Here is a 57671-nt window from a genome sequence, read left to right as displayed (position 1 = left end):
ATATTTTTTTTCTATAGGCTTTAAACCTACAATGGGGTTATTAACATGTTGTATTTCTTGTTCTAAATCTTCTGCAGTAAACTCTATAGGGTGGCTTTTTGGCTCTTGTTCTTTCATATTATGATTCTTTGCTTCTAATATCATGATAATCTATTACAAATAAAACACTTATTTTTGATAAGATTACTATAAATTAAGTGTTGATTTGTTATGATTTTATCAACAAATCAAATATTTTATTAAAAATAACCTCAATTTGTAATCGTTTTCATAGGTCTGTAATATTATGCTAATAAATTAAGCTTCGTACGCCTAATGCTTATATTTGTAGCTTATGAACATAAACAAGAAGAGTATTTTTGAGATTAAAACAGAAGCACAATTTAATGAGGTTGCTTTGGCTGTTTTCCGGTTTCAAATAGAAAATATACCTGTTTATCAAGAGTTTGTTCATCACTTAAATCCAAATTGGATATCTATACAGCATTATACAGATATACCTTTTTTACCTATAGAATTTTTTAAAGGTCATAAACTCATAGCTCCAAATAAAGAAGCAGAAATTGCTTTTAGTAGCTCTGGTACTACTGGCTCTTCAACAAGTAAGCACTTTGTACAAGATGTTAGCTATTATGAAGATAGCTATCAAAAAGCTTTCGAGATTTTTTATGGTGCCGCTACCGAATATTGTTTTTTGGCTTTATTACCTAATTATTTAGAAAGAGAAGGTTCATCATTAATTTATATGATTGATGATTTGATTAAAACTAGCCAACACCCAGAAAGTGCTTTCTTATTGTATGATCATGAATTACTTTTCAACAAACTAGAAAAATTAAAAAAGCAAAACCAAAAAACAGTTTTAATTGGCGTAACCTATGCTTTATTAGATTTTATTGAGGCTTACCAAATACATTTTCCTGAGTTGATAATTATGGAAACCGGAGGCATGAAAGGTAGGCGAAAAGAAATGATAAGAGAAGAACTGCATCAAACGCTTTGCAAAGGTTTTGGTGTGAAGCATATTCACTCTGAATATGGAATGACTGAGCTTTTATCGCAAGCATATTCTAAAGGAGATGGCATTTTTGAATGCCCACCTTGGATGAAAGTTATGATAAGAGATGTAAATGACCCGCTAAGCTATTTAGAACAAAATAAAACTGGCGGCATTAATGTGATAGATTTAGCCAATATAAATTCGTGTTCTTTTATTGCAACACAAGATTTAGGTAAATGCTATCGCAATAACACATTTGAAGTACTGGGAAGATTTGACAATAGCGATATCAGAGGATGTAACCTATTGATAGGCTAAACCAAGCGATTATCAAAAACAAACGGCTTCACCAATTTTAAGTTCACTTTTCCCATGTAGGGATGATTTGGATTTAAGATATAATTATACTCATCATCAACAATTGCGGAAGGAACTTTTAAACCTAAATATTCATTCTGCCGGATAAACTCATCACCAAAACGCTTAAGAAGCTGTTCCTGATTATTTTTCCAATCAGCCGGAAGTTTCTCTAAAGACAAAGTAGTAAAACTATCATCAGGCACTTCAAAACTTGCCATGCAAAAATCATCAGGAAATAACGCTGGATTTAAATGTACCAAAACCTCTAAAACTGCAAGCGATTTTGAAGAAGCTAAATAAATTGCCGGAGTACCAACACTATTCCATCTGCCACCATATAAGCGAGCACCAGTACCAGATAAATCCTGAATGTACTTCGCATTAGCTAATCTAAAAAGCTCCATCATTAAGCAAATAAACCATGCTCTATACGACCAAGCTCTTTTGAGATTAAATCAAAACCTAAAGAAGTATCTAAGAAAGATGCAGGAGTTTGATTTTTAAAAACATAAGAAGGCGTTTTCATCCAAAGTTTAAAGCGCTCTAGAGAACCAAAAACTTGCTCACCTCTTACATAAAGACGAGCTAGCTCAATGGCTTTTTCTGAGTATGCAGCATCTATTAAAGTATTTTCATCAAAACGTTGTAAAGTACGCTCAGAGATATGCATTATAGCAGCAAGCTCTTGAAAAGTAAAAGCAACAGATTTAATCAAGTGAACCAAAGCTTTTTTAGGCAAACCGGCTCTAGTGAGCTCAAGTAAATCAAAATCTGAAGATATAGGTCTTTTGAAATTTAAAACACCTAAGCCGCCAAGTAAAGACACAACCGCATGAAGAGTTTCTTGCGGTTGTGTTATATATTCAATTAGAGGCTCCTCTACTTTATTATTTTTCATAAATCAGACATTTATACGCAAATATATAAATTTTGTCTGATTACTCGAATTTAAGATGCTATAATTAAGAAATAATTTTTTTTACCTCTTTGCACTACTAAAAAGCTATTACTTATTAAGGATGAAGCATTTACAACAACATCTGGAGCTGTAATTTTCTCTCTATTTAAAGAAACTCCACCACCTTGAATCATTTTTCTAGCCTCACCTTTAGAAGGGAAAATTTGAGTTTGCTCTGCCAATAAAGTTAAAATATCAGTGCCAGTATCTAAAGATGTTTTAGGTATTGTAAATTGCGGAATACCTTCAAAAACACCTAAAACTTCATCGTGGCTTAAAGCCTTTAAGAAATCTAAAGAACCATTGCCAAAAAGAAAATCAGTAGTATTGATAGCTGTTTGCAAAGCCGCTTCGCCGTGTACCCTTCTAGTAATATCTTCTGCCAGAGCTTTCTGCAATACCCTTAAATGAGGCGCTGGCTGATGTTGTGCCAATAAATCATCAACCTCCTGCTTAGAAAAGAAAGTGAAAATTTTAATAAAATTAGCTGCATCCTCATCAGAAGAATTTAACCAAAATTGGTAGAATTGGTACGGACTGGTTTTCTTAGCATCAAGCCATATATTACCACCCTCTGTTTTACCAAATTTAGTTCCGTCTGATTTTTTAATTAAAGGAGATGTTAAAGCAAAAGCTTGTCCGCCTGCTTTTCTTCTAATAAACTCTGTACCGGTAACAATATTACCCCATTGGTCTGAGCCTCCCATCTGCAACAAGCAGCCTCTTTCTTTCCAAAGATGATAAAAATCAAAACCTTGTATCAATTGGTAAGTAAACTCTGTAAAAGACATCCCCACTTCACTTTCGAGGCGTTTTTTCACAGAATCTTTTCCCATCATATAATTAACAGTGATATGCTTACCAGCATCTCTGATAAAATCTAGAAAAGAGTAATTTTTAAACCAATCGTAATTATTTACAATTTCTGCACTGTTGGCACCGCAATCAAAATCTAAAAATTGCTCTAATTGCTTTTGTATACCTTGAAGATTTTTTTGCAAATCTTCTTCAGATAAAAGGTTACGTTCTTGAGACTTCCCGGTAGGGTCGCCTATCATTCCAGTTGCGCCACCAACTAAAGCTAAAGGCTTATGCCCAGCTTGTTGGAAACGTACTAAAGTGAATATTTGCGATAAACTACCAACATGTAAAGAATCTGCAGTGGGGTCAAAACCAATATAACCGGTAACCATACCTTTAGCCAATTCTTCCTCTGTACCGGGCATAATATCATGCAAAAGACCTCTCCAGCGTAATTCTTCAACAAAATTCATCTTATAAGATTTAAATTTTTACTATATTAACGAGGTGGCAAATATAAGATTTAGATAGAATTGGTTTAACTATTAAAGATGAATTTCCTTTCGCACTATTATTTTGACCGTTACAATACCAACTCTTATGAAGTTTTAGGGAGCATTTTGCCCGATTTATTAAAGAATGCAGATAAAAGCAGTAACATTTTTCCAGAAAAACACCAAGATAAATTTAAACAGCCTCATGAAGTAGCCATTTTAAAAGGGTGGAAAAAACATCTTGATGTAGATAAGCTATTTCATAATGCCAGCTTTTTTTTAGAACATCAGCATCAACTTAAGTTGAAAATAAAAGAAACATTAAAAGATACGCCTATAAAACCATTTTTTGCAGGTCATATCGCCATAGAACTAATTTTAGACCACTTGCTATTGAAGCATCAAAAAATAGATGCTACAAAACTTTACCTGCATTTAAACACTGTATCAAAAAATCATATAATAGATTTTCTAAACCTTAACAACGTACCGGAGCAAGAGCAATTTTTTAAATTTTTTGAGATGTTTAAGAAAGAGCAATACCTTAAAAGTTATATAGATGTTGCTAATGTTAGTTATGCTTTGAAAAGAATTTTTATGCGGATATGGCCTAATCCGCTTCATACCGAGCAAGAAAACAAACTTACCCAAGTTTTAATTGATTATATTTTTGATATCGAAGAAAAATTTATAATTATATTTGACGAGATAGAACGGCAATTACTGGATGACTAAACGCTTCTTAATCTTACTTTTAACGATACCATTTTTTGCACAAGCCCAAACTAGAAAATATTCTAATGAATTTTTACAGATTGGTATTGGTTCAAGAGCGTTTGGTATGTCTGGCTCGGTAGCTTCATCTGCAAATGATGTAACAGCAGGTTATTGGAACCCAGCTGGCCTAACCAGAATGAGAACCAATGCACAAGCCAGTTTAATGCACTCTTCTTACTTTGCCGGAATTGCTAAATACGATTATGCAGGCTTTGCAACTTTTGTTGCCGACAATACTGCTGTTGTAGGTGTGTCTGTCATCAGATTTGGTGTGGATGATATTCCTGACACTTCAGAATTGATTAGTGCTGATGGTAGTATCAATTACGATAGGGTGCGTTCTTTCTCTGCGGCAGATTATGCTTTTATGTTTAGCTATGCCCGCAACCATAAAGGCAGACAAAGCGATGAAGATGGTTTAAGTTATGGGGCCAATGTAAAAGTTATCCATAGGAAAGTTGGAGAATATGGAAAATCTTGGGGTTTTGGCTTTGATGTTGGCGCTCAATACAAATTAAAAAACTTCATTTTTTCTGCAGTTGGTAGAGATATCACTACCACTTTTAATGCTTGGAGCTATAATCCCGATAAATTTGGAAGTGTATATACCGCTACTGGAAATGACATCCCACAAAACTCAACAGAAACTACTTTACCAAGAATTGTTTTAGGCGTTGCCTATTATAAAGCTTTTGGCGATAAATTTGGGTTAACAACAGAAACTAATCTTAACCTCACCACAGATGGTAAAAGAAATGTTTTAATATCTGCCAACCCTATAAGTGCAGATCCAACCATTGGCCTAGAGGCTGATTTTAAAAAAACTGTTTACTTGAGAAGTGGCATCGGGAATATCCAAAAAATTAGTGATTTTGAAGGAAAACAAACCTATAGCGTACAACCAAACATTGGTTTAGGTATCAGAATCAAGAATTTTTCTATTGATTATGCTTTAACCAATGTAGGCAACCAAAGCGACGCACTTTACAGCAATGTATTCTCACTTCGATTAGATTTTGAACGTTAGAAACCTATCAAAACCGCAATTACTTCAAAAATAATTAAGTCGCTTAGCCTATAATTGCTATATTAGAGGCTATGAATATCGACTTTTTCGAGCATCTAATACATGAATTTGAGCTACCTTTAAAAAATCCTGTATTAATATTCTCGCTCATCTTATTCATCATTTTACTATCTCCTATTTTACTCAGGAGACTTAAAATACCCGGCACCATAGGTCTAATTTTGTCTGGTGTTGTTATTGGCCCACATGGTGTTAACCTTTTAGCAAAAAACTCTGCAGTTGATTTATTCTCTACCATAGGCTTATTGTACATCATGTTTATCGCAGGTATAGAGCTAGATATGAACGAGTTTAAGAAAAATCAGTTTAAAAGTTTAGGCTTCGGATTTTTCACTTTTATCATTCCTATAGCTTTAGGCTTACCAGCATGTTATTATATTTTAGGTTACGATTTAAATGCCAGTTTTTTAATAGCCAGTATGTTTGCCACACATACTTTAGTGGCCTACCCTATTGTTACTAAATTTGGCGTTACTAAAAATCCTGCTGTAGCTATAACCGTTGGTGGAACTATTTTAACAGACACGGCGGTTTTAATCATCCTAGCCATTATAGTAGGCTCTGCTAACGGCGGTTTAACTACCCAGTTTTGGATCAAATTGGGCATATCATTAAGTATCTTTTTATTAATTATATTCTTGATTTTACCTCGTATTGCCAAATGGTTTTTTAACCGCATGGATGGCGATAAAACATCCAACTATGTCTTTGTACTTTCTTTAGTTTTCTTATCAGCTTTCTTGGCAGAAGTTGCAGGCGTAGAACCTATTATCGGAGCTTTTATGGCTGGTTTGGCATTAAACAGGCTTATCCCGCATTCATCAGCTTTGATGAACAGATTAGAATTTGTAGGTAATGCCATATTCATCCCCTTCTTTTTAATAAGTGTAGGGATGTTGGTAGATGTAAGAGTGATTTTAAGCGGCTATACTGCCATATTTGTAGCGGCCACCTTATCCATAGTGGCTTTAGCGGGTAAATGGATAGCAGCTTTTATCACACAAATTGCGTTTAAATATAAAGCAGAGCAAAGACAATTAATTTTTGGATTAAGTAGTGCGCATGCCGCCGCCACTTTAGCCGTTATTTTAGTTGGTTATAAAGCCAATATTTTGGATGAAAACATCCTTAACGGCACTATTATCTTAATTTTGGTAACCTGTGTAGTAGCTTCTTTTGCAACAGAAGGTGCCGTTAAAAAGATTGTACAAAACCAAGATAATCCGGATTTTAAAGACGAACCCGAAGAGGTTGTTAATTATGAAAACATATTAATTCCGGTTTCAAACTTTAATAAACTGGAACCTATTGTTGATTTTACAGTGCTTATTAAAGATAAAAAATCACCTTATCCGCTTAATATTTTATCTATTGTAAGTAATGATAGTGATGCTGAAACCAATATTGTACAAGTAAAAAGAAAACTAGAAGATTTTGTAAAATACGCATCGGCTACAGAAACATTAGTAAATCCAATTGCTACCATAGACATTAACATATCAGACGGTATTACACGTATATCAAAAGAAATTTTAGCCAGTACATTAATATTAGGTTGGCCACATAAAGAAACCTTATTAGATAAAATTTTTGGACCAAAGTCTGAAGCTATTATCAATGCTACAACTAAAACCATTTTCTTTTGTGATTTTGTAAAACCACTAAACACCAGCAAGAAAATTGTATTGGTTTGTCCGCCTTTAACAGAGCTAGAAGATGGTTTTGCTTATTGGATGGATAAAATTTTGAAATTAGCAAATGAACTAAGTGTAATGATTGATTTTCATGCTGTTGCAGAAACACAAAACGCCATTATCAAATACACCAAAATGGTAAAAAGTAAAACTGCTTACAGTCTAAATTTATTAGACTTTAAGCAATACCCACAATTGTTAAGTAATGCTCCTTTTGATCATTTGATGATATTTGTATCTGCCCGTAAGGGTTCTATCTCTTATCATTCTATGTTAGATAATTTAAATTCTACCTTAAATAAAGATATCAACGACCATAATATTTTATTGATATATCCTTCGGTTAAAACATCAGACAATAAGTACACCGAGTATAGTGACATGAATGCCGAATTATTTATCAAAGGGGTACAAAAAGTTAACAAGATTAAGAAAGGTATCAGAACCATCTTTAAAAAATAAACCATCACATTTTTTATGCAAACTACATCATTAACAGACGAGCAATTGCCACAAAAAATCATCATTACAGGAGCAAGTAGTGGTATTGGTTTTGAAGCCGTTATAGAATTGGCTATTAAAGGTCATCAAGTAATTGCATTATCACGCTCTAAAGAAAAGTTGCAAAATTTGCAGAAAATTACACTCAGCTTAAATCCTGATGCTGTTTTATATCCTATTGTTTTTGATATCGTAAATGATGATTATCAGGGTTTAACCCAATTTATTCAACAAAGATGGGGAAGCTTCAATATCCTGATTAATAACGCAGGAGCTTTAATTAATAAACCTTTTAAAGAGCTTAGCGAATTAGATATGGCAGAAATGTTCCAATCTAATGTAATGGGTCATTTTAGGATGATACAAGCTTGCTTACCCTTTTTACAGCCTAATGCTCATATCCTCAATATTGGCTCGATGGGTGGTTATTTAGGAAGTTCAAAATTCCCGGGCTTGGCAGCATATTCAGCTAGCAAGGCTGCTTTGCATAATTTAACAGAATGTTTAGCGCAAGAATTGAGCGAAGAGAAAATAAGTGTAAATTGTTTAGCACTAGGCTCGGCACAAACAGAAATGCTAGAAAAAGCATTTCCGGGTTACCAATCTCCGGTACAAGCTTATGAAATGGGTAAGTACGTAGCAGATTTCGCCTTAACCGGGCATAAATTCTTTAATGGCAAAGTACTTCCGGTTGCTTTGGCAACCCCTTAAATAAGTTTAATTGGCAGCAATATTGCAGCTCTCATAATAAACAAAACATCATGAAAAATTTTAAATTATATGCTACATTAATATTTATTGTTACGCTTGCATCTTGTGTAAGAGATAATAAACAAGAAACGCAAGACGTAGCAGATAGCATAAGTTCTGATGTTTCATCTACAGCAACAGAAACTACCACTACCCATGCAGAACTTAAAGAATTGCCTTGGCTTGCAGAAGTTGATACTGTGAGCTTAAACATCTCGTTAAAGAGAAATAATCAGGTATCCACCCAAAATTTAGACGCCAAAAATGTGATTCAGATTATCAATAAAAAGTATCCTGAAAACCAATTGGTTTGGAAGAAAAAAAGTAATGATACTGCTTATGTAAACATCCCTGATGCTTTTTATTTAACACAATCAAGCGGCTCTTTAGGGGCAAGAATATTTTTAGCAGAAAGTACCTTTTCTATCACAGAAATACCCGGAATAAAGGTTGTTTATTTTGATTTTGAAGCCGGAGACCATGCATCTCCAGGCGCTTACCAAAGAGCTGATTTTAAGTAGTCAACAACCTCATCATTTCATTTAACATATTTTAACGCTATAATCTACTATAGTGAAAAACTTATCCGCATCTTCAACCGTATTTAAGATATGTATAAAATGAAAAAATATATCGCAGCTTTCATACTAGCTTCTTTTGCAGTTTCTCAGGTTATAGCAAAAAGCAATACTAGAATAGGATTAAGCTCAAGCTTAGAGGCCTCGCAAACTGTAAAACCAAACCATACTGTTTTAAATAAACTCTTAAATACCTATGTAAATGGTGCTGGTGTGGTTAATTATAAAGCTTTTTTGAAAGATAAATTAACCTTACAGCAGTATTTAAAATCATTAGCAAATGTTAAGGTTAACACTTTATCTAAAGATGAGCAATTGGCTTTTTGGATAAACGTTTATAATGCCGCAACTATAGATCAAATCCTAAGAAATTACCCTGTAAAATCTATTATGGATATTTCTGGAGGAAAAGTATGGGACCAAAAACTACCTTATACTTTTGCCGGAAAAAGCTATACTTTAAATGAAATAGAAAAAGTAAAACTGATTGAGGAATTAGACGATGCCAGGGTGCATTTTGCGGTAAACTGTGCAGCAATATCTTGCCCTAAATTATTAAACAAAGCTTACACTGCTGATAACATACAAAGTCTTTTAAATGCAAATACTTCAGCATTTTTAAATGATACAGAGTTTAATAAACTATCTCCTGCTAAGGCTCAATTATCTAATATTTTTAATTGGTACAAGGCAGATTTTGCTAAAGCAGAAGGAAGTGTTGCCGCTTTCATTAATAAATATGCGAAGGTAAAAATCAAAGAAAATACACCACTAAGCTACATCAATTACAATTGGTCTTTGAATGACAAATAATTTGTAGCTTGTATCCATAAATCATTCAACATGAAAGTTGTTATCATTGGTAATGGTATCAGTGGAATTACTACAGCTAGGCATATCCGTAAGCTTAGTAACCACGAAATATTGGTTATTTCATCAGAAACAGAGCATTTTTTCTCTCGTACAGCCTTAATGTATATTTACATGGGGCACATGAAATACGAGCATACCAAGCCATACGAAGATTGGTTTTGGGAGAAAAACCGTATTGATTTACTATTTGCCAATGTTGCACAAGTACAGGCAAAACAAAAACAATTACAGCTTGAGGATGGTAGGATGATAACTTTTGATAAGCTGGTTATTGCAACAGGCTCTACTCCTAAAACACTAGAATGGCCTGGTTTAAATTTAAAAGGTGTGCAAGGTTTATACAGCAAACAAGATGTAGATTTGATGGAAGAAAACACCAAAGACATTACTGATGCTGTTATTGTAGGTGGTGGTTTAATTGGGATAGAAATGGCTGAAATGCTACGTTCTAGAAACATCAATGTACATTTTTTAATAAGAGAACAATATTATTGGAATAGCGTATTACCCAAAGAAGAAGCCAGTTTAATTAATAAACATATAGCTGCTCATCATATCCATTTGTATGCAAACACACAGTTAAAAGAAATTATTGGCGATGAAAATGGAAAAGTGAAAGCCGTAATAACTCATGATGGTAAAAAAATAGCTTGTCAGTTTGTAGGCTTAACCATCGGGGTAAACCCCAATATAAATTTTCTTCAAAATAGCGAAATTGAAACCGATAGAGGTGTTCTGATAAATGAATATCTGGAAACTAACCATCCTGATATTTATGCCGTTGGAGATTGTGCACAATTTAGACATCCTAAAAACTTACACCCTGCGGTAGAACAACTTTGGTATACCGGTAAAATGCAAGCCGAAACTTTAGCCCAAAATATTTGTGGTGATAAAAGAGCTTATGAAAGAGGTATTTGGTTTAATTCGGCCAAGTTTCTGGATATTGAGTATCAAACTTATGGCTTCATGTTTAACAAACCTTTAGAAGATGAACAAAGCTTTTATTGGGAGCATCCGAAAGGAAAAATAGCTTGTAGAATAAATTTTAAAGCAATTAGTAAAGCTGTTACCGGATTTAATTTTTTAGGGATGCGCTTTAGACAGCAAACAGCAAACGACTGGATAAAAAATGAAACGCCTTTACAAAACGTTATGCAAGAATTAGAAAAAGGTTTTTTTGACCCAGAGTTTTTTGAAAATCATTACCTAGCAATTGTAGAGAAATTTAATACCGATTATCCTGAAATGGCAATTTCGGTGAAAAAGAAAAAGAAGTTTTTAATCTGGTAAAGATAGAAAGATGAGTAAAGATATTTCCTTGGCTGTAACCGATGGTTCGGGAGCTAATAAACTTCAAAAAACAGGCATTGCTCTTTTGGCATTTGGCGTACTAGCTACTATTATAGCTGCTTTTGGTGCTGGTGCTACGCAACCTGTATTATTTTTTTGGCTATCTATAGGTTTCATAAGTGCCGGAACTTTGGTTTATGCCTACCCATATTTTCAGCATGAAGCGGGTATAAAAAACAATAACATCTTTAAAAACGGGATGACCAACAGAGGCGCTATTGCCTGGTTTACAGGATTAGTTCTTACTGGTTTTTACATCATTTTATATTGGTTTCCGCAGTATTTAGAAGGTTTAATTAGGATGTGCGACCCTTTGAGTTGGTTGCTTAGAAATAAAGCTGCCGACCAATGGTTTCTTTACGGGACTTTATATACCCTAGCCGTTTTAGTTATGGGATTTAGGTTTATTGGAAAATACAGACATAATCGCTATCAAATTATCCGTACCCTTTCGGTGATGTTTTTTCAGTTGGGTTTTGCCTTTGTTTTACCCGGATTGCTATTGATGTTTAATGAGCCCGAATTCTATTTCTCTTATTTCTGGCCTTTAAAATACGGCTATTTATGGCCAAATGATATTAATTATGTGATTTCATCCGGAGGATTAGGTTATTTCATGATTTTTTGGGGAGCTATCCTGACTTTTATTGCCACACCTTTACTTACCTATAAATATGGTAAAAGATGGTATTGCTCTTGGGTTTGTGGCTGTGGCGGTTTGGCAGAAACCATGGGCGACCCCTACAGGCAACTTTCTGATAAATCTTTAAAAGCTTGGAAAATAGAACGCTATACCGTACATGGTGTTTTGGTTTTCATCATCATCACCACCATCATGTTATGGCTTAATTCTGCTTGGGAAGGTGGCTTGTTAGGCACATGGTCAGGTAATTTTTCTCAATGGTATGGCTTTTTTATAGGCTCAATTTTCTCTGGAGTTATTGGTACAGGCTTCTATCCTATTTTTGGAAATCGTGTTTGGTGTAGGTTTGGATGCCCAATGGCTGCTATTTTGGGTTTATTTCAAAGGTTTAAATCTAAATTTAGGATAACTACCAACGGCGGACAGTGTATCTCTTGCGGCAATTGCTCTACCTATTGTGAAATGGGTATTGATGTAAGAGCTTACGCACAAAAAGGCAAAAATATCATCAGAGCTTCTTGTGTTGGTTGTGGTGTATGCTCGGCAGTGTGCCCAAGAGGTGTTCTTAATTTAGAGAATTTGAGGGACGAGAAGTAAATAGTACTGAGTAGAAAGTAGAAAGAACCTAAAGAGCAGATATTGTAGGAAGTTCCTTTGAAAATTAAATATGTCTTTCAGAAGAACGAAGGACGGCCTATGAAGATTTGGATATGGAGTCAAATAAATCTTTTGTATAAACTTTCATAGAGAACTAGCGGAAAACAATCCGACCGGTGTTGTACAACCTTTTAACTTGCAAAGCCATTCACACCACTCAGGATTGTGGCTAAAGATTTATTTAGACGTAACGACAAATATTCATCAGCCTTGATTTATTCATTTTTTGTTTATGGTTTTTCTTAGGCATTCATGAACTCGTTCCTCGTTTTTGTTTCTTTTCATCAAGGAAAAGAAAAAAGCCTTTACCCGCTAGATTAAGAAAGCTTTATTATTTCAAATTTAAAGATAATCTTCTCTTCCACCACTTCACTACCTCAAACCAAATAACACTTATAAAACCTACAACAAAAGCAAGCAATAATTGAGTTATATCCAAGCTTTCAAACTCGAAAAAATTTGTAAAAGCAGGTATATAAAGTAAGGCAAATAAAATAACTAGCGTGATAGTAATTATAACAGTGACTAATGAATTTTTATAAAATAGCGTGGTAAAAATGCTATAATAAAAAGAGCGATTAGCTAAGGTTAAGAATATATTAGCGAAAATAAGGGTTGTAAAAACCATCGTTCTACACAGCTCTTCTGATAGCTGCTGATGAATAGCGTATTGATAAACAAACAAAGTTCCGGCTGTAATTACTAAACCTTGTATCACACTGGTAAACAATTCTTTACCATTAAAGAAACTTACTGTAAATGGTCTTGGTGCTTGCAACATGCTGTTTTGCTCTATAGGTTCATTTTCATAAATGATAGAACAAGTTGGCCCCATAATCAGCTCAAGAAAAATCACATGAATAGGGGAAAATATATTTGGATACAACCATCCTAAAGCTAAAGGAATAAAAACCGTTAAAATAATAGGAATATGTATCGAAATGATATATTGAATAGCCTTTTTTAAATTGGTATAGATTCTTCTACCCATGGCTATGGCATCTAACATCTTAGATAAATCATCTTCAACTAAAATTAAAGAAGCGGCTTGTTTAGCAATTTCAGTTCCTTTTTTACCCATGGCAATACCGATATGAGATGCTTTTAAAGCCGGACCATCGTTAACGCCATCGCCTGTCATGGCTACAATTTCCTGATTACTTTTTAAGGCATTAATGATTTTGAGTTTAGCCTCTGGAAACATCCTGGTAAAAACTGCATTTTCTTGTACAGCTTTTGCAAGCTCTTCATCATTTAACTGCATCAATTCATCGCCACTTATACCTTTATCGTAACCTTTAAAATCAATTTCTTTAGCTATAGCCTTAGTTGTTAAAGCATTATCGCCTGTTACAATTTTCACTTTTATACCCGCTTGGTAGAAACCATGCAGCACTTCAGAGATATTGCTTTTTGGCGGGTCGTAAAAGGCAACCAATCCTACAAACTGAAAATCAAAATCTTGTTGTTGTTGAGGAAAATCATCGCCCTTAAAATCAGACTTTGCAACACCCAATACCCTAAAACCTTCAAAAGCCATTTCTGCTATAGCTTTTTGGATGCTATTCTTTTCATCCGCGGTAAGCTGACAAACGGTCATAATAGCTTCCGGAGCACCTTTTGCAGCAATTATTCTTTCTTTTTGTTGATTTTCAAAAACATGTGTCATCATAGGTGGTTTGCCTCCCAGCGGATACTCATGATACATCTGAAAATCAGGTCTTTTATCGCTATCCGTAGCTTTTTGATAGGCTTGATGAAGGGCAATTTCCATCGGGTCGAAGGGATTAGGTTCACTAGCCCACATAGCTACTTCTATCAGATTTTTTTCCTCAGGCTTAACATCTTCCTGAAAAGTACTTACTTGATTAGCACTCAATAAAAACAATCGGGCTAAAGCCATTTTATTTTCTGTAAGTGTACCTGTTTTATCTGTACAAATCACCGTTGCGCTACCCAAAGTTTCTACTGTTTTCATTTGCTTTACCACAATACCCATTTTCATCAATCGCCAAGCACCCAAAGCCATAAAAGTTACAAATGCTACGGGTATTTCTTCTGGTAAAATACTCATGGCTAGGGTTAAAGCTTTCAATAAGCTATCTGGCAGGTTGTAAGATTTTAGATAATTTAAAGCCCAAACAATCGCAAATACAAGGGCGCCAATAATCACCATCCTTTTAACAAAATAGCCAATCTGTATTTCTAGAGGTGTTTTTTCTTCTTCAATATCTCCAAGGCTTTTCCCTATTTTACCCAATTTAGTAGCTTTCCCAATAGCTATAACTTGTATTAAAGCCATACCGCTTGCCACCTGCGAGCCTTGATAAACTTCATTATTATCTTTATGATTTTTAAGAACGGCAAAAGACTCTCCGGTAAGTACCGCTTCATTCACAGAAAAATCATTCCCTTTCACCATCATACCATCTGCGGTAATGGTAGTGCCTTCCTCGGCAATTAAAAAATCACCAATAACCAAATCTTCGGTTTTTATAGCGATAATTTCACCATCTCTGATAACCTTGCAAACAGGCTGTGTAAACTCTTTAAGCTTTTCTAAAGCTGTTTTACTTCTATAATCTTGATAAATAGAAATGGTGGCAACCAGCACAATAGCTACGGTAAGAAATAGAGCATCCTCGGGCTCGCCACTGATGAGGTATATAAAAGAAGCCGCAAAAAGTAAAATCACCATAGGTTCTTTTACCAAGCCGACTAAAGAGCTTACAAAACTATTTTGCTTTTTATAAACTACTTTATTATCACCATAGTTCAATCTTGATTGCAGTACTTCTTCTGTACTTAAACCTGAGATTTGAAATGGGTTATTGGGAGTCATGAGGGGTGAATGGATATCGCTAATGTTTTGGTTTTGATGATTAAAGATAGTGATTAATTATAGTATTAGACTTAATTTATTAGCATAAAACATATCTTATCTTACATATGCTACCTTATTAAAGGTGATAAAAGTCAACTATTTCTTTTCCCTATATTGTTCAAAAAATGTCATGTCTGGTTCATAAATAGTTTTCGGTTTTACTCCGAGTTCAACTTCTTCAAACATCTTTACAAGCTTTTCTCCGTCTATTAGTTCGAGTTTGGTGTTATTCTTTTCAATATCCAGTGCTGCTTTTGCAAATGAACCCGTTGTAATTAGAAGTCCCTTTTCAACACTTCGTTTATTAGTTTCCATTACACCAATAAAAGCCTGTACTTTTTCTGTAGGGACAGTACCTGAGTAACGTTTACATTGAAAATAAACACTCATATTCACAAATGGATTTAACTTAAGAATAGCATAACCGTCTATACCACCATCATGAGATTGTTGAGAAATTTCAATATTTTCAAAATTGTATTCTCTTAAAAGTCGTCCGCATAAATGTTCAAAACCAATAGGCGATAAATTTTGTAAGATTTCAATTAGCGAAAGCTGCAACTTTGTATTTGTACTATCAAGTTCATTTTCTTCTTGATTAGCGATGATTTTTTCAACCTCATTTGGAGACTCCTTCCCTTCACGTAAGTCGGCTTGAATTCTAACCCATTTCAGAAATATTTCATGAGCTTTCTTTTGATCGAGCCTCGTTTCCCATCCTTTTGGACTTAATGCCCAAACACCACGTTTTGAAGTTGCAAGAAGTTCTTCCCAAACTAAATATTGTCTTGCCCATGCTAATTGGTTTGGAAATTTTAAAACACCAGACTTTTCATAACGTTCATTAAGTATTTGATCTGGCACTTGGTGTTCTTCTCCAATCCATTCTGTAATTTCCTTTGGTGTGGCTGACCCTCCTAATGCTCTTAAAGCGTCAAGAACAGGTCCGAACCATTTTATAAATTCTGTCTTACCGTTTTTTTTCTTTCCCATTTTTAATATTAATTTTCATTGTTTGGATGTCGTTCTAGCCTAATTATGATTTGTATTACTTCTACCCCCTACTCCACCTTCCTCACCAACAAAAACCAATGATTTTCTAAAGGCAAATAACCATAATCATAACAAAAGGTATATACGCTACCTTTTTGTGTAGTGAATTGATGGGTATGATAAGAAAAGTTAAAACCTTCTTTTTGCAATTTTTCTAAAGTGGTTTTAGTTTTCCCTTCTGGATTTAACTTTTCTAAAATCTTCCTATTACGCAATAAAATAGCATTTACAGATTTTATGAGGCTGTTATTTTGATTTTTAATCTTGTTGTTGTAATTACTGCGACATTGGTCATCGCAAAATTTCTTGTCAATCCGGCCAATGACAGGCAAGCCACAGTCTAAACAATTTTTACTCATAGATAGAAGATTTAAACGCTAAGATAATATTTGAGTTGATTTAATCAAATTATCCGTGTATACCCGTGTATACACGGATACATCCGTTTAATATCCGGCTAATTTTCTAGCAGCTCCACATCTTTGTATCGTCGGTTGGCAATGAAGCTAGCTGGTCGTTAAACATCAAGAAACATTAACATTTTAAAAATTAAGATCATGAGTACTTTAAAAAACAACGTAACATTAATTGGATTTTTAGGCGCAGACCCAGAAGTTAAAGAACTTGCAAAAACAAAGAAAAAACTAGCCCGAGTACGTATCGCTACCAATGAGACTTATAAAAATGATAAAGGCGAAAAAGTTGAGGAAACCCAATGGCATCAATTGGTTTTTTGGGATAAACAAGCTGGCATTGCAGAAAAATATTTAAAAAAAGGAAGCGAGGTTGCTATCTCAGGTAAATTGGTTAATAATTCTTATACAGATAAGGAAGGTATCAAACGTTACTCTACAGAAATTGTAGTGAGCGAAATTTTAATGCTAGACAAGAAATAGTATCATACTAGCTATCATAGAGATATCAAGAGAGGCTGTATATTAGTATGGTTATACAGCCTCTTCTCTATCAAATGATTTAGGTAAAAAAAACTCTTTTACTAATCAAAATTGAATTTTAAAATATTTTCTTTAAATCTTCGCTGTATTTCAGATGCTATTGATTACTTTAGCTATCAATAGCCACAACCCCGGGTGGCTTTGTTAAACCTATTCATCAAAAAATAAAATGAAGAAAATTTTTATTGCACCATTACTGCTATGCAGTATGCTAGCCTTATCAGCTATGCGAAGCACTACCGGGGAAACTCAAAAAATGTTTGAGCAAGCAAGGGTTAAAAAAGAAAAAGTTGCTCCTATTGCTAAAAAAGGTAAACTTCTTTTTAAAGACGATTTTAACAACGGCATGGTTTATTCTAAAGAATACCAGCAAGTAGTTGAAGGTTGGCGAGTAAGGGCTAATCATGCCAAATGGAAACAAGAAAACAATACCGTTAAAAGTATTTTCGAAAGTGGGCATATGCCAGTACTTACCTATGAAGGCAATTTTAAAGATGCTATTATAGAACTAGAATTCAGATTCTTTGCAGAAGAAGGTAAATGGTCTGCTTGTCGTATTTCTGCAACCAATCCACAACTTAACCCAAGAGCTTATGCAGCTTCTGTTTGGGCAAATGCCAACAATAGCGGAAGAGCCTTAGGTATGGTTTTAGAACATGACGAATGGAAACCAGGTGTTATTACTACCGTGATGAACAAACCAGCTACTTTTGAACCCGGAAAATGGTATACCTTGCGTTTAGAACTTATAGGAAATGTGGTAAGGGCAACTTGTAATGGTGTTACTGTGATAGGCACACATGAAAAATTTGGAATCCCTAAAAACAGTATTTCTTTAGGTGTTGGCACTAGCCCGCATGAGTTAAGAAAGTTTAGAGTTTATGAAGCTAGTAAAAGATAATCTCCTAAGCTATTTAACTGATAAATAAGCCACAAAGGTAGCATAACCTTTATTTTTATTTGTGCTAGCTGATATTAAATTAAAAGCAGCGTCATTAAAAAAATGACGCTGCTTAAATTTACAGAGCTTCAAGAACTAAGCTTCTGTTTGAACTCCAGCAAATTCTTCTATCATGCTGCGGTTAAATGCTGGAATATCTTCCGGAGAACGACTGGTTACTAAACCTTCATCTACCACAACTTCGCTATCTTCCCATAAGGCTCCGGCATTTATCAAATCTGTTTTGATTGATGGATAAGAAGTAATTTTCCTGCCTTCCAAAAGCCCAGTTTCTATTAGTAATTGCGGCCCATGGCAGATAGCGGCAACAGGTTTTTGAGCATCAAAAAATGCTTTCACAAATGCTACACAATCTTGGTTCTTACGCATAAAATCAGGATTCATTACACCCCCTGGTACAAGTAAAGCATCATAATCATCAGGTTTAGCATCAGCTAAATGAACATCTACTTTAACTTCTACCCCCCAGTTATCCTCATTCCAAGCCTTAATTTTATCTTTTTGTGGTGATACAATGTGTACCGTAGCACCAGCTTCGTGTAAAGCATTTTTAGGTTCTATAAGTTCTGATTGCTCAAAACCATGATCACTTAAAATAGCGATTCTTTTATGACTTAATTTTCCCATGACAATGTTTTTTAGGTGAAACATATGCTTATGAAGCAAACACCAAACCAAAACAATCATACCAGACTTTTAAGCCAATGTAAATATTGGAATCCTAGCCTGTTTTAGAGTTTGATTAAGAATGTGCTGATTAATAAAGTACCTATTTAAAAATGTTTTTTTCTTTAACAAGAAAATCATATCAACTTCAAAATCAGTTGTAAATTGCATGATAGATTCTTCATAATTCTCCCCCTGAAGCATATGTATAGAAAACTTGTAAACACCAAAAAGTTTACATTTATCTACTTCATTTTTAAACTGAGCAATTAAGATTGCAACTTTAGCTATAGGCATAGCTGCAATCAATCTAATTTCAGTTTCTGCTTGCACCAATAATTGATTTAGCATATTTTTCAAAACAGCTACACAATTAATATCTTCTTCTAAAATAAAACTAATGGTTTTAGGCACATTAGCCAACGGAATCTCTGGCACATACATCACAGGATAAGCACTTTCGTCTAATAATTTAAGTAGCTTTTGCTCATTGTTATGAGTAGGGCTTTTAAAAGCAGTCTTGCAATGCAGAATAAGGTCTATCTTTTTATCCTCAATAATTTGCGATAAGATGGATGTAGATAAACCATACTGATGTTCTATTTTAATACTTGAGATACGAAGCGGAAATAACAAAGTAAGCCGTTGTATGGCTTCATGAAAATCTGCCGGGATATGCTCATTTTCATCTGACTTTCTTGATAACATCAACAAGTCTGTAATAGCATCTGGTAAGGGCAAAACATGCAACAGCGTAATGTTAAAAGCATAACCTTTAAATTGATTTAAAGCATATTGTAATACACTTAATGACCCTATACTTAAATTGGTAGGAACTAAAATATTTTTGATTGCCTTCATTAATCTTATTCTTTTTTATAAATATCTGTTACAACACTTAAAACAGATTTAAATAGGAATTAAAAAGCAATTAAACAGATTAGAAAAACATTAAACTTTATAATAGACTTATCTAAAAATAATAAGAAAAACCAGAAAACTTTATTTCAAAAAGATAAAGAGATATTTTACATTTAAGCCTTTTTATTGAAATAAACATAAACATCTGTACCCTTACTTTCTACAGATTGTATATCTAAAATAGCTTGATGTACTTTAAAAATTCGATAAGAAAGTGGTAAACCTAAACCGAAGCCTTTTCTATCTCCGTGATTAGAGGCTCTAAAGAAAAGCTCAAAAATATGTTCTAAATCTTTCTGTGGAATACCTATACCTTGGTCTGATACAAGTATGCAAATTTTGTCTTTTGTGGTTGATAGTTTCACTAAAACAGGCTTATTATCAGAATATTTACAAGCGTTTTGGATAATATTATTGATTGCCAATCTTAGTAAAGGTTCTGTACCAAAAAGCGCTAAGTCAGAAGCTTGTTCTGGTAGTTCAGAAAAATCTAGCTGCACTTGATTGTCTGGGTTGGTAACTTTTAAATCTTCTATGATAGAAAGCAATAATTCATCTAATCTAATAGCATCATTTAATTGCTTTTTATAGTTATAGCCAGATTGTGCCAATTTTAATAAACCATTAATAATATCATTTAATCTAGATGCTTGCTTATAAACTAGTTCTAAAGCTTCTTTATTATCTCCTTGCGGATTCATAAGGGCCAATTCTACCGCACCTAAAATTGCAGTAAGTGGTGTTCTTAATTCATGAGAGGCATTACTTACAAAGTTGTTTTGAATTTGAAAAGCTGTTTCTAACCTATCTAGCATGTTGTTAAATGTAATGGCTAGCTTCTCCATTTCTCCTTTAGCTTTTTTTGATGGATCTAAACGTAAATCAAGGTTATAAGCACTAATATTATTTACCTTGGTTATCATTTTAGAAATTGGAGTAGTAAAACGGATAGCAAACCAATTCCCCATGAAATAAGATAGCAAGCTCATCACCAAAAAACATAACAGTAAAATAAACTTTAGGCGTTGTAAATCTTGTTTGCCTACTGGGTCTGTAGCACTAATAGCAACTATGTAAGTTTCTTCAGGAGAATTTCTATAAAGTATGGCTACAAAATAAGTTCCGTATTGGGTATACTCGGCATAATTACTCTGTATAACCTTTCTAATTAATACCGATGGCAGGTTTTCTTTTGAATTTAGTATAGGTTTTCCGTTTTCTACTTTAATAATATATTCCTTCTCGTTAGGTAAAACTTGTAAATGTTGCTTTCTTACCTCTTGATAAATGTTATTGCTTAATTTATCAGCCCCAAATTTAGACTTAGCAGCTATTTCTGAGCGCAATTTTAATCGAGTAAAATATTCTTGACGAGTGTATTTCTCAGTTAAAAAATACATCATCAAACCTATCATTAAAAATATTAATGCTGTTAAACCAGTAAAAGCTAATGTTATTTGTTGTTTAAAACGCATATTCGTCGTTAAAGATATAACCCATCCCTACTTTGGTATGAATAAGTTTTTGAGTTGCGTTTTTATCTATTTTTTTACGAAGGTAATTCACATAAACATCAACTACGTTAGTTCCCAAATCATAGGTAACATCCCAAACATTTTCTAAAATATCTACCCTTGATAATACCTTTCTTTTGTTTTTAATGAAATACTCTAACAATCTGTATTCTGTAGCTGTTAAATTTATCGCTTCGCCATTTCTTATCACACTTCTTGCTTCTGTATCAAACTCCAAATCGGCAATTTTAATGGTGTTACTTTCTTTAGGTAAGGTAGCTTGCTTACGTCTTAATAAAGCTTTTATTCTAGCTAAAAGCTCTACCAACTTAAAAGGTTTAGCTAGATAATCATCGGCACCAACATCTAAGCCGGTAACTACATTCTCTGTTGAATCTAACGCACTTAACATTAAAATGGGGACAGTATAATCCTCACTTCTCAACCTTCGGCAAACTTCAATACCGTTTTTTTCTGGTAGCATCACATCAAGTAATACTACATCAAAATGATGCTCGCGACACATTTTTAAGGCCGTATTGCCATCCATAGCTACGCTAACAGTATAATTTTCTTGCTCTAGTGCTTTTTTTATCACTTTAAGAACATCAAATTCATCTTCAACAATTAATATATTCATGGGTGTTTATTTAAGCACTTCTTGGCAATTTGCCTATTTAATATTAAAATGAAATTAGAAAGAAGTATCGAGCATATTTAATTTACATTTAACAAACATTTTTTACTTCAGTTTTCGCTTTAAGTTTCATTTTCTTCTTTAGGATTTCTAAAAAACATTCAAACTTTTATCTTTGATACAAAAATTAAGAAGTTTTGAAGAAACGTATAGCTATTTTCGCCTCTGGTTCGGGCTCTAATGCCCAAAAAATCATGGAATATTTCAAAAAAAGTAATGATGCAGAAGTTGCTATTGTTTTAACCAATAATCCTGATGCTTACGTACTGCAAAGAGCAGATAATTTTGAAATTCCTTCACATGTTTTTGATCGTAAAGAATTTAGAGAGACTGATGAAGTGGTACAATTACTAAAAAACCTACAAATAGATTTAATTGTACTTGCGGGCTTTTTATGGTTAGTTCCAGAAAATTTATTAAAAGCATTCCCTAATAAAATCATCAATATACACCCCTCATTATTACCTAAATATGGTGGTAAAGGTATGTATGGAGACAAAGTACATTTAGCTGTTTTAGAAAATAAAGAGTTAGAATCTGGCATAACCATCCATTTTGTAAATGAACATTTTGATGAAGGTGAGGTCATCCATCAATCAAGATTCAAAATTGAAGCCGGAGACGATTTAGAAATGATAAAATTTAAAGGCCAACAATTAGAACATCAACACTTTCCTAGAGTTATTGAGAGCTTAATAAAAAAGATGAAAACCATTTAAGATTTAGTGTCTGTACGTAGCCTTTCGCTATCCCAGCCGCTATCTCGTTCTAAAATTCCTTCGTCTTTAATATCTCGTAAAATAAGTTCTTCTAACTCGGTTATTTTTTCTTTAGCTACGCTGATGTAAGATTTGCTATCATGCCTATGTTTAATTAAATCTGCCAAAACACGTTCATCATGCTTTAAGAAAGTACGAGCAGCTCTGTGCGTTTGATAAGCTCTAAAACCAATCATCTGCAAAGCATCGGCACCTAGACGTAAAGAAGAATCAAGTGTTTCACGATAAATATAATCCACACCAGATTCCATCAAATCAAAAGAATCATTACGATCATACGCTCTAGACAATATTTTCAGATGCGGGAAATTCTTTTTTACCATAGCTACCATTTCTAAACATTGTTGTGGTGTATCCATCGCAATGATGATGATTTTCGCTGTTTCTGCTCCTGCGGCTTTCATTAAATCAAACCTCGAGGCATCTCCATAATAAACCTTATAACCAAACCTTCTTAATAGCTCAACCCTATCAGAATCATTATCCAATACTGTTGCAGAAACACCGTTGGCTCTTAAAAAGCGACCAACAATATTACCGTATCTACCAAAACCAGCAATAATAACTGGGTTTTTATCATGAATCTCATCAGCCCTGCGGTTTGACTTTTCTTTGGTGAAATATTTAGGTAGGATGAGCCTTTCATTCATCACAAAAAATAATGGTGTAAGTGCCATACTAAGCGCAACTACTGCAATTAATAAATCTATATCCTCGGCATTAATCAAAGCATATTGGCCCGCAAAAGAAAAAAGTACAAAAGCAAATTCACCCATTTGTGCTAAAGAAACTGCAAAAATCATGTTTTGATCGCCTTTTAAGCCAAAAGATTTACCTAAAACATATAAGATTAAGCCTTTTAAGCACATCAAACCTAAAACCAAGGCTATTACTAGGAGAAAATTGTCTTTTACCAAACCAAAATCTATGGTAGAACCTACAGATATAAAAAATAAGCCCAATAATAATCCTTTAAAAGGATCTATATCGCTTTCTAGTTCATGCCTAAACTCGCTATTTGCTAATACAACACCTGCTAAAAAGGTTCCTAAAGCAGGGCTTAAGCCTACTACAATCATCAATTCTGCAATAAGAAAAACTAGCAAAAGTGCTGTAGCCATAAATAACTCTCTCTGACGAGTTTTTGCCACCCACCTAAAAACCGGACTTACCACATATTTACCTGCTATAATAATGATTGCAATAGCAGCTAAGACAATTAAAGTTTGTTGCCAACCAGAAAATTTACCAATTAAACTAGCACTCTGGTTATCAACTACTTCTGTTGCCAATATTGGAAAAACAGCTAATAAAGGGATAACAGCAATATCTTGAGATAATAATACTGCAAATGCAGAATTACCGGCTGATGTTTTGAGTAAGCTTTTCTCGCTTAAAGTTTGCATCACAATAGCTGTTGATGATAAAGACAATGTTGCACCAATAGCTAAAGCTGCTTGCCAACTCTGACCTAAAAAATATGCCGCCAAACTTATAGCCAAAGTTGTAGCTATTACCTGCATCCCTCCTAAACCAACAACCAGTTTTCGCATTCGCCATAAAAGATTAGGCTCAAGCTCTAATCCTATCACAAAAAGCATCATAACCACACCAAATTCAGACACATGCATAATATCCTTCCCCTCTTCACCTACAAAGCCCAATACAAAAGGACCAATGGCTACCCCAGCTAATAAATAGCCTAAAACAGTGCCTAAACCAAGCCTTTTAGCGATATTAACACCAATTACTGCCGAAGCCAAATAAACAATTGCTTGAAATAGAAAAGATTTATCCATAACTAAAGCGAGTAAGGTTTATCAATCAAGTTATTCATATAAGTAGCACTTACTAAATCATCCTCTCGAAATAAACCATCTCTTAAGCCTGTAATGATTTGCAGATAATCTTGAGCAAATTGTTGCATTTCAACATCAGAAAGGCGATGCGTACCGTGTACAATAAAAGGCGGATAATAGGTCATTTTACATAGAAAAGCAGTTTGGTCTAGCGGGTATAAAAGCTCTGGAATGGTATAGCGGTTATGCCCTTCTTTTTGATAAGCTGCAAACGTTCCTCCGGTAGTTATAGCATTAAATAGCTTTTTATTTCTCAGTTGTGTACCCTCTTTACCATACGCCCAACCGTATTCTAAAACTAAATCTAACCATTGCTTCAAGAGCGGAGGCATACTATACCAATAAAAAGGGTGTTGTAGCACAATAATATCATGCTTAACTAAAAGTTTTTGTTCTTTTTTAATATCGATATCAAAATCCGGATAAAGTTCATACAAATCATGAAAAGTAACTTGCTTTAAACCCTTTATCGCTTTTACCAAATATTGGTTTACCCGAGATTTCTCATAAACCGGATGTGCAAATATGATAAGTACCGAAGCCATGATGGAAAATTAATAAAAATTGCCGATTCCTATCAAATTCTTTATATTTGATAATAAACATTACGTTTTAACTATCATGATTTATCATCTAGAAAACATCACCTTGGCATCTACAAATGCTTCTATGTTTTTAAGCGATAGCTTATTACGTACTTCTCTTATACAGTTTTTTTCCTCTAAAGACTTTATCATCTAAGCCCCAAGTTTAAAAAATTTAAGGGGCCCCATTAAACTACTGGTTTTTATTAATTCTTTAAGTTTATGATGATGATTTTATATACCATGATTTATGTTTCTAACTATAAAGCTAAATCACTAGCTAAGAGAAACTTATTTCTGTTAAACTTCTTTCTACTTTCTTCTAATAAGGCCTTTATTTCTTAAGCCCCATAAATATTTATGGGGCGGTATAAATTATTAAATAGTTTATATGGTTTTATTGATAATGAAATAGCTTCTCCTCTGGATAGTGCCGAGTGCTTTTGGTTATAAAACCATGTTTAATAACATTAAAACATAAAGACATGACAAAAGAACAATTAATATTAGGTTCAAAAGAACATCAATTACTAGAAAAACATTTCAAAACTGCAGTACTTTCTACTTATAACAAGCAAAAATTAAAGGAAGAATTAAAGCATGCTACAATTATTAAAACAGATAGCCTTCCAGAAAACGTTGTTGGCTTATATTCTTATGTAATGATTGAAGATAAGACAAGTAAAAAAACCTTCTCTTTTCAAATTGTACCATTAGATGAGGCCAATATGAAAGAAAATAAAATATCTGTATTTAGCCCTATGGCTATAGCTATATTAGGTTACCAAGAAGGAGCCAATGTAACATGGGAAATGCCCGGCGGACTGCAAAATTACCTTATTAAAAAGGTAAGTAAGCTTAATTAACTCCTTATTTAAATTGGTAGTTTGTGGCTTCTCAAAACCAATTTCAATTAAACAATGAAAACAAAATTCTTAAAATCAAGCTTATTATTACTTAGTTGCATGTTTTACCTAAATCAAGTATCATTTGCTCAGGTAAAATTTAAAGATGTGAAGTGGACAAAAATTCAAGAACCAGACTTAGTCTTACAATTACAAAATTCAAAAAAAATGGATAGGTTTGATTGGGATACATTAAAAGCCAATCAAGACATAGTAGCAAATTTATGTAAATACAGCTTTAAAAATAAAACAAGTAATTACACAAATGCTGTCCACAGATTTACCATAGGGTCAGATCCAAAAGCTAAAAGATCTGAAATGAAAATCCAGATGGATGGTAAATATAAAGATGATGGTATTTATCAATTTGAAGGAGAAGTTAGATTTATAGACGGGATACTTAGTTCACATCATATCTGCCAAGTATGGCAAAACATGAAACAATCAGGCTTTAAAGTATTAATATTTAATACTAAAAAAGATGATAACGGGACTTTAGTAGTACCACCAAGTGTGGATAGAGTGGGAACATTTAAACCATTAACCAATGTTTTTACTGATTATAACGATAAAACAAATAAGTGGCTGAAAGTAAATATTATCCATTTCAGAAAAGAAAACAAAGTATATATATACCTTGGTGATAAAGGTCAATTGTATAATGAGTATACTCATGGACCAGCGGATGGAGACTATTACTTCAAGTTTGGTGCTTACGGAAAATTAGAGAACGATAAAGAAGCCACTGTTGAATGGCGAAACATTAAGATGTTTGAAGGAACTAATTAAATTTCTAAAGCTTTTTCTTCAAACCACCATAGCTTTCTTCTATATCGTCATCATAATTATAGATGAAAATTATTAGCCATATACACTTAATTTAGAGTCAGAAAAATTATACATCATATATAAATTATTAATGTAATGGAAGAAAAAAAAGATTTAAAAACAACCTTAGCTGATGTTAATGAAGGAGGAGCAGCAAAATGCCCTTTCTCTAGCGGAGCATTAAGAAAAAGTGCAGGCGGTGGTACCAGAAACAGCGACTGGTGGCCTAATCAATTAAAGTTAAATATTCTTCGTCAGCACTCTAGTTTGTCTGACCCAATGGACAAGGATTTTAATTATGCCGAAGAATTTAAATCTTTAGACCTTAACGCTGTTAAGCAAGATATATATGAGTTAATGACTACTTCTCAAGACTGGTGGCCAGCAGATTATGGTCATTATGGACCGTTTTTTATCCGTATGGCTTGGCATAGTGCCGGTACTTATCGTATTGCTGATGGAAGAGGTGGTGCAGGAGCAGGAACACAACGTTTTGCACCTTTAAACAGCTGGCCAGATAATGCCAACTTAGATAAAGCAAGACTTTTACTTTGGCCTATCAAACAAAAATATGGTAAAAAGCTTTCTTGGGCAGATTTAATGATTTTAGCTGGTAACTGCGCATTAGAATCTATGGGCTTTAAAACTTTTGGTTTTGGTGGAGGCCGTGATGATGTTTGGGAACCAGAAGAAGATATTTATTGGGGTTCTGAGGCAGAGTGGTTAGGTGATAAGCGTTATAGTGGCGACCGTCAATTAGAAAACCCTCTGGCTGCCGTACAAATGGGTTTAATTTATGTAAACCCAGAAGGGCCAAATGGTAACCCAGATCCACTAGCTTCTGCTCGTGATATCCGCGAAACATTTGCTCGTATGGCGATGAATGACGAAGAAACCGTTGCTTTAATTGCTGGAGGTCATACCTTTGGTAAAACACATGGCGCAGCTGATCCTAGCAAATATGTAGGCAAAGAACCTGCCGGAGCAAGTATAGAAGAGCAAAGCCAAGGCTGGAAAAATACTTACGGTACTGGTAACGGTGCAGATACTATTACGAGTGGTTTAGAAGGTGCATGGACCACTACGCCTACAAAATGGAGTAACAATTACTTCGAAAATTTATTTGGATACGAGTGGGAATTAACTAAAAGCCCTGCTGGAGCACACCAATGGAGACCAAAAAATGGCGCTGGTGAAGGTACTGTACCAGATGCACATGACCCTGCTAAAAAACATGCTCCTTTTATGCTAACTACAGATTTAGCTTTAAGAGTAGACCCAGCTTACGAGAAAATATCAAGACGTTTTTATGAAAACCCTGATGAATTTGCAGATGCTTTTGCAAGAGCATGGTTTAAATTAACTCACCGTGATATGGGGCCAAAATCTCGTTACTTAGGTCCTGAAGTACCTACCGAAGAATTAATTTGGCAAGACCCAGTTCCGGCTGTAACACATAAATTAATTGATAGCCAAGATATTGCTTCTTTAAAAGCTAGTATACTAGCGTCAGGACTAAGCATTTCACAATTGGTATCTACCACTTGGGCTTCTGCCTCTACTTTCAGAGGTTCTGATAAACGTGGTGGTGCTAATGGCGCTCGTATACGTTTAACGCCTCAAAAATATTGGGAAGTCAACAATCCTTCTCAATTAGCTAAAGTGCTTGATAAATTAGAGCAAATACAAAGAGACTTTAATGCAGCGCAAACTGATGGTAAATTAGTTTCTATTGCTGATTTAATAGTACTTGGCGGATGTGCAGGTGTTGAACAAGCTGCTAAAAATGCTGGCTTCAACGTTGAAGTTCCTTTCACTCCTGGTCGTACAGATGCTTCACAAGAACAAACAGATGTTGATTCATTTGCAGTTTTAGAACCTCATGCTGATGGCTTCCGTAATTACTTAAAAGCTCATCATACAGCTTCACCAGAAGAATTATTGGTAGATAAAGCACAACTTTTAACACTTACCGCACCAGAAATGACTGCTTTAGTTGGGGGCTTACGTGTCTTAAACGCAAACTTTGATGGTTCTAAACATGGTGTATTTACCAACCGTACAGAAGTATTAACTAATGATTTCTTTGTGAATTTATTAGACTTTGGTACTACATGGCAAGCTGCTGCTGATGCTAAAAATGTATTTGAAGGTAGAGACCGTAAAACTGGTGCTGTTAAATGGACAGGTACTAGAGTAGACTTAATTTTTGGCTCTAACTCTGAACTCAGAGCTATTGCAGAAGTTTATGGATGTGCAGACGGACAAGAAAAATTTGTAAAAGACTTTGTTGCCGCTTGGAATAAAGTGATGAATCTTGACCGTTTTGATTTAGCTTAATTTAAGCCGATCAGTATATATGTTTAGGTGGTTTAGTTTTCTAAACCACCTTTTTTTATTTTAGTTTGCTGTAGGAGCAGCAGCCTTTTTAGCATCCGCAACTGCTTTTCTTTCTTGTTGCCAAGCTTTATATTTCGCTTCACCAATAGCAGCAATGATTTTTTCTTTTCGCTCAGCACTCAATACTTTAAGTTTAGCTTTTTGGTCTTCTTCAGAAATCTGCTCTTTTTTTACTTCACGTACCTTTAGATCTATTTCCTTTGAAATTGCTTTCACCTGAACAATATCTGCTTCGGTTAAGCCCGCTTTAGCGAAAATTTCTTGTTCTTCTTTAGCTTTTGCTTCTTTTAAAGCAGCAGCTTGTTCTTTTGACATAGCAGGTTTAGCTTCTTGAGCTTGTGCCACACAAGCTAGCGTTAAAGCAAAAAATGCACTTAAAAAGATTTTTTTCATTTGTTTTGGTTTTAGGTTTTTATAATGATTATTTGTGTAATTTATAATTTATTTAACTAACTTAATAATTTCCACCTCAATAATGCTGAGTTTCCCTTTTGCATTTGCATCATTTCTATTTATACCATCATCTAGCTTCTTTCCGCCCATTTCTACTCCTATCTGGCTATCATCTTTACCAGAATTTTCTCGCATTAGCCTTATCGTTACCTTTTTACCTTTCACAGGTTTACAAATAGCTCTAAAATAGCCTAAACTTTTTTGCGTATTACCCTCAAAAACTATCTGATTATCAACCTTTATTTGAAGTGGATAAACCTTAGTTCTGAAATTATTAAGTTTAAGATTAACTTCATTTACTATTGATGCTTCTTTAAGTGTATAAGTAATCCATGCTGTAGCCAAATTACCATCGTTAGACCAATCACTTAATTCATTATCATCTACACTTGCAAAAGAAACATCTTGGTTTGCACCTGCTTTAATAGACTTAATTTCTAAAGTTTTTCCAGACACTTGATAAGATGGACTTAATGGTGTTGGTCCTTTTTTTAATTGAGGCTTTAAACCATCAGCTGGCATTTCTTTTGACAAACCGCCTTCTACCTTTACCGGGATAGAACTAAATTCTAGTAAGGCACTTTGTAAACCTGCTGCTTTTGCGGTTAAAATTATCTTACCAGCTTTGGTGGTAGAGCGAATTAAAACTCGGTTTACGCCACACTCAACAGGTAAATTTTTGGCTAAAATATAATTATCCGGGCCTTGCGCTATACCACCTCGCCACTCGGCTTCACCTTCCAAACTAAAATTAATCATATTTAAAGCTGTTGGGCAACGGTTTCCTTCTTTATCAATAACCTCAACTTCTGCCAATACTAAATCTGCACCATCGGCTTTAAAGCCAGTAGGGTTCATCATCTTACTTAAACGCAAAGCATAAGGCTCGCCAGCAGTTTTCATTTCTTTTTGAGCTAGTATTTTACCATCTGCATCGTAACTAATAGCTTTTATCACACCTGGTTCCCAAGCAATATTCTTGAAAGTGAATAAGAAATTATGGCTACGCTCTCCAAAACCTTTTGATTTTCCGTTGATGAATAGCTCAGTTTTTTCTCCTGAAGCAACAACATATATGTTTTTAACCGTTCCATTTTGATAATTCCAATGCCCAATAATATGTACCCGATGATTTTCTACATCTACCCAGCCATCCCACATCACTTGGTGTGCGTAAAAACCATCTTTAGCAATTCTAAGTGCATCAACCTCGCCGCTTCTTCTATAATTTTCTTCGCCTCTGAAATGGGTATTAGAATCAGAAAAAATGATGTTTACGCCGCCAGAACTTACACGTTTACCAGTACCAGGTCTTTCTCGCCAATAATCAAACCACCTGATAACGTTTTCTATGGCATGAGAATCTTGGTTTCTGTTATACTCTCTGGCAGGCATATTTTTGTAAAGAGGCCCATCGCCATCTTTATGAAAAGGCGGACTAAATTCATCCCAATATTTCCTTAAGCCTTCGTCTCTAGAATATTCTGTTGCCCATAAAGGTATATCAGCACTTTTGTTGATATATAACATCTCGCCACCATACTCAGCTACTTTACTATCTAGCATTTCTCTGGATCCAATAGCTCTTCCTCCGTAAGGATCAAATTTTTCTTTTAGTGCCTTCATTTCCGCCATGTGGACTTCACTAATAGCTTCATTACCACACTCGTAAAAGAAAATACTCGGTGCATTTCTGTTATAAATAATGGCATCTTGCATCACCTGAACACGCTGTTGCCATCTTACACCTTGTACATCGGCTTCAGCATCGCCGGCAGGCATAGCTTGTATTAAACCAACCCGATCACAAGATTCAATATCTTGTTTCCAAGGAGCAATATGCATCCACCTAACTAAATTAGCGTTGCTTTCTACCATCAAGCCATTGCTGTAATCACTTAACCAAGGCGCTACAGAAAGCCCTAAAGCAGGCCACTCGTTACTGGTGCGTTGGGCATAGCCTTTCATCATTAAAACTCTATCGTTAAGGTAAACCATGCCATTTTGGTATTCTACCTCTCTAAAACCGGTTTTGGTAGCCACTTCATCTATCAGCTGGCCGTTTATTTTTAATTTGGTATTGATGGTGTATAAATATCCATAACCCCAGCTCCAAAAATTAATATCTGTTAAAGCAGCTTGAGCCTTAATTTCTTTAGTTTCTCCGGCCTTTATAGCTATTTTACCTCCATGGATAACTTTAATGATTTCCCCATTTATATCTTTTACTTCAACTTCATAATCAAATATTTTATCTTCCGGATATTCATTTTTAACCTCAGTTTGAGCTACTAAAGTCATTCTCTTATTGGCTATATTAAAATTTTGCCCATAAATGTATGGCCCTGTAGTTTGTAAAGAAGAGAATAAAGGCAAAGTTTGATAAAGCTTATTAGCCATGTGTAGCCAAACATTTTTAGTGATACCACCGTAATTGGCATTAAAGTTTTTATCGCTCCATTGGTATTTGGTTTTTGTCGCTCGCTCTCTGTAATCCCAGGCATTATCTATCCTTACGGCAATAATATTTTCTTCGCCGGGTTTTATAACATCGCTAATATCAAAACCAAAAGCTGTGATACCATTTTCATGAAAGCCAATATGTTTACCGTTTATATAAAAATCTCCGGCTTGTCTTATCCCTTCAAATTCTAAAAAAACTTTTGCTCCTTTAGCTGATGCTGGTATAATAAAGTGCTTTCTATACCAAACTATCCCGGTTGGATGCTCATGAATAGGCAGTTTAAAAGCGGCATCTTCATTCCAAGCACTTGGTAAAGTAACTGCTTTCCAATCTTTATCATTAAAATCTGATGATTTTGCTCCTGCTAAATCTCCAACAAAAAGTTTCCAAGCAGCATTAAAATTGTATTTAGTCCTTTGTGGGGTTTGTGCCTGAATACTTGTATAAAATACACTTAAAAATGTAAGCACAAGAAAAAGGCTAAAATAACGGTATCTATATTTTCTCATAAAAATGGTTGTGTGCTCTGTTAAGAGACGTTTATTTAATTAGGCTTATTTATCAAATTTAATTTTTTCTAGCTATAAATTCATCAAACATAAAATTAAGGCATAAAAAAAGAGCATTGCTGCTCTCTATAGTGATTTTTATAATGTTTAAATATCGGCTTAAACTTAACTCCCTGCAAAAGGAGACCCAAATATACCTACTGCTAATTCTGCCCAAATCAAGAAAAAAGTTAATAGAATAACGCCTAACACAATTAACCTTTGCGGATTGGTTTTTATTTTTCTGATAGCTAATTCGATTAATAAACCTGTTCCGGTTAGCAATACGCCCATAAGCACAAAGTCGAACAGAGACCAATCTACTTCTGTGGTAAATTGCATAGCGATGAATGGAATAAGCAATATTGCCCCCACTACCCCTAAAATGATGATTAAGCTTTTTATTTTCATAATCTTAAAATTTATTTTTTTGTTGATATTTTTATTGAAGAAGTTGCTCTATCGCTTTTATATGCTTGATAAATGCTTCCTTACCTTTTTCGGTTGCTGAATAGTTGGTATTAGGTTTACGGTCTACAAAGGCTTTCTCATAGCTTACATAACCACATTTCTCTAAAGATTTTAAATGGCTTGCTAAATTACCATCGGTAACATCCAGAAGCTCTTTTAGAGAAGTATAATCTATATAGTCGTTTACAACCAAGGCAGACATAATCCCTAACCGAATTCTGTTTTCAAATGCTTTGTCTAAATCTTTTAAGACTTCCTTCACTATTTGTATTTCTTTTGGACAATTAAACCATAAATAACTTGGATAACTCCAAAACCTAAAGCCCACATCAAGAGGCTATATGCTATAAATTGTATCGCTAATAATCCTAGAACAATCTCAAACAAACCTAAATTTCTGAGCTCTGGCCAAGTATACTTACTTGCGTTGATAAGCGCTAAGCCATAAAAAACAAGCGTTAATGCTGGCAAAAACCCTACAAATCCCTTATATAAAAGCAATAAACATAGCAAACCACCCGTAACTAAAGGAATAGATAAATTAACCAGCAATCTTTTACTTTGCTGATCCCAAACTTTTTGACTTTGCCTGATGGCTTTTTGCGTAGTAAAGAAAATAGCCGAGCCGATAGATAACCCTAGCGTTACTACAGCAATAAGCAGTAAATAAAATAAGTTTGTAGCATCTATACTTACAGCTTGTTCTATTAACCAGTTTTGTTCTTGGAAAACCATGAGATATGCCGCTGCAACCCCAACCAATGCTATTAAACCAGTAGAAACACCAGACAAGCCACTTAAAGAAATAAACCGTGTTGAGCGGTTCATGATTTCCTTAATTTCTTTGATATCTTCTAGATATTTTTCTTTCATTTAAAAGTACTTTGAAATACAAAGTAATATATAAATATTCATATCCGCAATTATTTATTACTTATTTTTTGTGGATGTCTTTTAAAACTTAAAACTCTCTCTCCCCAAACTCGCTACTAGGCAGTTTCAGCTTTTTGGTTAAAGGATTTAGATTAAAGCTTAGGTTAATCATGAAGATATCCTTCTCGTGAATATAATTGGTTGTAGTAAAAAAATCTCTACCGCGGGTAGTAATTCGCTGTTCGTTGGTGTTAATCAGTCCTAAACTCATGTTTTGCCAAAGTAGGCTTGCTGTTAACCTACCATTTAAAAAGCTTTGCTTTACAGATGAATTAGGCACTATAAATCTAGAATCCTCACCTTGGGCAGTTGGTCTTTCTGATAAATAATTAAGGTTAAACTGTATGCTGGTGTTTTTTCCTGCACTAAAACTATGGTTGGTATTGATAGAATAGGCCAAACCAGAATTATTTACGGCTACTGTATTATTAAATAGCGCTCCTTTTATTTGGTAATCGTAAATATTTACGCCTAAATAAGCCGACCACCATTTTGTAGGTTTCACATTTAGTCCTGTTTCTATACCCCAAAGGCTAGCATCACCAGCATTGGTATATATCCTATTCAAAACAGTATCAGCATACACACTATTAACACGGTTTACCACATTAGTAATTTGCTGGTTGTATAAAGTAGCAAAAACAGAGCCTTTAGTAAAATCCTTTATCAAACCTAACTCCGTTAAATTGATAAACTCTGGAAGGATAGTAGGGTCGCCCTGTTCTAATGTTTCAGAATGTTCTCTCTCTGCATAAGGGTTTAACTCGTTATTAGTAGATCTTTGCACCCTTCTACTAAAACCACCTTTTAATTTATAGCCTTTATCAAAAGTGTAAAGAAAGTTTAGAGATGGGAAAAAGTTAGACAAATTTAAATCAATAGGGTTTGCAATTTTATTGGCTTTAAAACTACGTGTGGCATACTCGTAACGTAAACCGCCGGTATATTCTAATTTACCTGCTTTTGCTGCGTATTGTGTGTAAAAAGCATTGATATTGTTGATGACATTGATATCATCACTAAACTCAGGCACAGTAGTAAATCTGCCTGTTCTTAAAATAGCTTCTTGGTATAGGAAACTACCTGTTTGCTCTTGATACCTCAATTGATAACCACTTTCTAGTTTACCCTTACCTAGGTTAATAGCATAATCTAATTTCAACCTTACCGCATTTAAAGGACTGGTTCCTGTATTTAAAACATACTGTATGGTATCGGTATAATCATTAAGATTGAGGTTATTGTTTTTGGTGAAGCCTTCAAGTTTGGCATGCTCATACAAACCAGATAAGGTTAAAGTCGATTTGTTTTTGAAGCTATGCGTATAATCTAAGTTACCTAAAACAAAATTCCCTTGCCTAAGTACCAAATTGGCATTATAATAGGCTAACTCATTGATGATATTTCCTGTATTGATATCCGTAGTACGATTATTATAATTGATATCAGCCTGCCTAAATTGTTTCCTTTGGCCAGCATAAAAACCAGCATTAAAAGTATTTGCTTTATCAGGAGTATAAGTTAAAGATGCTCTTGCCGAGTAGTTGGTTCTATCAAAGCTACGCTCTCCGGTTGATGGGAATGACGTAAACCTATTCCCAATCGTTGTATTCACATCTCCTACCCTTTGGCCAGACAAATCATTTTGCTGGTAACTGCCTCCAAAAGATAATTCCCATTCATTCTTTTGATAGTTGATGGTTGCATCAGCACCGTATCTTTTAGGCGTTTCTTTATTATCGTAATTACTAACGCTGGGCAAACCTCCATTTACATTCACTACATAAGATAAACCATCGCCAGCGCCTCTTTTAGTTGTGATATTGATGATACCAGATTTACCATCGGCATCATATTTTGCAGATGGTGCCGTAATAATTTCTATATTTTCTATGGCATTTGCCGGAATTTGATTCAGTAATGTTACAGCATCTGTTTGTACAGGCTTGCCATTTAGTAAAATAAGAAAACCGGTTGAGCCTCTTAATCTGATATCTCCCTCACCATTAACTGTAATAGATGGCATATTTCTAATCACATCTATAGCTGTGCCTCCTCTAGCAGATTCAAATTGGTCTGCCTTAAAAACCTGCTTATCTATTTTATTGATAGGGTTGTTGCGGTTACTTTCTACCTTTACCTCGCTAAGTAATTGTTCTGTACCTTTAAGTAAGATGATGCCAAAATCTATAGATTTATCAGCTTCAAGCTTGATATTTTTAATACTTTTTGATTGATAGCCGATGAAGTCTATTTTAAGATGATAAACACCAGCCTTTAAGCCTGTGATATTAAAAGCACCTTTTTCATCACTAATTTTACCATTTACAACTTTAGCATCGGCAGCACTAAACACCCCAATACTGGCATATTCTATAGGTGTTTTAGTTAAGGAATCTAAAACCCTACCTTTAACTTGATATTGAGCAAAACTTGTAGCAACAACTCCCAGAAATAGTACTAACGCAAATATTTTCTTTTTCATTTTTTAAAATTGAGTAAAGATAAAAATTACCTTTATTGTGTAGTGCCCATTCATCATCCTTCTGAATATTAAAATACTATTGAGTTGAGAATATCAACCACCTTTAGAAATTATGGTGTAAATTTCTTATTATCTGAGTTTTTTATATGGATAAAATCAGTCATTTAAGAGGTGAATGTAGCCCATAATCTTATTTTATAGTTAGATTTAGTACATTAAGAATAGAGTTTGTTTAAGGCTTAATACGTCTTCTTTAGAATATTAACCCAGTTAGTACTTAAAATATACAATTCTCTTTGCTTAGCGAATGTCTTTTTATGGATTTCTAATTTCTTTACATATATTCATTATTCAAATCAATGATTTAAACACTTTACCTATTGAATTGCTCAAGCTTTACATTAAAAGCATGAGGTATTAAAACGATACTATGAAAATTTTAATTATAATCATGTTGATACTCTCCTTATTTATGGGCATACCAACTAATAAAGGGTGGTTTACATTGTATGGAACTGAGTTTTTTGGGCCATTTTATGTATTAAAAGGAGGTAACTTTCCGAATAATCCTTTAGTAATTTGGATTCTTTTAATATTATTTCATCTATCTATTTTCAGCTTACCCTTTATCATAAAGAAAAGCTATTTTAAATATATTTTATATTATGCTCCACTAAGCTTTATAATTACATATTTTTTATTTGCACCCCTTGCTATATTCTTTTTAATCCCATTTATAATTGTTTGGGTTATTTGTATAGTAAGATTTAATAAATCTTACTATACCGCCCGATAATATATTAATGACTAAACATGAAAAACCTAAATAATAATTTAGCATGAGTTAGAAAAATAATCTCAAATGCATTAATGAAATCATGGGAGATGGTATTTACTTCTTATATGGATGAAGTATTCTAAACCTTTCTAGAAATATATTTAAAAGACTACTTGTAAATCATAGCTTTAAAATATATCAAACCTGCTAATAGTCATTACAAAAGTCAAATTAAATAAGGGGCAGCAAAGATATTTAGTAATTAAATAAGCTTGTAAAATCAAGCTTAAACAAAAAAAGAGACCTTTTCAGATCTCTTTTGTCGGGGTGGCAGGATTTTAACCCTACCCTCTAAATATCTTTATTTCAATAAATTACAAATCAAAATCAATAACAGGTAACCTGTTAGTTCTCATTCTGTTTTATAAATTAAAGATACTATTAAAGTTTATCTTTTTATAAAGAAATTATTATAGGTAATTCTAAGGGTATCGATCTAAATATTAAATAGTATTGAAAATAAGAATTATTCTATTTAATAGATATACCTTTTAACACGGTAGTCTTCTTGATTTATTTTAAGCTTATAAAGAATTTCTAAGATAAACATTAAATGGTACTCGTTTTTTAACCTTGATGTTAGATTTTATGATTTCTGCCGCATAGCTTCCCATTTTTGTAAAATCAGTAGATATTGTTGTTATACCATTAAGTAAGATTCTCTTAATTGCTGTTTCATTATACGAAATTATACCTACTTGCTTTCCTATTTTTTTCTTTAACCCATTAGTTTTCTCTAAACTAGAGATTAAATCTTCTTCTTTTAGACTTATTAATACATCTCCGTCTTCAACCACATCGTTTTCAATATTATTTAGAATTCTATAATCAAAAGCATATTGTAGGCAAAAAAGTCTAAAGCCTTCTATTATCTCTTTTGGATAGTATCCATCATCTGGAAAAATCAATTTTAAAGTTCTATACTTTGAAAGTGGTTTTAAAACTTTAATTAAAGCATCATAAATATCATTCTTAAAATCTTCATAAACTGCTGAAAAATCTCCTTTTACACCTTTCAATAATTTATCCATTAATATTAATGATTTATTATTTAGTGAATTTATAACATCCGCAACTTCATTTTCATTATAAACATCAATAAAATGTGGGATTAGGATGTAGTGAGTGTAATCCTTTTTACTATTTTCCAGCATCTTTTTGAAAATAGCAAAATCATTATTATAGATGTAGAAATCAATTATAGCATCTTCCCCTATTTCTTTTATAAAGGCATCATATATTTCTTTTTTGTAATCAGATAACTTATTAAAAAGTAAACAAATTCTTTTATTACTTTTTACATTATCATTTACTATAAAAAATCCTTTACCTTGCTTGGATTCAATTATTCCATCATTTTTTAGAGTGTTATAAGCCTTTTCTACCGTTTCTCGACCAATATCAAGATTAAAATATAAATCATTAATTGACGGTAAAAAATCACCTTTCTTTAACTTTTTCTCGTCTATCGCATTAGTAATTGAATTATAAATCTGTTTATACTTTGGAGTTGATGAATACTCATCTATAGCTAATAAATTTAATATTGAAGAATTAATTTGTTTGTTCGGCATTACAATGTAAGTTAAAATGAGATTTGCTTAATTTCACTCTCTTTGTATCCATACCTTACAGCTTTTACTTCTATATCTTTTTTCATGGATTTAAAAGGCTTATTATACAGCTTCCAATATTTATCTCCATCGTATTTGTAGGCTATAGAAGCTCCTTCTGTTTTGCATTTTAAGCTAATGAAACCATCCTTTTGCTCGTATTCTGGTAAAGATGTTAAGGGCTGCTTACCACCAGGCCACATTTTTTCGGCTTGTATAATTTCTGGAGTATCTAACCAATCTCCGTATTTCTTCTGCCAATTGTACAATGCTGTACGCATAGTGTCTAATACAGCTTGATATGCTGGTTGTAAGGCTAAGTTTTGAAGCTCAAATGGATCTTTTATCACATCATATAATTCTTCTGCTGGCTTAGATGCTTCCATCCATGCAGACTGAACGCTATTAAGGCTTTTGCTATGGTATAAACTATCAATTCTTTTCATGATAGGGGCTTGATACATAAAATCTAAATACTGATTATAAGCGGTATCGGGCCAATAATTTTTAATGTATTTAAATTGTTTAGTTCTAACGGCTCTTTGTAAATCGTACTTAGCATCCATCCTATCTCTACCGGCAAAAATATAAGTTCGGGCTTGTGCTGATTTTTGTTTGCCCAAAAATGCTTGCCCTTGTATATGATTAGGAATAGGTATATCAGCGATAGAAAGTACAGTTGGCGCTAGGTCCACAAAACTTACAAGTTCTTCATTTATACCGCTTAATTGACCTTTTATCTTGTTTTTCCACTTTTCTGGAGTATAAATAATTAAGGGTACATGTATACCTCCATCATTCATCCATCTTTTACTTCTTGGTAAGCCGTCACCATTATCGCCCATAAAAAATATGATGGTATTATTTAGTAATCCATCGGCTTTAAGCCTATTGATTAATTTACCAACCTGAGTATCCATCCTATTTATATTGGTAAGGTGTCTGGCGTAATCTTGTCTTACGATTGTATCATCCGGATAGTAAGGAGGTAATTTAACTTTTGCCGGATTAATGATATACTTTTCTTCTAAAACGGGTCTTGATTTTACATCTTCTTCCAAGCGCTTTAAATCAACATTAAATTCTTTAAAAAACCTAAGCTTGGTACTATCGGGCCAAGTATTGATTTCATGAGTAGTTTGGTAGGTAAAACATGAAAAAAAAGGCTGACTTTTATCTTCTCTATCCCACCAACCAGCTGTTAAAGTATGGCTATCCCAAACGGTAAAGGGGGTTCCAAACTGATAATCTGTTTTAAAGCTATTGGTGCAGAAATAATTATTTGCCCTAAGATACTCTGTAAATGCTTTTACATAAGCCGGAGGCACTGCATTGTAAAAAGGCACCCCTGCATAAGGTGTAAGGCTTTTGGCTTGCCTCATGTGTTGTGTGCCTATACTGGTACTGTACATACCGGTAACAATAGCTGCCCTACTAGGCGCACAAACTCCGGAAACAGTAAAAGCATTTTGATATTGAACGCCATTTTTTGCTAACCAATCTATATTTGGGGTATGTACTATTTCCTCACCATAGCTCCCCAAATGGTTATTAATATCTTCCGCCATGATCCAAACGATATTAGGCTTTTCTTCTTGGGCGTAAGTACTAACTGGGGCTCCAAAACATAGCATGAAAGCCATTAATTTGCTTAGCTTTTTGGCTGGGGTATTTATAAATTTATTAAAAATCATAAGCTCAATTATTTTAAAAAAGTAGTGATGCTGTAGGGTTCTAAAATCAATTCTTTATTTGTAATTCCTGTGATCATTTTTAAACCTTCAGTATCCATTACATAATGTTGTAATGCTGCACTTTGCATATTATAATGATGTTTATATAGAAAATCAGGTATTGTAATTTTCCTTTTTTGGGATGAAAAATTGATAATGATAGCTCTTGATGATGATGGATGACTTATAATCCAGCCTTGTAAAGCTTCTAGCGATTGATGATGCGTACTTGCTAATAATGTATTATTTTTAAAAATAATTTCAGTGGCTTCGCCCCCTGTTTGGGTTAATTGTGCAAATGTTTTCATGGCCAATCCGCCTGCGCTTAAAGACCATGGTTTGCTAACTATCTTCTCATTTTGTAGATGACTAAAACCTCTATCATTATTGTAAAGAGCGCCAAATATAGGCCCAATAATATTATGAAGGTGTGTAATTTCTATTTGTGGATTTTTCAAAAAAGCCAAATAAAAAGTACTGATAAACAAAGTGTTGGCCCAAGTCCCTCTAATGGCGCTATTATCTGCTCTAACATTAAACTCTGTAGCCCATATTTTTTTATCCAAAGGGACACGCATTTCTTTATGCCTATTGGCTACTTCTAATGCTTTTAGCATCATTTTATAAAAATTGCTATCCACATGAAGCAATGCTAATTCTTGCTGCTGCCTTAATTTAAGATTGTTACTTAGGTTGCCTCCGGTAGTTAGCCCTTCTTGTCCGGCTTGATTATTTGTCCGTTCTTGCGCTCCATCTAAACCAAAAGGAGTATAAACATGAAAAATAACGGCATCGGCATTGGTTGCATATTTGAGTACACGCTCTGTCCAGTTCTTATGTCTCTCGCTTCTCACAGCTTCCCAACTAACAACAGCGCATTTTACCTCTGGGAATTCTTCTTTAATAGCTTTAATCCATTCGTAACAGGTTTTACCATAGTCTTCTGGTGTTGGAAACCTAGACATCTCTAGTTTAAGATTAAAATAAAGCTCATTACCCATTTCCACATATCTTACCGGTAAACCTAAAGCTTTTGCCCTACGTAAGCCTCTTAAAGAGTGTTCTAAATCTTTAGATAACATGTTTAGCACATATACGGGTTCTGCTTTGCTGGCATCTATGGCTTTTTTAAAATTCTCTAGAGGATAACTGATTTTGAAGTTTTTCCAACCTTCTGCTACTACCCAATTGATTAATAAACTATCGGGTACGGTGGGGTCTATCCATCCTCTATCCCAATCCCAAGTATTGGCGATGGTACCCGCAGGATACCTGATGGTTCTAGCTCCGGATTTTACAAAACCATTTAGCAAATTATTATTATCCCAAGGCATATTATTGGTGCCAACATTACCATTTAAGCCTACATAATTAGACTTGATGTTATGAGACATACCTTTACTTAACTGTATTTCCTGTGCACAAGCTGTTATCGCTAAAAAGCTAATTATCAAAAATTGAATGCCTATTTTTTTCATGGTTTACTTTTTTGTGGGCATAGTTGCTTTCACCTGAAAGCGCCATTGGTTTAAAAGATTTAACATTTTCTCGGTAATCTCAGGTTCTTGAGCTGAAATATCTTTGGTTTCGCTTTCGTCTGATTTTAAATTAAATAGTTGTACAGATAAGTCTTCTAAAGATTGAATAAGTTTAAAATCATTTAAACGTATGGCAGATGTAGGGCGCCCACCTTGATTACTAAAATGTGGGTAGTGAAAAAACTGAGGTTGAGAACGAATTAAATCTGGATTTTTGATGATATTGGCAAAACTTGTACCATCAACGGTAAAGGTTGGCTTAGCACTATTTGTCCAATCTAATAAGGTTGGTAAATAATCAATAGTGCTTACAAGGGTATTACTCACACATCCTTTTTTTTGTGATGGATGATAAATTAACAAAGGAATTCTTATTCCGCCTTCATAAAGTGTACCTTTTCCATTTCTTAAAGGTGCTGAAGTGGTTGGTTTCAAATCTCCAGCCTCATCTGTAACAACACCCCCATTATCTGAAAGAAAGATAACGATTGTGTTTTTAAGCAACCCTTTTTGCTTTAACTTGCTCCATACTAAACCTATATTTTGGTCTAATTCTTCTACCATAGCAGCATATAACGGATTGATATCTTTACCATAAGGATTATATTTCTTTTGATATTTATTTTTTAAATGCTCTTGTGGCTGTAATGGTAAATGAGGATTGTAATGTGTAAGCATAAGAAAGAAAGGACTTTTACCAACAGTATCTAAATAAGATATGGCATCTTTGGTAATCATTTGTGTTATTTGAGGAAGCCTGTAACGGTTTCCAGTGCTATCTACACCTTTTATCCAAACATAAGAGTCGTTTTCAGGGATTAGACCGTAATCATAATGGGCTACCTTATCAAAACCATTTTTTCCTGGATAACTTAGTGTAGGATGTGTATTTTCTCCTAAATGCCATTTTCCTATTAGTGCAGTTTGATAGCCTTCTTTTTTGAGATATTCTGGTAGGGTTTGCACTTCATAGGGTAAATAATTGATGTAATGTGCAGGCATAACAGGTGAACTGTCATCTGTCTTTTTTCCATCAATAAAATTAGTTAAACCTAATCTTGCGGGATATTGGCCTGTTAAAATACTGGATCTTGTTGGAGAGCAAACTGGAGCAGCCGAGTAGGCATTTTTAAAAAGGATAGATTTTGAGGCTATATGATTGATATGGGGTGTTTCTATAAATTTATTTCCATAATATCCTAAATCATTCCTGCCTAAATCATCGGCTATAATTAAAACAATATTGGGTTTTGTTTGCGAGAAGGCTATTTGCGCAGAAACTGTAAGTATTAACAAAGATGTTTTTAAAACTTTCATTTCTTTTTGTTTTATATAGAGATGAAGTATGTTCGCCTTCATCTCTCCTTATTAATAGTTTAAAAATGGTACAATGGTACTCCACTGACTTTGATGATGGTGTTCTCCTTTGAAATCTTTTAGCCCGAATTCTATTCTGGTTTCATCTGTTAAAGTATCTAACCTTATACAAATCTCATTTTCGCCCTCATTAAATTCTTGTAAAAAAACATGTGCAGCAGGCCAACATCTTTTAATTTCTAAGCTTTTATAAACCTCTTTTCCGTTAACAAATACAGTTAAATAACTAGTGCAGCCCATGCAAACCCAAAGTTTTATTGCAGAAGAGAATGTTAGATTACTATATAAAAACAAGGTTTTTTCTCCTTTTCCATAAAAGAATTTATCTACCGAAATATTGAAAGAACTGGCATGTATAGTATCTATATGGAATGGCTGAGCTGCTCGATCAGCAAGTAGTTCTTTAATGGTATTAACCTTAATAAAATCCTTTTGGATATTAACTTGATCATGGTTCATGTAAATGGTTGATGGCATACTGCTCATACCATGTTCGGGATAAGTCTCATCACACGGAATAAGTTTTTTATCATCCTCAATAAAGGGTCCTAAAAGAGCCCAAGAGCCATAGTAAGGCATATTAACAGCTATTTCATGCAACTGCACATCGTCTTGCGCAATCAACAACTGATAACGAAAAGCATTTTTATAGGATGTTGGAGTTGGTAAATTGACTTCAAAATCGATGATAAAATCATCCGAATCTGTTTTTAATTTATCGATTTTATTGATGAGTTTGCCCTGATCATCTTTAAGTGAAAAAGAAAGCTTCGAAGAGTTTTGTTTATCAGTAAAATAAATTCTGATGATTTGATGAGGCACAAAATAACTATCATCCCATAAAGGAAACTCTACTTTAACTTGATAAGGCGGATGAGGAATATTTAAGACGGTATGGTTATCTGATATAGCATCATGATCAAAATACTGGCAAAATTTCATTCCCTCTTTACAGGTTGCTGCTGTTAGCTCAAATATGGTTGCGGGCTTATAAATGTCTATAATAGCTTCGCTAATCAAGATTTCTTCGCCTACACGTTCTTTCCATAGGGTTGGAATGTTCTCATATCCTTTAATTATACCAATTAAAGCACCTGCTGTGGCCACTATACAATCGCTATCATGCCCCATGTGTAGTGCTTGTGCAATACAATTAAAATCAGTGTTAGATGTTGCCAGGGTAAGTATGGTAAAAGCGATGTTCATTGGGGCCGATGTAAAATCAGCGTCACCATAGAAACTTTTAATCTTATACATTACTTTTTCTGCATCATGCTGGCTACACCAATCCAAAACTTTAATAACCAACGCATACATAGAACCATCTTTGGGTATGTATCCTAAAGCTTTTCTTAATACCTGCATGATATCGGTCTCAAAAAATGCAATGGAAGCACAAACAGAAAAATATTGTTCTGCTTCTACACTAAAACCGCTATGATCTAAACTACCATCTAAACCAGCATAATAGGCTGCTTTTTCTGGTATGCCTGGGCACAGCATTCCCCACAACTCGCTTCTTATTGGGCAGCCCATACTGCTTTTCCAATAATAATTATTCAATCGGCCACTTTCTGGAGGTATAATACCGATATTTAAATTTCTTGTTGCAATACCATATTCATTCCAAGGGAAGCCAACAAAATTTTTCCAATGCTCTGCAAAATCTTTTTCATTGATATGAACAGATTTTTTCATCACCATATCCAGCCACAATACTTGGAGATCCAAATCATCATTAGCGAAATTAGTTTCAAATAATTTATCGCTAATTTCAATATCATTAAAGTGTTTAAACCCTTCTATTGGAGCTCCCAGAATTCCGCCGGCACATTTACCAACCCAACCACCTAGTACTTTATCGTAATATTTATCGTATGTTAATTGTGTCATTTTATTTATTATATATTATCTTTTTTTGTCACCCAAAATGGTGCACTTAAAAACCACATAAAAGCGCCTACTATCATAAAAATTTCATACTGCTTAAAAGTTATAAGGCCATGAAATGATAAAAAAGCTGGTACCGCCGTAAATAATAACCCTAAATAGGATAGCGTTTTTAATATGATTTTTATCGGGTAATTTGCCATCTTATAATGTTTATAATGAATCTTTGATGATATTTTTAGGCTGTTTCATTTGCCTTAACTTGCATAAAAACAAGTAAACTATGGCCGCAATAAACCAACCCGGTATTGCCATAAAAAAGAAAAAGTCAAGCTCTAGCCCTAAATAAATAAGGTAGCAAAGCGTTACCGAAATTATCCAGGTAGCTGCAACGGCCCAGTTCATTTTACCATTTCTGTGATGAGAATAATCTGTCTCAAGATTAAGTTTTTTAAATACATAAACCTCCAGAACCACAATAGCCCCAACGGGTGCAGCAATTAAGGCAAACCATGCTAATAAATTATCCAGTTTGGAAACTATACCTGGGAATGAAGCCATTAAAGCTGCTGCTAAACCCAACCAAGCTGTTATTTTCCATCTTTTTGTTGATGGAAAAATACCTTGTATAGCTAAACCAGCCCGATACAAAGTTGGATTGGCGGTTGTCCAGCCCGCAATAACTACACATATAATTCCGGCTATACCAGCTCCTATACCTGCTACCTGACCCGGAGTAGGGTCTGAAATACCTGCTTGTAATGCTGCTGCGCAAAGTATCCCTGAAGCTATCCATGCCATAAAATGTCCTATAAACATCCCTCCAAAAGAGGCGATACCATAGTAAGATTTTTTAGCATATCTGTATATAAAGGTATCTGCCAAACCAATGTGCATAGCAGTATTACATAGCCATGCAAAAAACATAATATGCCAAAAATTATATTTTGACATGCCTTCCACTGGTGTACCTGTCCAAATGGTGGTATTAGCTACAGTCCAGAAATCACTAAAAGAATGAACACCCAATTGAGGTAAGGTAGCAATACCCGAAGCTAAGAAAACCCAGGGCATCCATGGTGTGCTGATGGTTGCAAATTTTGAAACCAAATCAATCCCTTGAATAGCTATTACGGTAATAAGCGCTACCAAAACAGTTACCAACACAACCCAGGTGATGCCACTTGGCAGCATTTGAGAGAAACTTGGTGTTTCTAAACCCAAGACCAATGAAATTGCACCGGCAGAAACAACGGCCATAAAAGCTGCAAAAACACATGCTTGTATACCTGATATTCCGTTAAAAATAGAAACTAACTTATATCCACTTATTCTTTCTAATTGATAAAAAAGCGTTAAACGCGTTTTCACGGCAAGAGGTGCACAAATTAATGTCCAACTTAATGTGGCCAATATATTTCCTACCAAAAGACCTAATATAACATCTGAGGCTGTTGCGCCATGTAAAACAAATAATGGCCCAATAACAAATTCTGTCCCTGCAATGTGCTCGCTGGCTACCAGAGCTAAAAAATCTTTAAATCCTTTAACTTTAGATGCAGGTACGGGTTCTCTTTCATAATCATTAATTGCATCTAACTGATTACTTATAGATGTCGCAGTATTATCAGACATAAAAATTTTTAGAGATTTATATTGTAAAAAAAAGGTTGCTTAAAAGCTGATGATATAGCTTTTAAGCAACCTTAAATAAATTTGGTTAATTTGGATTTTGAGCTTCCAAACCTACTTGAAAGTTTAATGTTAAATCGTCAACATGAAACTTCAGCAATGTTCTGTTAGAATTCCACTCAAAAGTTGATGTTCCTCTAGTTAATGGTGCAACTTGTGAAGCAGGATAAATGGCTCCATTAGCTGCATTATAAGCTGCCATACGTTTCCAGCTCCAGTAATCAAAACCCTCCATAAGTAATTCTCTTTGCCTTTCTCTAGCAATTTCTGCTATCAAACCAGCTTGAGTACCGCCTATTACTGGATCTAACAAAGTACGATTAACATAGCCTGTAATAGCTCTTCTTCTTATAAGATTATAATCATCTAAGGCTAAAGCAGTATTTCCTTGTACAGCGTTAATTTCTGCTCTGGTTATCACCAATTCTGCTGCTCTTATTAATGGGAAGGTTTGCATACCAATTAAAGTAGGCTGAGTTTGAAAACCCCATTTTTGAGATAAACGTTGGTTACCTATAGCTCCAGTAAAAGTATTGTTAAACGTTAACTGTGTAAATCTCCTATCGTTAACCACATCATCAAATAGAGGGCTTGTGGTAACCGCAGTATTTGCAGGAGGATTAGGTGTTGGTCTGTTTAAAAACCATCTTGCAGCCCCTCTACTAGTAGGATTTCCTCCTGACTCATTAGTCATGTTAATAGAAGCAGTTGTATACCCCGCAGCAGCTGTGGTGCTATTTACCAGACGTAAAATTTCCTCTGTATTAGTGTTTGGCGCATTAAACCCAGTACTATTAAATGGTATCGTTACATCAGTTTGTAGGGCATATACTCTGTTACCGGTTTCTGTTGTTCCGGTAATGGTACCAGGTGTATTGCCAATAACTTTATCAATAGTTTCTTTAGCTAATTGATAGCTTGCCGGCGTTGCTTGTTGAAAATATACCCTAGCTAACATCGCTAAAGCAGCTGCTTTATTAGCTCTAAACCTATAGGCAGGAAAAGCACCATGAATGTTTGCATCATAAGCTACAGGTAATAAAGTTGCTGCTTGTTGCAAATCACTTATAATTTGGTCATAAGTTTCTTGTATAGTTGCTCTTTTAACGCCTACAGAACCATCAATAGAAGGTTCTAAAGGTAATAAGATACCACCACCAGGCGTATTGGTATTATGACCATATTGGTGAGCCCAAAATCTAGCTGCATAAAAGAAACATAAACCTCTTATAAAATAAGCTTCGCCCATTAACCTATCCTTTTGTCTACTAAATTCAGAATCAGCAGGCGGTGTATTATTAATGAAAAACAAGGTACTATTAGCTGCAGCAATAGGTATATATAGATTTCTTGATAATCTTGCCAAAAACACATTATCTGGCTGCATAGAAAAATTATACATCAAATTGGTAGCCGCATTTGCACCACTTTGAGGCGAAGGAAATACCGTTCTTGTTGCACCCATTGCTTCTGCATAAAGTGCCATATCGAAAGCTGAAGATGAATTAACTGTAGGAGGGCCTTGTGCAATAAGCCTTCCGTAAGCGCCATTAATTATTCCATCAAGATTTGCCGTACTTTGGTCTACCACACCACTAGATAATTCATCATTTGGGGGTAAATCAAACTTTTTACAGGCGTCAAATACAAAGCAGGTTAAGACCAAAACCAGGTACTTGGTATATTTATGTTCAAATAATCGTTTCATTGATTTATACTTTAAAAATTAAAAATTCAACTGAAATCCAAAGCCAAAGTTTCTTGCTTGCGGAGGATCAGCATTGGTTTGAGACGGTGCTATGTTCTGTGGCTGATTGTTGAAATCTTGGAAGGTTATGGTTCCGCTGATTTCTGGATCCCAGCCTGGGAAGTCCGTAAAGGTTAATAAGTTAGTTGCCGTTAAGAATATAGAAGCTCTGTTAATTTTTGCTCTTTGTGTTAATTTAGTTGGCAAATCATAACTTAATCTCAAGTTTCTTAATCTTGCATAATCTCCTTTGTAAAGGAAACGGGTAGTTGCCTGACCAGAATAAGTTGGATTAAAGAAGAAACCAGGGTTTGTTGCATTATCTCCAGGTTGTGTCCATCTATTCTCTAAAAACTGGCTTTGAACATTTCTTGGTCCTTGCAACATATAAGCCTGACTTTGCGCACCAGCATCATAGATCCAATTACCTAAGCTAAAAGTAAATAAAGTTGAAAGTGTAAATTGTTTAAAACTGAAAGTATTAGAAACACCCCCTGTCCAATTAGCTTGTCCTGGTTTATCTGTTATAGGGGCAGATATTTCATCCCAGTTAACATTTGGAGTTGTTGTACCGCCTGTTACACGTCCAAAGGGATCTACAACAATTCTTTTATTAACATCATGTGTTTTATAACCTCTAGAATCAAGAATAATCGCACCTGCATTGTCTCTAGCAACATCTGCAAATACTTCAAATCCAGTAGCAGGATCTACTCCTAAATATTTAGGCAAATAATAAGTACCTAAAGGCATACCCACGTAAACTCTGTTCACACCAAAGGCTACAGCACTAGGATCTAAGCCTCCTAAATCAGTAACTTCATTTCTATTGTATGCCACGTTAACATTTACATTCCAATTAAAGGCCTTGTTGTTCACAACTTTGGCTCCTAATTGTACCTCATGTCCCCAGTTCTTTAAAGCACCTGCGTTTCTATAATTTCTACCACCAAAAATTCCACTTGTTGGTGGTGGCAATGCTCCTAAAATTAAATCGGTGGTATTACGAATATAATAGTTATATGACCCTGTAATTCTGTTATCAAATAAACCAAAATCAGCAGCCAAGTCTGTCATTGCAGTTCTTTCCCATCTGATGTTTTCTGCTAATGCCTGAATTCTTCTCAAAGGATAGCCGATTTGACCACCATAAAAAGCATTACCTACCCCAAAACCACCATAAGAAATAGCTTCTACACCACCTGGGTTTGAGTTACCTGTTAAGCCCCAACTAGCTCTCACTTTTAGGTTCGATAGCCATTTAGAGTCTGAAAAGAAGTCCTCATCCGTAACATTCCAACCAGCTGATAAAGAAGGGAAATTTGCCCACCTGTTATTAGCTCCAAATCTTGAAGAACCATCTCTCCTGAAACTAGCGCTAAAAATGTATTTGCTCTTGTAGTTGTAGTTTAATCTGGAGAAAAAAGACAAGTATAAATATTGGTCTAACCTATCCTGTGAAGTTGCTAAACCAGCAACTTGCGTGGTATTTAAAGATGGAGCACTAGGTATTAAGGTAGATTGTATAAATGTTGATCTGTTATTGTTATAACTGTATTGGTTACCCACTACCAAATCAAAATTATGCTCGTTATTGATGCTTTGTTTAAAAGTGAAGAAGTTATTGTTATTGATGGTATTTGATATTCTAGTTCTAAAATCATTAACACCTCTGATGGTACCAAGCTCGCCACCAGGAGTAATAGTCGGATTCATATAAAATCTATTCATTTGATTGATATGATCATTACCAACCTCAGATCTAAAAGTTAATGACTTTAATATTTTATACTCTCCGTAAATATTGCTCAAAAACCTTTGATTATCTACGCTGCTATTAAATAGTAATTCATCTTGAAAAACTAGATTATTTACCGATTGTGCTACGCCAAATAATGTTCCATCTGCGTTATAACGCGGAAAAATAGGTAAAACAGAGTTAACGGCATTGAAGAAACCTCCGGGACTAAAACCTTGTGCAAATTGAGATGGGTTACCAATTGGATAAAGGTTATTTTTGGTATAACTACCATTAACCATTACACCCAATTTTAATTTTGATGAAGCTGTATGGTCTAAATTTAACCTTCCACTTATTCTTTCAAAATCATTACGTTGTAAAATACCATCTTCTTTAGCATAGTTTAAACTGGTAAAGAACTGTGTTTTATCAGTACCACCAGAAGCAGAAACACCTGCATTAAAATTTGCACCATTTTTTCTAAAAACATCATCTAAATGATTGATATTTTGGTTTGCTGTTGCAGCAGCAAAAGCACTATCATAACTTAAAGAAGGAATGGCATTTGCAAAAAACTGACTGTAGCCGCCATTACGAAAATCAGGAGCTACACCACCCAAATTTCCATTAAAAGTTAAACCGGTGTTGATAGAGTTTTGTATGGCTTCTCTTCTTAAACTTAAGAACTCATTACCATTAGCAAATGAAACTTTATTGGCTGGGTTGTTAACGCCATAAGAAACATTTGCAGAAAATTTGGTAACTCCAGATTTTCCTTTTTTAGTGGTAATTAAAATTACACCATTGGCCGCTCTTGCTCCATAAATAGCGCTGGCTGCTGCATCTTTTAAGATTTCAACCGATTCTATTTCATCAGCATCAATATTTGCCATCGGGTTGGCAGGAGGAGATCCGCCTCTTCCGGTATTTCCAAAAAGACCAGAGTTGTCTGATTCTACAGGAATACCATCAATAATGTATAAAGGCTCGCCATTTGAAAAAATGGAACCGCTACCTCTTACCCTGATACGGGCAGGAGCACCTGCCATACCACTGGTTCCTGTAACGTTTAGACCCGGAGCTAAACCTTGTAAAGAGTTTTGAAAGTTTGGAGTTGCAATAGCTGTAATATCCTCCCCTTTTACCTTAGAAACAGAACCTGTTAATGTTTTCCTGCTCTGCGTACCGAAACCCACAACCACAACCTCATCTAAAGCTGATATGTTATCTTCTAACTCAACAGAAATGGTTTTTCTGTTGCTCACAGGAACTTGTAGAGCTTTGAAGCCTAGACCTGAAAATACCAATACTGCATTTCCAGGTGCTTTGATATTAAAGTTTCCATTGGTATTTGTTACAACTCCTGTAGTTGTATTTAAAATTGTAACAGATATACCCGGCAATGGTAGCCTATCTGTTTTGGAAATGACTCTACCTTCGACATTGTCTTGTGCAAGTAGAATCTGCTGACTTGAATAAATCAGCAAAATCATGAGTAATAATCTTTTCATTAGTTGAAATGATTTAATGTAAATAATTTGGTTAGTAATTGACTTTGGTAAAAATGCTTGATTAATGGGCTGTGTAACTCCTGATTCGCAAAATTGAAGTGAATTATCATCATAAATAATCTTAAGTTTTTGATTTTCAATAAATTAAATGAAAACTAAAAAAACACCTTATCACGTGATATAATATTAAAAATTAAGATTAAATATCTATTAAGTTTATAGATTATATAGTACTTATATTGGCATTTTATTAAACTATCTTGTACTTTTGGCTTAATTAGTCAAGAACAAGGTGGAATAAAGTGTAGGGAGTAAATACTAATTGAGTTGAGATTTTTGAAACTGGCGTGGGGTAAAACCAGTAAATTTTTTGAAATTGGTATAAAAAACCGATTCTGAGTTGTAGCCACTTTCTAAAGCAATGGTATACATTTTATCATTCATGGTTTTAGGATTTAGCAATAACTTTTTTGCCTCTTCAATTCTTTTATAGTTGATAAACTCATTAAATGTTTGGCCCAAATGTTCGTTTAAAAATATAGATAAAATATAAGGTTGTACATTTAATGCTTTAGCTAAGCCTTTCTCATTTAAATCCCATTGCTTGTAAATTTTATCAATATCAATGGCTTTATTTAAATTGCTTTTATAGAGTAATATTTCCTCCTCGCTAAGTTTTAGTTTATTCTTCTTTGAGATGGTAATATTAAACAACTCAATTTTATCCATCTGTAAAAGCTGAGGTTCTTTTAGGGCATATATACCGGCTAATAAAAGTATAATACTATCTGTAATTACCAATACCATTTCTAGTATGGGGTTAAGTTGCGTTCTAAAGGAAGGTAAAAACTGGTTCTTAATTAGGATAAAATACGCTGTTATCATTTTTAAGAAAAATATGATAAACAGGAGTTTCAACCAATCAACCACCTCTTTCTTATTAAATTCTTTTAACTGATATGCCTTTACCTTTCTAATATATAATATAGCATATACTGTATATGAAATAACAACAGCTAATAAAACAATATCATGATATGCTGTACCTATATAAAGGTTATAAGAAAAGGGTAACCATTTAAAAACTAAAAAATAAGAAGTAAAAAGTATAACTAAAATAGTAGGTAAAAAATACAACCACAAATGTTTAGGATAACGCCTGTTTAAAATAAGCAGCATATAGATATATACAATAGGCCCTAAACTTATGTCTATATAGTCAGATAGAAATACAAACTCTGGATGGGTATCTAGAAAATCTGCAAAGCGCAATAAATACTGATTACCTATATAAACAGATGTTAGCACATAAAATAAGGAGAGAAAAAAATTGGCTCTTGTGAATTTCATGATTAAAATAGAAATCCCAAAAAACAATCCTTGGAAACATGCCCAAATGTATAGTGCTGATAACATAAAACAATAATTACAGTAAAGTTATGGTTACACCTGTCTTAATTTATAGTTTATTAATCCGGTTTTGCAAATTCAAAGTCGCCAAATTAAAGTAAATATTACTTTCATCCACCAATTATAAACAAAATGATTAAAAAAATTTTCTTTTTAGGGTATCTATATTTTTTTAGCACCCTTATTTATGCCCAAACCAAATCACCTATCCTACATGATGATGGTAAAGTTACTTTTCAGATAGTGGCACCAAAAGCTAAAAATGTATTCTTAGGTGGTTGGGATTTGATGAGCTACTTAGGTTATACCAAAAGTGGAGCCAAACCTTTTAAAGGTGTAGCTATGCAAAAATCAGATAGTACCACATTTAGTATTACAGTAGGGCCTTTAAAGCCGAATACTTATCAATATCATTTTGTAGTTGATGATATTAGGATACTAGACCCTCTTAATAAAAAAGTAGTTACTGGCTCGCAACTTCCTAGTAGTGCTTTTACGATAGAAGATCTATCAAACGGATATTTAGCTCAAAGAAATGTTGCACATGGTACCCTACATAAAGAAGTATACTTTTCAAACATCGTTAATAAAAACAGAGATTTATACATTTATACACCTCCAGGTTATGATGGCAAAAAGAAGTATCCTGTTTTGTACCTCTTGCATGGTGCCGGTGAAGTAGCACACTCTTGGAGTAGTATAGGATTTGCAAACGTAATTGCTGATAATTTACTTGCAGACCAAAAAATAAAACCTTGCATTATAGTCATGCCAGATGGACATGCTATAGAAAGGGATAATGGTGGTATAAACCAAAATAATACATCATTATTTGAACAAGATTTTATTCAAAACATTTTACCTTTTGTAGAAAACAATTACAGTTGTATCCAAAAAAAATCTGGAAGAGCCATAGCTGGCCTTTCTATGGGTGGTATGCAAACATCTGTTATTGGCTTTAATCATTTAAATTTATTTGATTATATAGGCGTATTTAGTGCCGGACTACCAAAATTCACAAGCGATAGGGCCGATTTATTAGCCAATCCAGAGCAATTCAATAAAAATTTGAAACTTTTCTTTATAGGTGTAGGCAGTATAGATAAAGTAGGCATAAACCCTACAACTCAACATAGAGGAGCGGCAGAAGAACTGCAAAACCTGCATTTAACTTTAAAACAAACAGGCATTCATCATACTTACATCGTGTTACCAAACGTAGACCATACATGGTTTGCGTGGCGTCCTTTATTAGCAGAATACTTTCTTCCTTCACTTTGGCAAAAATAATACATGAAAAAGTTCATCATCTTAAGCACATCTATTTTAATATTTTTAAGTTATACAGGCTTTTCTCAAGACTTAAGCAAATTTGTAAATCCGTTTATAGGAACATCTAATGCCGGAAATACACATCCAGGAGCAGTACTTCCGTGGGGTACAGCATCAGTGGTTCCGCACAATACTTATAAAGGCCCTACACCCTACATACATGGCGAAAAATATTTACTAGGCTTTGGTAATTTACAACTATCTGGTGTTGGATGCCCAGAAACTGGCAGTATTTTATTAAGACCTACTCACGGAGATCTTTTTACTGATGTAGAAAAAGGAAAATCAACCTATATTCATGAGCAAGCAACACCGGGTTACTATAGTACTTTTTTAGAAACTCATCATATCTTAGCTCAAATGACTGCCACACAAAGAAGTGGCAGATCAAAATATACCTACCCTAAAGGAAAGAATCATCTAATTATTGATTTAGGAACCACACAAAGCCATATTAAAGGTGGTTTAGTAGAAATGATCTCCGATAATGAAATAAGAGGCTATAAAAATGAAGGTAATTTTTGCGATTCTAGATTATCAAGGAAAACATTCTTTTACATTAAAATCATTGGTCCTGCATCGAAAACCGGATTGTTTAATGGTACCCAACTTATAACAGATAAAACTATATCTGGAGAGAAAGTTGGTGCTTATTTAAGTTATAACTTTGCTAAAGAAACCAGTATAGAGGTTTTGGTAGGCATATCTTTCGTAAGTATAGAAAATGCTAAACAAAACTTAGAGGCTGAACAGCCCAAGGATAAATCTTTTAAAGAAATTAAAAACTTAGCCAGAAAAGCCTGGAATACAGAGCTTAGTAAGGTAAAAGTTAAAGATGATGCTGACACCAATAAAACTAAATTCTATACGGCTTTATATCATACCCTTATCCACCCAATGGTTTATAATGATGTTAATCATGATTATTTAACTATGCAAACTGAAGATCAAAAAGAAAGATTTGTTAAAAAAACAGATTATACAAGATATTCGGTTTTTTCTTTATGGGATACTTATAGAACTGTTCATCCATTATTTACATTACTTTACCCTAAACAGCAAAGAGACATGACCCAAAGTATGATAGACATGTATAAAGAAGGGAAATGGCTACCCAAATGGGAATTATTTGGACAAGAAAGTTGGGTAATGGTTGGAGACCCTGCTAGTATCGTCATTGCTGACACCTATTTGAAGGGAATTAAAGATATCGACATTAAATCAGCCTATGAGGGGATGTTAAAAAGTGGTTCTTATTTAAAATCTCAAAACTATCTAAGACCAGGCTTAAAAGAATATCTAAAATATGGCTATATCCCTATTGATAAAAGAGGTGGAGCCGATAGTACCCTTTTTTCTTTCAACAATGGTTATGTATGGGGACCAGTATCAACCTCACAAGAATATTATCTATCTGATTTTAATATTTCAAGAATAGCTAAAGCATTAGGTTTTAAAGATGATGAAAAAACCTACCTAGAAAGAAGTAATAATTTCACCACCTTATTTGATGATAGCTTAAAATTTTTCAGACCTAAAAACAGTAATGGTACGTGGTTAACTCCTTTTAATCCCTTAGATAGAACTTTTGACATAAGATGGGAAAAAAGCGGTGGACATGGCTATGTAGAAGGTACCGCATGGATTTACAGATTTTTTGTACCACATAACCCTCAAAAGCTTATTGCTTTGTTTGGCGGTAATAAATCTTTTAAGGATAGTTTGGATTTACTTTTCTCTAAAAAATATTTTGATATTACCAACGAGCCTGATATTAGCTATCCATACTTGTATAATTATATTGAAGGAGAAGAAAACAATACCTCTGCAACTGTTCATCACATCATAGATTATTCGTACTCTACCAAACCTGGAGGTATCCCTGGAAATGATGATGCAGGAACGTTATCAGGATGGTTGGTTTTTGCGATGTCTGGCATTTATCCTGATTGCCCTGGAATTCCAGTTTATCAAATTAGTGTTCCAAAATTCAAAAAAATGATTTTTAATCTTTCTCAAGATTATTGGAGTTCCGATAAATTAACCATAGAAAGAATTGGTGATGGTTTAAAAATCAAAGAAATATGGCTTGATGAACAACGACTCTCTTCTTTTTCTGTTGAGCATAAAGATCTTGTTAAAGCTAAAAAGCTAACTATAATAACCTTTTAAGTTTTCACTCTTCTATCATTTTCATCAGTATTACTTGATTATCACTGATGAAATTTCTTATCTTATACATGACATCAACAACACAAAAAAGTTATACATCAGCATTGTATACTTTAGTAACCGTTTTCTTTTTCTGGGGCTTTGTGGCCGCCTCTAACGGTATTTTTATTCCATTTTGTAAAACTCATTT

At 34.2% G+C, this 57671-nt stretch carries 46 protein-coding genes (1 of these 46 running past the window's edge); 17 read left to right on the top strand and 29 right to left on the bottom strand.

What is annotated here, in order from left to right:
• Window positions 1-117, bottom strand: the beginning of a protein-coding gene (locus tag GJJ64_RS16655; RefSeq protein WP_154288887.1) for a glycoside hydrolase family 31 protein. The gene continues 2343 nt to the left of window position 1, outside the view; 117 of the gene's 2460 nt are visible here — the first part of the coding sequence; it begins with the start codon at window positions 115-117; the stop codon falls past the left edge of the window.
• A 217-nt stretch (window positions 118-334) separates the two neighbouring features.
• Here GJJ64_RS16655 and GJJ64_RS16650 point away from each other — a divergent pair, with 217 nt between their 5' ends.
• On the top strand, window positions 335-1318 hold the full coding sequence (locus GJJ64_RS16650; protein WP_154288886.1) for an acyl transferase: 984 nt from the start codon (window positions 335-337) through the stop codon (window positions 1316-1318).
• Here the strand turns inward: GJJ64_RS16650 and GJJ64_RS16645 are convergent.
• The 3 genes from GJJ64_RS16645 to tyrS are packed head-to-tail and all read right to left on the bottom strand — an operon-like array spanning window position 1315 to window position 3592.
• A complete protein-coding gene (locus tag GJJ64_RS16645; protein ID WP_229655570.1) occupies window positions 1315-1767 on the bottom strand; it encodes an RES family NAD+ phosphorylase in 453 nt (150 codons plus the stop codon). The genes GJJ64_RS16650 and GJJ64_RS16645 overlap by 4 nt on opposite strands.
• Window positions 1767-2258: a type II RES/Xre toxin-antitoxin system antitoxin gene (parS, locus tag GJJ64_RS16640; RefSeq protein WP_154288885.1), complete on the bottom strand. Its 492-nt coding sequence runs from the start codon at window positions 2256-2258 to the stop codon at window positions 1767-1769. Before parS ends, GJJ64_RS16645 begins: the two co-directional genes overlap by 1 nt.
• Before the next feature lie 50 nt (window positions 2259-2308).
• The gene (tyrS, locus tag GJJ64_RS16635; RefSeq protein ID WP_154288884.1) at window positions 2309-3592 is read right to left on the bottom strand and encodes a tyrosine--tRNA ligase; all 1284 of its coding nucleotides are present in this window, start codon (window positions 3590-3592) and stop codon (window positions 2309-2311) included.
• Between the two features lie 78 nt (window positions 3593-3670).
• On the opposite strand from tyrS, the gene GJJ64_RS16630 reads away from it, so the two are divergent.
• The 8 genes from GJJ64_RS16630 (at window position 3671) to GJJ64_RS16595 (ending at window position 12466) form a co-directional block, all read left to right on the top strand.
• Window positions 3671-4348 (top strand): ACP phosphodiesterase, encoded by a 678-nt coding sequence (locus GJJ64_RS16630; RefSeq protein ID WP_154288883.1) that lies wholly within the window; start codon window positions 3671-3673, stop codon window positions 4346-4348.
• A complete protein-coding gene (locus GJJ64_RS16625; RefSeq protein ID WP_154288882.1) occupies window positions 4341-5417 on the top strand; it encodes a putative type IX sorting system protein PorV2 in 1077 nt (358 codons plus the stop codon). The genes GJJ64_RS16630 and GJJ64_RS16625 overlap by 8 nt, the downstream gene beginning before the upstream one ends.
• A gap of 71 nt (window positions 5418-5488) precedes the next feature.
• Window positions 5489-7633 (top strand): cation:proton antiporter, encoded by a 2145-nt coding sequence (locus tag GJJ64_RS16620; RefSeq protein ID WP_154288881.1) that lies wholly within the window; start codon window positions 5489-5491, stop codon window positions 7631-7633.
• A 15-nt stretch (window positions 7634-7648) separates the two neighbouring features.
• Window positions 7649-8383, top strand: a complete 735-nt coding sequence (locus tag GJJ64_RS16615) for an SDR family NAD(P)-dependent oxidoreductase (protein WP_154288880.1) — start codon at window positions 7649-7651, stop codon at window positions 8381-8383.
• Window positions 8384-8433: 50 nt separating this feature from the next.
• Window positions 8434-8943, top strand: coding sequence for a hypothetical protein (locus GJJ64_RS16610; protein WP_154288879.1), 510 nt, complete (start codon window positions 8434-8436; stop codon window positions 8941-8943).
• Between the two features lie 99 nt (window positions 8944-9042).
• The gene (locus GJJ64_RS16605; protein ID WP_195759315.1) at window positions 9043-9813 is read left to right on the top strand and encodes a DUF547 domain-containing protein; all 771 of its coding nucleotides are present in this window, start codon (window positions 9043-9045) and stop codon (window positions 9811-9813) included.
• Between the two features lie 30 nt (window positions 9814-9843).
• Entirely contained in the window at window positions 9844-11166 is a 1323-nt protein-coding gene (locus tag GJJ64_RS16600) for an NAD(P)/FAD-dependent oxidoreductase (protein WP_154288877.1), read from the top strand.
• 10 nt (window positions 11167-11176) lie between these two features.
• A complete protein-coding gene (locus GJJ64_RS16595; protein ID WP_154288876.1) occupies window positions 11177-12466 on the top strand; it encodes a 4Fe-4S binding protein in 1290 nt (429 codons plus the stop codon).
• Window positions 12467-12857: 391 nt separating this feature from the next.
• Here the strand turns inward: GJJ64_RS16595 and GJJ64_RS16590 are convergent, their stop codons facing one another.
• The 3 genes from GJJ64_RS16590 to GJJ64_RS16580 all read right to left on the bottom strand — a co-directional run bounded on the left by GJJ64_RS16590 (window position 12858) and on the right by GJJ64_RS16580 (window position 16822).
• A complete protein-coding gene (locus GJJ64_RS16590; RefSeq protein ID WP_154288875.1) occupies window positions 12858-15368 on the bottom strand; it encodes a cation-translocating P-type ATPase in 2511 nt (836 codons plus the stop codon).
• Between the two features lie 138 nt (window positions 15369-15506).
• Entirely contained in the window at window positions 15507-16403 is an 897-nt protein-coding gene (locus GJJ64_RS16585; protein WP_154288874.1) for a restriction endonuclease, read from the bottom strand.
• Between the two features lie 68 nt (window positions 16404-16471).
• Window positions 16472-16822, bottom strand: coding sequence for a DUF2116 family Zn-ribbon domain-containing protein (locus tag GJJ64_RS16580; RefSeq protein ID WP_154288873.1), 351 nt, complete (start codon window positions 16820-16822; stop codon window positions 16472-16474).
• 198 nt (window positions 16823-17020) lie between these two features.
• On the opposite strand from GJJ64_RS16580, the gene GJJ64_RS16575 reads away from it, so the two are divergent.
• Window positions 17021-17359 carry a single-stranded DNA-binding protein gene (locus tag GJJ64_RS16575; RefSeq protein WP_039448324.1) on the top strand — a complete coding sequence of 113 codons (339 nt, stop codon included), beginning with the start codon at window positions 17021-17023 and terminating at the stop codon, window positions 17357-17359.
• 229 nt (window positions 17360-17588) lie between these two features.
• On the top strand, window positions 17589-18320 hold the full coding sequence (locus GJJ64_RS16570) for a family 16 glycoside hydrolase (protein WP_154288872.1): 732 nt from the start codon (window positions 17589-17591) through the stop codon (window positions 18318-18320).
• 135 nt (window positions 18321-18455) lie between these two features.
• Here the strand turns inward: GJJ64_RS16570 and GJJ64_RS16565 are convergent, their stop codons facing one another.
• From GJJ64_RS16565 to GJJ64_RS16550, 4 genes are all read right to left on the bottom strand, one after another.
• Window positions 18456-19007: a type 1 glutamine amidotransferase domain-containing protein gene (locus tag GJJ64_RS16565; protein ID WP_154288871.1), complete on the bottom strand. Its 552-nt coding sequence runs from the start codon at window positions 19005-19007 to the stop codon at window positions 18456-18458.
• 69 nt (window positions 19008-19076) lie between these two features.
• Window positions 19077-19907 carry an adenine nucleotide alpha hydrolase family protein gene (locus GJJ64_RS16560; RefSeq protein WP_154288870.1) on the bottom strand — a complete coding sequence of 277 codons (831 nt, stop codon included), beginning with the start codon at window positions 19905-19907 and terminating at the stop codon, window positions 19077-19079.
• Between the two features lie 173 nt (window positions 19908-20080).
• Complete coding sequence (locus GJJ64_RS16555; RefSeq protein WP_154288869.1) at window positions 20081-21442, bottom strand: sensor histidine kinase; 1362 nt, start codon at window positions 21440-21442, stop codon at window positions 20081-20083.
• Window positions 21432-22121 (bottom strand): response regulator transcription factor, encoded by a 690-nt coding sequence (locus GJJ64_RS16550; protein WP_154288868.1) that lies wholly within the window; start codon window positions 22119-22121, stop codon window positions 21432-21434. Before GJJ64_RS16550 ends, GJJ64_RS16555 begins: the two co-directional genes overlap by 11 nt.
• Before the next feature lie 194 nt (window positions 22122-22315).
• Between GJJ64_RS16550 and purN the strand changes: the two genes are divergently transcribed.
• Complete coding sequence (purN, locus tag GJJ64_RS16545) at window positions 22316-22897, top strand: phosphoribosylglycinamide formyltransferase (protein WP_154288867.1); 582 nt, start codon at window positions 22316-22318, stop codon at window positions 22895-22897.
• On the opposite strand, the gene GJJ64_RS16540 is transcribed toward purN, so the two are convergent.
• Together GJJ64_RS16540 and kefF are read right to left on the bottom strand one after the other, a co-directional pair.
• On the bottom strand, window positions 22894-24756 hold the full coding sequence (locus GJJ64_RS16540; RefSeq protein ID WP_154288866.1) for a monovalent cation:proton antiporter-2 (CPA2) family protein: 1863 nt from the start codon (window positions 24754-24756) through the stop codon (window positions 22894-22896). The two genes, purN and GJJ64_RS16540, sit on opposite strands and share 4 nt — an antisense overlap.
• Window positions 24757-24758: 2 nt before the next feature.
• Window positions 24759-25361 carry a glutathione-regulated potassium-efflux system oxidoreductase KefF gene (kefF, locus tag GJJ64_RS16535; RefSeq protein WP_154288865.1) on the bottom strand — a complete coding sequence of 201 codons (603 nt, stop codon included), beginning with the start codon at window positions 25359-25361 and terminating at the stop codon, window positions 24759-24761.
• 524 nt (window positions 25362-25885) lie between these two features.
• On the opposite strand from kefF, the gene GJJ64_RS16530 reads away from it, so the two are divergent.
• The 3 genes from GJJ64_RS16530 to katG all read left to right on the top strand — a co-directional run bounded on the left by GJJ64_RS16530 (window position 25886) and on the right by katG (window position 29473).
• Complete coding sequence (locus GJJ64_RS16530; protein WP_154288864.1) at window positions 25886-26266, top strand: GreA/GreB family elongation factor; 381 nt, start codon at window positions 25886-25888, stop codon at window positions 26264-26266.
• A 54-nt stretch (window positions 26267-26320) separates the two neighbouring features.
• Window positions 26321-27094: a hypothetical protein gene (locus GJJ64_RS16525; protein WP_154288863.1), complete on the top strand. Its 774-nt coding sequence runs from the start codon at window positions 26321-26323 to the stop codon at window positions 27092-27094.
• Window positions 27095-27229: 135 nt separating this feature from the next.
• Entirely contained in the window at window positions 27230-29473 is a 2244-nt protein-coding gene (katG, locus tag GJJ64_RS16520) for a catalase/peroxidase HPI (protein WP_154288862.1), read from the top strand.
• A gap of 60 nt (window positions 29474-29533) precedes the next feature.
• Here the strand turns inward: katG and GJJ64_RS16515 are convergent, their stop codons facing one another.
• The 16 genes from GJJ64_RS16515 to GJJ64_RS16440 form a co-directional block, all read right to left on the bottom strand.
• Complete coding sequence (locus tag GJJ64_RS16515; protein WP_154288861.1) at window positions 29534-29926, bottom strand: hypothetical protein; 393 nt, start codon at window positions 29924-29926, stop codon at window positions 29534-29536.
• A gap of 48 nt (window positions 29927-29974) precedes the next feature.
• Window positions 29975-32920: a sugar-binding domain-containing protein gene (locus tag GJJ64_RS16510; protein WP_317162955.1), complete on the bottom strand. Its 2946-nt coding sequence runs from the start codon at window positions 32918-32920 to the stop codon at window positions 29975-29977.
• A 204-nt stretch (window positions 32921-33124) separates the two neighbouring features.
• Window positions 33125-33409, bottom strand: coding sequence for a hypothetical protein (locus GJJ64_RS16505; RefSeq protein ID WP_154288859.1), 285 nt, complete (start codon window positions 33407-33409; stop codon window positions 33125-33127).
• Window positions 33410-33440: 31 nt separating this feature from the next.
• Window positions 33441-33731, bottom strand: coding sequence for a winged helix-turn-helix domain-containing protein (locus GJJ64_RS16500; protein WP_317162954.1), 291 nt, complete (start codon window positions 33729-33731; stop codon window positions 33441-33443).
• A complete protein-coding gene (locus GJJ64_RS16495; RefSeq protein WP_154288858.1) occupies window positions 33731-34342 on the bottom strand; it encodes a hypothetical protein in 612 nt (203 codons plus the stop codon). Before GJJ64_RS16495 ends, GJJ64_RS16500 begins: the two co-directional genes overlap by 1 nt.
• An 88-nt stretch (window positions 34343-34430) precedes the next feature.
• Window positions 34431-36887 carry a TonB-dependent receptor domain-containing protein gene (locus GJJ64_RS16490; protein WP_154288857.1) on the bottom strand — a complete coding sequence of 819 codons (2457 nt, stop codon included), beginning with the start codon at window positions 36885-36887 and terminating at the stop codon, window positions 34431-34433.
• Between the two features lie 1362 nt (window positions 36888-38249).
• Window positions 38250-39299, bottom strand: a complete 1050-nt coding sequence (locus GJJ64_RS16485) for a GntR family transcriptional regulator (protein ID WP_154288856.1) — start codon at window positions 39297-39299, stop codon at window positions 38250-38252.
• An 11-nt stretch (window positions 39300-39310) separates the two neighbouring features.
• Window positions 39311-41032 (bottom strand): sulfatase family protein, encoded by a 1722-nt coding sequence (locus GJJ64_RS16480; RefSeq protein WP_154288855.1) that lies wholly within the window; start codon window positions 41030-41032, stop codon window positions 39311-39313.
• Window positions 41033-41040: 8 nt separating this feature from the next.
• Window positions 41041-42549, bottom strand: coding sequence for an adenine nucleotide alpha hydrolase family protein (locus tag GJJ64_RS16475; protein WP_154288854.1), 1509 nt, complete (start codon window positions 42547-42549; stop codon window positions 41041-41043).
• 3 nt (window positions 42550-42552) lie between these two features.
• Window positions 42553-43926 carry a sulfatase gene (locus GJJ64_RS16470; protein ID WP_195759314.1) on the bottom strand — a complete coding sequence of 458 codons (1374 nt, stop codon included), beginning with the start codon at window positions 43924-43926 and terminating at the stop codon, window positions 42553-42555.
• 51 nt (window positions 43927-43977) lie between these two features.
• A complete protein-coding gene (locus tag GJJ64_RS16465) occupies window positions 43978-45879 on the bottom strand; it encodes an ADP-ribosylglycohydrolase family protein (RefSeq protein ID WP_154288852.1) in 1902 nt (633 codons plus the stop codon).
• A gap of 8 nt (window positions 45880-45887) precedes the next feature.
• Complete coding sequence (locus GJJ64_RS16460) at window positions 45888-46079, bottom strand: hypothetical protein (protein WP_154288851.1); 192 nt, start codon at window positions 46077-46079, stop codon at window positions 45888-45890.
• Window positions 46080-46089: 10 nt separating this feature from the next.
• Window positions 46090-47511, bottom strand: coding sequence for a purine-cytosine permease family protein (locus tag GJJ64_RS16455; RefSeq protein WP_154288850.1), 1422 nt, complete (start codon window positions 47509-47511; stop codon window positions 46090-46092).
• 85 nt (window positions 47512-47596) lie between these two features.
• A complete protein-coding gene (locus GJJ64_RS16450; RefSeq protein ID WP_154288849.1) occupies window positions 47597-49276 on the bottom strand; it encodes a RagB/SusD family nutrient uptake outer membrane protein in 1680 nt (559 codons plus the stop codon).
• 18 nt (window positions 49277-49294) lie between these two features.
• A complete protein-coding gene (locus GJJ64_RS16445) occupies window positions 49295-52567 on the bottom strand; it encodes a SusC/RagA family TonB-linked outer membrane protein (RefSeq protein WP_154288848.1) in 3273 nt (1090 codons plus the stop codon).
• Window positions 52568-52885: 318 nt separating this feature from the next.
• On the bottom strand, window positions 52886-53917 hold the full coding sequence (locus tag GJJ64_RS16440; RefSeq protein ID WP_195759313.1) for a helix-turn-helix transcriptional regulator: 1032 nt from the start codon (window positions 53915-53917) through the stop codon (window positions 52886-52888).
• A gap of 192 nt (window positions 53918-54109) precedes the next feature.
• Here GJJ64_RS16440 and GJJ64_RS16435 point away from each other — a divergent pair, with 192 nt between their 5' ends.
• Complete coding sequence (locus tag GJJ64_RS16435; RefSeq protein WP_154288846.1) at window positions 54110-55267, top strand: alpha/beta hydrolase-fold protein; 1158 nt, start codon at window positions 54110-54112, stop codon at window positions 55265-55267.
• Between the two features lie 3 nt (window positions 55268-55270).
• A complete protein-coding gene (locus tag GJJ64_RS16430) occupies window positions 55271-57481 on the top strand; it encodes a GH92 family glycosyl hydrolase (protein ID WP_154288845.1) in 2211 nt (736 codons plus the stop codon).
• Window positions 57482-57671: the final 190 nt, after the last annotated feature.

The organism is Pedobacter puniceum, from assembly GCF_009674685.1.
GTDB classification, from domain to species: domain Bacteria; phylum Bacteroidota; class Bacteroidia; order Sphingobacteriales; family Sphingobacteriaceae; genus Pseudopedobacter; species Pseudopedobacter puniceum.
Note: the sequence above shows the minus strand (reverse complement) of the source record. Positions and strands in the feature narration are given on the sequence as shown.

Coding starts and splice junctions, on each gene's coding strand:
- GJJ64_RS16440 (WP_195759313.1), bottom strand. CDS start 53,917: ATGAAATTCACAAGAGCCAATTTTTTTCTCTCCTTATTTTATGTGCTA.
- GJJ64_RS16555 (WP_154288869.1), bottom strand. CDS start 21,442: ATGCGTTTTAAACAACAAATAACATTAGCTTTTACTGGTTTAACAGCA.
- GJJ64_RS16505 (WP_154288859.1), bottom strand. CDS start 33,409: ATGAAAATAAAAAGCTTAATCATCATTTTAGGGGTAGTGGGGGCAATA.
- GJJ64_RS16515 (WP_154288861.1), bottom strand. CDS start 29,926: ATGAAAAAAATCTTTTTAAGTGCATTTTTTGCTTTAACGCTAGCTTGT.
- GJJ64_RS16465 (WP_154288852.1), bottom strand. CDS start 45,879: ATGACACAATTAACATACGATAAATATTACGATAAAGTACTAGGTGGT.
- GJJ64_RS16595 (WP_154288876.1), top strand. CDS start 11,177: ATGAGTAAAGATATTTCCTTGGCTGTAACCGATGGTTCGGGAGCTAAT.
- GJJ64_RS16570 (WP_154288872.1), top strand. CDS start 17,589: ATGAAGAAAATTTTTATTGCACCATTACTGCTATGCAGTATGCTAGCC.
- GJJ64_RS16645 (WP_229655570.1), bottom strand. CDS start 1,767: ATGATGGAGCTTTTTAGATTAGCTAATGCGAAGTACATTCAGGATTTA.
- GJJ64_RS16625 (WP_154288882.1), top strand. CDS start 4,341: ATGACTAAACGCTTCTTAATCTTACTTTTAACGATACCATTTTTTGCA.
- GJJ64_RS16550 (WP_154288868.1), bottom strand. CDS start 22,121: ATGAATATATTAATTGTTGAAGATGAATTTGATGTTCTTAAAGTGATA.
- GJJ64_RS16565 (WP_154288871.1), bottom strand. CDS start 19,007: ATGGGAAAATTAAGTCATAAAAGAATCGCTATTTTAAGTGATCATGGT.
- GJJ64_RS16605 (WP_195759315.1), top strand. CDS start 9,043: ATGAAAAAATATATCGCAGCTTTCATACTAGCTTCTTTTGCAGTTTCT.
- GJJ64_RS16590 (WP_154288875.1), bottom strand. CDS start 15,368: ATGACTCCCAATAACCCATTTCAAATCTCAGGTTTAAGTACAGAAGAA.
- GJJ64_RS16610 (WP_154288879.1), top strand. CDS start 8,434: ATGAAAAATTTTAAATTATATGCTACATTAATATTTATTGTTACGCTT.
- parS (WP_154288885.1), bottom strand. CDS start 2,258: ATGAAAAATAATAAAGTAGAGGAGCCTCTAATTGAATATATAACACAA.
- tyrS (WP_154288884.1), bottom strand. CDS start 3,592: ATGAATTTTGTTGAAGAATTACGCTGGAGAGGTCTTTTGCATGATATT.
- GJJ64_RS16600 (WP_154288877.1), top strand. CDS start 9,844: ATGAAAGTTGTTATCATTGGTAATGGTATCAGTGGAATTACTACAGCT.
- GJJ64_RS16480 (WP_154288855.1), bottom strand. CDS start 41,032: ATGATTTTTAATAAATTTATAAATACCCCAGCCAAAAAGCTAAGCAAA.
- GJJ64_RS16530 (WP_154288864.1), top strand. CDS start 25,886: ATGACAAAAGAACAATTAATATTAGGTTCAAAAGAACATCAATTACTA.
- GJJ64_RS16435 (WP_154288846.1), top strand. CDS start 54,110: ATGATTAAAAAAATTTTCTTTTTAGGGTATCTATATTTTTTTAGCACC.
- GJJ64_RS16490 (WP_154288857.1), bottom strand. CDS start 36,887: ATGAAAAAGAAAATATTTGCGTTAGTACTATTTCTGGGAGTTGTTGCT.
- GJJ64_RS16560 (WP_154288870.1), bottom strand. CDS start 19,907: ATGAAGGCAATCAAAAATATTTTAGTTCCTACCAATTTAAGTATAGGG.
- GJJ64_RS16650 (WP_154288886.1), top strand. CDS start 335: ATGAACATAAACAAGAAGAGTATTTTTGAGATTAAAACAGAAGCACAA.
- GJJ64_RS16585 (WP_154288874.1), bottom strand. CDS start 16,403: ATGGGAAAGAAAAAAAACGGTAAGACAGAATTTATAAAATGGTTCGGA.
- GJJ64_RS16630 (WP_154288883.1), top strand. CDS start 3,671: ATGAATTTCCTTTCGCACTATTATTTTGACCGTTACAATACCAACTCT.
- kefF (WP_154288865.1), bottom strand. CDS start 25,361: ATGGCTTCGGTACTTATCATATTTGCACATCCGGTTTATGAGAAATCT.
- GJJ64_RS16540 (WP_154288866.1), bottom strand. CDS start 24,756: ATGGATAAATCTTTTCTATTTCAAGCAATTGTTTATTTGGCTTCGGCA.
- GJJ64_RS16525 (WP_154288863.1), top strand. CDS start 26,321: ATGAAAACAAAATTCTTAAAATCAAGCTTATTATTACTTAGTTGCATG.
- GJJ64_RS16620 (WP_154288881.1), top strand. CDS start 5,489: ATGAATATCGACTTTTTCGAGCATCTAATACATGAATTTGAGCTACCT.
- GJJ64_RS16485 (WP_154288856.1), bottom strand. CDS start 39,299: ATGCCGAACAAACAAATTAATTCTTCAATATTAAATTTATTAGCTATA.
- katG (WP_154288862.1), top strand. CDS start 27,230: ATGGAAGAAAAAAAAGATTTAAAAACAACCTTAGCTGATGTTAATGAA.
- GJJ64_RS16575 (WP_039448324.1), top strand. CDS start 17,021: ATGAGTACTTTAAAAAACAACGTAACATTAATTGGATTTTTAGGCGCA.
- GJJ64_RS16580 (WP_154288873.1), bottom strand. CDS start 16,822: ATGAGTAAAAATTGTTTAGACTGTGGCTTGCCTGTCATTGGCCGGATT.
- GJJ64_RS16430 (WP_154288845.1), top strand. CDS start 55,271: ATGAAAAAGTTCATCATCTTAAGCACATCTATTTTAATATTTTTAAGT.
- GJJ64_RS16455 (WP_154288850.1), bottom strand. CDS start 47,511: ATGTCTGATAATACTGCGACATCTATAAGTAATCAGTTAGATGCAATT.
- GJJ64_RS16460 (WP_154288851.1), bottom strand. CDS start 46,079: ATGGCAAATTACCCGATAAAAATCATATTAAAAACGCTATCCTATTTA.
- GJJ64_RS16475 (WP_154288854.1), bottom strand. CDS start 42,549: ATGAAAAAAATAGGCATTCAATTTTTGATAATTAGCTTTTTAGCGATA.
- GJJ64_RS16445 (WP_154288848.1), bottom strand. CDS start 52,567: ATGAAAAGATTATTACTCATGATTTTGCTGATTTATTCAAGTCAGCAG.
- GJJ64_RS16470 (WP_195759314.1), bottom strand. CDS start 43,926: ATGAAAGTTTTAAAAACATCTTTGTTAATACTTACAGTTTCTGCGCAA.
- GJJ64_RS16495 (WP_154288858.1), bottom strand. CDS start 34,342: ATGAAAGAAAAATATCTAGAAGATATCAAAGAAATTAAGGAAATCATG.
- GJJ64_RS16450 (WP_154288849.1), bottom strand. CDS start 49,276: ATGAAACGATTATTTGAACATAAATATACCAAGTACCTGGTTTTGGTC.
- GJJ64_RS16615 (WP_154288880.1), top strand. CDS start 7,649: ATGCAAACTACATCATTAACAGACGAGCAATTGCCACAAAAAATCATC.